Here is a 57,671-nt window from a genome sequence, read left to right on the forward strand (position 1 = left end):
AGTACATTAATTATTATAATAAATATAGAATCAAGACAAAATTAAAAGGCATGTCTCCTGAACAATTCAGGAAACATACCTTGAAATCAGCCTAAATCCAAAAGTTCAACTTTTGGGTAGCACGTCACTTTGTGCGGCTCTTTTTAACTTGCTTTAATATCCAGTTTTTCATAAACTTTGACAAGTTTCTTAAGGAGAACTTTCCAGTCGCGGTTTTCAACAACCCACTCGCGGGCAGATTCTCCGATTGCTTCATTATTCAAAACACTGATGACTGCTTCTTCAAACGATTGCTGATTATCTGCTTTAAAGTAAACACCGTTGACCTGATCAATCACCATTTCCTTCAGTGCATTAACATCGCTCACAATGACTCGTTTACCCATGGCCATAGCTTCATACGTTTTAATTGGCGTTACCAATTGACAAACGAGTTTGTCTAGACGCGGAAACGGTGCAATATCGATTACAGAATAATAATCTTTTACTGTCTCGAAAGGCACTTTGCCTGTAAAAATAATATCCTCACTCAGGTTTTGGTCAAGGACTTTTCTCTGCAAAGCTGCGCGGTGCTGTCCATCTCCTACGACTAAAAATTTAAATCGTCTGTTATAATGATTCTTTTTATTTAGCGATTGAATTGTATCAATAATCAATTCTATGCCTTCATAATTCGTTATTGAACCAATAAAACCTAACACGATACTATCATCAAGCTGGTATCTTTTAATAAGATTTTCTGACTTTTCTAACGGTGAAAGCTTTTTCGAATCCACTCCGTTAGGCAGCACAGTAATTTTTTCTGCAGGAATTCCTTTTAATATCAAATACTCTCTTAAACTTTCACTGATAACAATGACCTCGTCAGCAAGCTGACAGCAGAGTACTTCATAATGTTCCTGCATATTAAAACGGTCGGAGTTAAGGAACTCAGGCACTTTTGAGGTCTGGGTATGATGCCACATTCCTCTTACTTCGTAAATGGTTTTAATATTCAACTGATTCCCCAGCTGAAGCGCAGGCATAGCATTTTGAAAATTGGAGGCCGCATGGATAACTGCCGGCTTTTCCTTCAGTACTATTTTTAACAGTTCATCCCTGTAAACATTAAAGTACTTTCTTAACGGTGTCCGGTTTGTTAAATATTTATCTGAGCGGTCAATATAATATGTTCTGTAGTCCCCATCATCCAATCCAGGTTTTTCATAGTTTTCATGTTCGGGAGACCAGCCCAGTCTGGAAGTTGCAACTGGTCTGTAACCATACTTTTGAACTCTCGATACTATTTCATTGGTCCGTATTGTATAACCGTTGACTGCAGGCATTGCTTTATTTAGTACAAACAGAATCGACTTACCGTCATCTTGATATTTTAAATCCTCTGGGAGTGCCTCAGCTTCCCAGTCAGAATGCGACAGCTGATATTCCTGTTCCGCCATTAAAAATTCTCCCGGGTATACTCTGGAAGGAAAATGTTTTCTCATTTCAATCAGCTTGTTATAACGTTCATCTATATTCCCCATAACATGATTCACTCTGATGAGGGCACGTAGAACATCTGCATTTATTGATTTAATTTTATAGGCTGCTTCTGCATGCGACAAAGAAGCTTTATACATTTTTAAATTAAACAGGTACATTGAAAGATTTATATGTATTTTCAGTTGTTTTTCTGCATTATTTTTATTAAGAATCTCATTCAGTTTCTCTGTGTCGCCTTCTGTAGCATAGAATCTTGCCAGTATATATGAGTGGTTCTGTTTATTCTCAGCACTTTTTTCAAGATAGCTAAAAATATAGATAGGTAAGTTATAACGTTTATTAACACGCTGCAGCTGATTAATTACCGCATTATAAATACGGCGTTTTTCACGTGTATTAAAATTATTATAAACAAATTCATCTGTTACTGTCCGTGTTCCCTCATCCAAAAATAGTGTAGCACTATGAAATACACTTTCCAGACGTTTGTCTGTCTTAAACAGCTTTTTGATACGAGCATCCTCAAAGTTAAGATGACCGTCTAGTATTAATCTCCGTAAACTCATAATATGCTGTGCGTTCAGAGTGACGTCTGGCAGCAGTTTGAAAATATTTTGCATAAGCATTTTGGTGCCCTTGCCGAAATGATAATAATTCAACAGATTTTGCAAACGTTCAGATTTCTTATCTTTGTAATTTAAATCAAAATCTAAAGTATCCAGTGCAATCGGATCTATGTATTTAAGCAGTTTGTCATTGCGATTTACATAATCTACAAATAAATCGTTTAATTCACCAAGATGACGGTCTGCAAGAAAGTAATTATTGATAACCAAAACATAGCCTAAATCATGCATGTTTTCATCTGTCTGATCTATTGCAGCTTTGATTGCTTCCAGTGGAGAATCCGTATCCACACCTTCTAAGATATTTTCACGATAATTGGACCAGGAATACTGATAGAACAAATCGTCTTTTTCCTGGTGATACAACTCTTCGAGATCAGTTTTATTTTTTTCTGTAACATCAATCATTTTTTCAATCAGCTGGTACTTATTGTTTTTTAACAAATTACGGACAAGGATTTCCTGCTGATCTGCAGAGAGTTTGCCGAGCACATCATAGCCGGCACTTGCAATTTTCTCAATCTCGTCAAATCGTTTCAAATTATAGTACAGCTTTGTTTTAAAAGGAACGAGTGCCTTATTGCGGTCGTTCGCCACCATTTCAAGAGACCCTTTGTAATTCTTTTCATGACGTAAAATAAGTGCTTTTAAATATGCTTCATAGTCATTCTGAAGGCGCATATGGTCTATTAAATCCATCAGCGTTAAATGCTCCGATTTACGGAGAAAATAACTAAGACCGGGCTCAGCTTTTCCAACTTTCTTAGTCAGGCTCAGTTTCAGAATATGTCTTGAGACGACAGGCATATTATATTTTAATGTTACGTATGAAATAATTCCTTGCAGGTATCTCATGGGCAATTCTCCTAATGTCTAATCTAAAATGAACTAGTTCTCCATATTACATATATTCCTACTAATTTACCATACTATTTACAAACTGAATATCTGAAAAACGATACCGAACATCATAAACAGAAACAAGAGCGTACCGATAGCAACACTGTTCATATTTATTTTTTCTTTCGGCAGATCTAAATGCTGGCTCGCCTTCATCTGCTCACCGACCATTTTATCTTTATATTCTATCTGCTCATCTTTGGTCAGATTTTTATACTGGTTAACAAATTCGGCATAGCTTTTAACAACATCTTTCATTTCACCGAACTGTTTCATTTCGCCGTACTGCACCCAGACTGCCTTATTGCAGAACTGTCTAATCTGTCCGGTTGCATGGGAGACAAAGAAAATCGTCTTGCCCTGCTCCTGGAAGTCGCGCATGCGGTCGATACATTTATTGGCGAAAGTTTCGTCTCCGACCGATAATGCTTCATCGACAATTAAAATATCGGGATCGGTATGAATCGCAATGGCAAAACCCAGTCTCGACTTCATACCGCTCGAGTAGTTTTTAATCGGCTGCTTGATGAATTCACCGAGTTCGCTGAATTTCAAAATATCATCGTAACGGTCTGCAATCTGCTTTTCACTTAAGCCGTGCATCAGACACTTGATACGGATATTCTCTTCGCCAGTCAATTCCTGGTTCAGCCCCGCACTGATCGCAATTAAGGAAGTACGTCCATTAATATGAATTTTACCTTTGGACGGGACTGTCGCTTCAGCAATTAAATCTGACAACGTAGTTTTACCGGAACCGTTTAATCCCAATATACCCACAGAATCCCCTGCATTAACTTCAAAATCGATATCTCTTAAGGCATAAAAGGGTTTTGCCTTATAAAGTTTACCGAAAGTCAGCAATGATAATACTTTTGCGATACGGTTTCTATTAATATCATATATTTTAGAGACGTTCTCTACTTTAACTTTATACATAATTATCCACCTTTATAGGTAATCCACCAGTCTGTCTTTATAGCGGTAATGCACCTGTACTCCTATAAAGAACAGGAAGAGCGTAATCGACCAGAAGAAGATATGGTCGGAAACATCACCGTAAAAAGCCGGACCGTCAAATATCAGAGCATATCTGAAAGTCATTAAAAGATATGCAAACGGATTAAATTCTATGATTGTCGCCATAATAGGCGGTCTGCCTTCAACTTCCCAAAATATTGGCGTAATGAAGAAGAACATTCTCATCACATTTTGCTGCACATTTCTTAAATCCCTTATCAGTATATTTACAGAAGACATAATTAAAGAAATACTGTATGTAAATACAATTGTAGCGAACATAAAGTAAAAATATACTAAGTAGTGTGCTGGTTCAGAATACCCATTTACTACACTAATAATTAAAACTATCAATGACATAATACTGAAAGTAACAATATTATTCGCCATCGACATGGACAACAATATACTAGATGGAAATTTCATTTTAGTAACAAGTCCAATTTGACTGCTGATAGCATTTGATGCCGAGTTTATACAACCTTGTATAAAACCAAACGCAAAAATACCCGTTATCAGGTAAACCAGGAAGGGTACGTTCTGCACATCGCCCCGGTCTCCCCTTAAGCCGAGTCCGAAAATCACATAGAAGACTCCGACCTGGGCTGCCGGCATCAATATCGCCCACAGTATACCCAAATAATGGTTTGCATACTGCGCCTTAATATTATAGAGACTTAATTTCCAGATTAAATGAAGGTTCTCAAAGTTTTCTTTTAACAAAGCAAGGACGTTTTTCATTATGTAAGCTCCAATTTATAATTTCGAAATTAATTATACGCTTAAATTAAATAAGTGTCACTATACAATAGCGACACTTATTCTTTATAGCTCTATCATATTCTTCTCAGAGAGTTCAGTCAAAGACATTTCGAGCGCATATTTCACGTGTTCGATATGCAGCCCGCCCTGGGCATACACTGTGTACGGCGCTCTGATCGGTCCGTCTGCCGACAGTTCAAGAGAAGCACCTTGCACAAAGGTTCCCGCAGCCATAATAACAGGATTCTGATAGCCCGGGATTAAATCCGGAATCGGCATGAAGCGCGCATTTACCGGACTTGCTTTTTGAATCATCTGAGTGAATGTTATCATTTCTTCTTCATTATTAAACGATACACTCTGAATTAAGTCCGTACGCTCTTCTGTATATCTCGGTGAGGGTTTCATATTTAACTTTTCAAAAACATAGCTCATTAACAGCGCACCGTTAATAGATTCCATGACCGTATGCGGCGCCATAAAGAAGCCCTGGTACATATCAGTCAATGCATTCAGGCTCGCACCCATTTCCTTGCCGACACCCGGCACTGTTAAACGGTAGCTTACGCGCTCAACAAGTTTTTCTCTGCCTGCAACGTAACCGCCCATCTTGGCAATACCGCCGCCCGGGTTTTTAATGAGCGAGCCTGCCATTATATCAGCACCTGCTTCCAGCGGTTCTCTCGTTTCCGCGAACTCACCGTAGCAGTTATCCACGAATACGATAATATTCGGGTGTTTTTCTTTTATCGTTTGTATAACCGCTTCTATTTGACCGACGTTCATCGATTTACGGTGTGAGTAGCCTCTAGAACGCTGGATGCCAATCATTTTTGTTTTTTCTGTAATTGATGACAGTATGCTTTTTGTATCGAACTGATCATCTTTTAAATCAACTGTATTAAATTCAACACCCATTTCTTTCAGGCTGCCGATATCATCTTCTGTGGTGCCGATTACTTTCTCAAGCGTATCGTAAGGTGTTCCCGTAATATATAAGAGCTCATCGCCGTGCTTTAAAAGGCTCAGCAGGACCAGGCTGATCGCATGGGTTCCTGAAATAATCTGTGTTCTAACGAGCGCATCTTCCGCCTTAAACACATCTCTGTAGATCTCTTCCAGCTTATCCCGCCCGACATCGTCATAACCGTAACCTGTCGTGCCGCTGAAGTCGCTTTCTGTGACAGAGTGATTTGTAAAGGCTGTCATCACTTTTTTAAAGTTCTGATAGGCAATATCCTTATTCTTTTTATAATACGGCTGCAGCACTTCTTCTGCTTGTTCTATAATGCTGCAAATCTTTTCTTCATTATTCACGTTTGTCATCCTTCTTTACTATACGTTCTGCAAAATTGCCCTCGGGTTCAAACCCGCTGACTTTAACTTTCTCTTCATCAATCTTAAGTTCTTTAACGATGGTCTGTCTTTTTAATCTGTAAATCTTATCCTGTCTCGAGAGCGGAAGCTCCGCATCGTAGGCATCGAAATACTTCGTCATAAAGTTTTCGACATCCATTAATATATCCTCTGCCGGCATATTCATATTCACAAACTGATGCGGACTTGCCGGCAGCAGTCTTTTCTCATCATTTAAATCTGTTTTATTAAACAGAATCAGCTGCGGGATATCTTTCATGTTCAAGGAATCGATTAAATCCAGCACCGTATCGTACTGGCTCACAAGGTCCGGAGCATTATTATCGATTACATGAATAATGAAATCACTGTCCGCCGCTTCTTCGAGCGTCGACTTAAAACTTTCTATTAAAGTCGTCGGCAGTTTTTGGATAAAACCGACTGTATCCGATATAATGCACTGAAAGCCTGACGGAAGAACCATTTCCCGGGTCAGCGGATCCAGGGTCGCGAACAGCTTGTCTTCCTGCAGCGTTTCCGCATTCGTCAGCTTATTGAACAGCGTCGACTTGCCCGCGTTCGTATAACCGATCAGCGACACTTTCGTCACTTGATTCGAACGACGCTTGTCGCGGTATCTTAACCGGTGTTCTTCAATGACAGCGAGCTGCCTTTTAATATCCCGGATTCTTGTATTAATATGACGGCGGTCTGTTTCAAGCTTAGTTTCACCAGGACCTCTAGTCCCGATTCCCGCACCGAGCCTCGACAGGTTAATGCCCTGTCCTTTTAAGCGCGGCACCAGATATTCAAGCTGGGCCAGTTCCACCTGCAGCTTGCCTGCTTTTGACTGAGCTCTTAAGCTGAAAATATCGAGAATGACCTGCGTCCTGTCAATCACACTCGTATCCAGTATATTTTCTATAGTGCGGTTCTGGCTCGCCAGAATCTCATCGTTAACGATAGCGTAATCAATATCTTCATACTGCATTTTGACTTCTTCCAGAAAGCCGCTTCCCACATAGCTTTTTCTGTCTATCGATGTGCGGTTTTGAATATGCGTGCCGACAATCTCTATGCCGATGGACTCACTCAGCTCTTTAAGCTCGCGCACTTCCGACTCCACGTCTTTATTTTGTACAGTGTTCGTCGCAAGGATTATTCCAGTATGTGTCATATTCATGACAAACACCTCCGTTTTTTTCGTTTAATATTACAATATCATGTTTTAATCATATTAATAAGGCTATATTGTAGTATCAACTGTTGTATATAGAAAGTAAAGAAAGGAGGATCATAAGTGAAGGCAACTTTTTATGACCTCTCAGCGCAGGATGCAGACGGGAATCATATTGATATGAAGGACTTGGAAGGTAAAGTCGTTCTGATTGTCAATACAGCAAGTGAATGCGGTTTTAATAAACAGCTCGATGAGCTCGAAAAATTATACCGGAAATACCATGATATCGGTTTAGAGATTCTGGCATTTCCTTCAAATAACTTTATGAATCAGGAACCATGCTCAGCAACAGAAGCACGCGACCTTTACGGCAGAGAACACGGTGTTTCCTATACTGTAATGGAGAAAACCGATGTTAAGGGAGAAAATATTCATCCGCTGTTTAAATACTTAACCGAAGGGAAATCCGGCTTAATTACCAATTCGATTAAGTGGAATTTCACTAAATTTCTGGTTACCAGAGAAGGCAAAGTAGTTAAACGCTATCCCCCTCAAAAACCGCCGCACGACATCGAAGATGACGTTGAAAAATATTTAGCTGGATAAAGCGGAAAACAGCCGGACAGGAAGTCCGGCTGTTTTTTTACGCACGTATAAATGTACTGATTGCATGCTTATATATAATTTGAACTTTACCTTCTGAATCAAGTTCGACAACATACTTGTCGAAGCCGGTAATTTTCCCCTGCAGCTGGAAACCGTTCATTAAAAATACGGTAATTTCCTTCCCTGATTCTTTGTATTCCCCTAAAAACGAATCCTGCAAATTCATTTAATTCTCCCCTTTTGTTTGTAAGAATTGATATATATCTTTAATGATTATATCTGTATCTGTCTGCGCGATATCGTACCAGTGCACATCAAGCTGATTGCGGAAAAAAGTCAGCTGCCGCTTCGCATACTGCCGTGAATGAGCCTGAATGCGCTCCCTTACTTCAGCGAGTGATGCTTCCCCTTTAAAATACGGCAAAAACTCTTTGTAGCCGATTGCCTGTCCTGCTGTCTCAGACAGCTTCTGATTCTGCAATCCGCTCACTTCTTCCGCGAGACCGGTATTGAACATTGCCTCTACCCGTCTGTTAATGCGGTCGTATATCACACTTCTGTCTGCTGTGAGACCTATTAAGAATGTATCATATTTCGGCTTTTGTGTATACGCTTTCTTTTCTTTAACGCCAAGCTTTTCTTTAACCAACCTGCGGATAATCCTCTTCCGGTTATTTGGATGAATGCCGCTGTCAGGCACCAATTTTTCAAGCTCTGAAAACAGCTCTTCATTCGAGAACTTCTCATATTCTTCAGTCAGCCGGTCAATATCTTCCCGGTTTTCATCATTAAACTCATAGCCTTCAATCAGCGCTTTAATATAATGCCCGGTGCCGCCGACCAGCATAGGCAGTTTCCCGCGCCCTTCAATATCTGAAACAAGGTGTTCCACCTGACTTTGGAAGTCGGACACAGAAAATGTTTCATCCGGGTTTAAAATATCAATCATATGATGCGGAATACCGTCCATTTCATCCTCGGTAATTTTACCGGTGCCGATATCCATGCCTCTGTAAACCTGCATGGAATCGCCGCTGATAATTTCAGCCTTAAATTTTTTAGCGACAGCTATGGATAAGGCGGTCTTTCCGATAGCTGTCGGTCCGACTAAGATAAGCAATTTACTTTTCGACATATGTTTCCACCCATTTGACAATATTAGAATAAACCGCGCCTCTGTTTTCTTCAAACAGCACTTCGTGCCGCGCGTTCGGCACGAGCTCCATTTTCACGTTATTAAAATGGCGCTGCAGCCGCCAGTTTAAAAGTTCATAATCCCTGCCGAAATGCGAAAATGGATCATCCATGCCGCCGATTAATAAGTAAGGGATATCCCTGTATCTTTTAAGACACTTTGAAGAATCAACGTAGCGGATGTTTTTCAATATTTCAGCAAGTGCTCTTACACTCATCTTCTGGCCGGCATGCGGGTCGGTGTTATAGGCATGGATGTTGTCGTCATCCGCCGACAGCCAGCGGTTTTTAACAGTACCCTTAAAGTTGCCGTCATAGCCGAGAAACGATAATTTGTTAATCAGTCTCGACTTCGTGCCGGGGATTACCTTAGAGAGTCCCTGCATCAAGACGTGAGACAGCGTATCAGAAAAACGGACCTTGCTGCCGGTGCCGACAATAACACCCGCATCGTAGAGCTCTTCTTCAAGCAGTCTTCTGAGCAGAATGGAGCCCATAGAATGCCCGAGTCCGATATGCGGGAGATCCCCGGGCATGGACCGGCTGACAATTTTCGCATCTTCGAGCAGGTCTTCAAAAGAAGAGAAGTGGCCGAGATTGCTTAACTTCTCATCGCTGCCGTGGCCTCTGTGGTTATGAATAACACAGTGAATATCATTTAAGGCGAGATACATCAGAAACTCCTTGTAGCGTCCTTTATGATCGGCCATGCCGTGCAGGATTTGAATGCTCGCCTTCGGCTTTTTTGGCGCATAATGCGTCACTGAAATACTCCTGTCTTTATTTTTCATCGTACGGTTAATAATCTTCAATTTAAGCCCCCCTACTTCATAATCCGGTTAAACAGGCGTTCTATTTCATACGTCGTCATATGAATAATCACCGGCCGGCCGTGCGGGCAGGTGTACGGCGAAGCACATTTTCCGAGCTCTTCGAGCAGTGCTGCCATCTGGTTTTTATCGAGGTAATGATTCGCTTTAATCGACTGCTTGCAGCTCATCATAATGGACATTTCTTCCCGGTACTTATTCACATCGAAACGGTCCGTTTCTGTAATAAATTCAATTAAGTCATTGATATCCTCTTCCGGATTTTTTGCTTTGATCCAGGATGGATAACGGGCTACCGTGTACTGTTTAACACCGCTTTTTTCAATATCGAAACCGAGCGACTGCAGTTCGGTAAGCTTCTCATCGATAGTAATCACATCGTCAAAGCTGAATTCGAAAGTGTATGGGATTAAGAGCGGAATACCGTCGTCTTCCTTAATAATATTCGCGTAAATATATTCGTATTTAATGCGCTCTTGGGCAGCGTGCTGGTCCATGAGATACATACCTGTTTCGTTCTGCATAATAATATAAGTGCCGTGCAGCTGGCCGATAATTTCCAAGTAAGGCAATTTTTCTTTTTTCGGCAGCGGCTCTTTGTTAACGTAGGCAGGCGCATCTTTTGGTGCTGACTTTTTCGGTGTTGCCGGCGCTTCCTGGAAGGGATTCGTGTAAACCGGTTTTTGTTGAATCTGCTTTTGTTTCGGCCGCTCTTTAAACGTTTCCGGTGTTTGACGGACGGGCGGTGTGTAGCTGTCAATATGCTCCCTGATCTGTTCGTGGCGCACTGTAAAATCAATAGCTGTCTGTTCAGGCTTTTCACTTTTCGGCGTTTTATGTTCCACTTCCGGAATCAGTTCCGTTTCCATCAGGGCTTCTTTAACTGCTCTTTCGGTCAGTTTTAACAGTTCCGCTTCCTTCGACAGCTTCACTTCCACTTTCGACGGATGGACGTTGACATCGATCAGCTTCGGATCCATGGTGATATTTAAAAAGGCGAGCGGATACTTATCTTTCGGCTGCAGCGTATGATAGGCATTAATAATACTCTGAGACAGTTTAAAATGACGGACATGCCTGTGATTAATACTTAAATTAATATAATTGCGGCTGCTTCTTGTCACTTCGGGTCTCACGATATAACCTTCGAGTTTATAGTCCGGGCTTTCCGCTTGAACTTCGAGCGTGTTGCTCGAAACCTGGATGCCGTACAGAATGTTGATGACTTCTTTCAGGTTGCCGTTGCCGGTCGTTTTAAAGCGGTCCTTGCCGTCAAAAACCAGACGGAAGCTGACATCCGGATAATTTAAAGCCATCCGCTGCATAATATCGATAATTTTACCCGCTTCAGTGCGCAGATTTTTAATATATTTTAAGCGGGCCGGTGTATTAAAGAATAAGTCTTCAATTTCAATAATCGTCCCGCGTCGTTCGTGCCAGACGGTATCTTCATCATACTTCCCGCCGGCGTAAACAATTTTAAAAGGCGTTGAGTCATCCCGCATGCTCTCCAAAGTCACTTTGGCGACGGCACCGATACTGGCGAGGGCTTCCCCCCGGAAGCCGAGCGAACGGATTTCAAACAGCTCGTAAGCCGTATCGATTTTACTCGTTGCATGTCTTTCAAATAACAGGGTGCGGTCCTCATAATCGATGCCGCGGCCGTTGTCGATCACTTTAATCGACTCCATGCCGCTGTTTTTGATAAAGACTTCGATGACCGTAGAATGAGCGTCGAGCGAATTCTCAACAATTTCCTTGACGATGGAACTCGGACGCTCGACCACCTCGCCTGCTGCGATTTTGTTTTGTATATGAGCGGGCAGTACGTGTATCTGTCCCATTTTTTATTCCTCCCCGCGTGCTTGATTATGAAGCTTGTGCAGTGTGTTCAGCGCCTCCATCGGCGTCATATTATTTAAATCAAGCGATGTTAATTCGGCTAAGAGATTTGCTTCGTCTTTAGATACTGTTTCGCTGTCATCGAGCGGCAGCTCGAGCTGGAAGATATCATTCTGTGCCTTCTGAGGCGCTTCCTGTTTCCTGTTTTCAAATGAAGTCAGATAGTCTGCTGCAAGTTCTGTCACCCGGTCCGGCAGTTCTGCCAATTTCGCCACGTGAATGCCGTAGCTTTTTTCCACTGCTCCCGGTTTGACCTTGTGCAGGAAGACGAGCTTGCCGTCGTATTCCGTCGCTTTAACGTGAACGTTCCGGAGGCCCGGCAGCGTGTCCTCCAGATTCGTCAGTTCATGGTAGTGGGTCGAAAACAGCGTCTTCGCACCGATTTCATCGTGAATGTAAACGAGCATAGCCTGGGCGAGTGCCATGCCGTCATAAGTGCTCGTACCGCGGCCGATTTCATCGAATATAAGCAGCGAGTCTTTCGTCGCGTGCTGTAGCGCGGTATTAGCTTCCATCATTTCAATCATAAAGGTCGATTTGCCGCTCGATAAGTCGTCGCTTGCCCCGATGCGTGTGTAAATCGCATCAAATATCGGCAGCTCAGCACTTGCTGCAGGCACCCTCATGCCAATCTGGGCCATAATAATAATGAGTGCCACCTGACGCATATAGGTCGACTTCCCGGACATATTCGGGCCGGTAATCAGATAAATAAAACTGTCATCGCTCATCGTAAGGTCGTTCGGCACATAAGTATTTTCATTCAGCATGCGCTCAACAATTGGATGCCGCGCATCTTTTAAGCTGATGGATTTGTCCTCTGTAAATTCCGGTGTCGTCAGATGGTAGTCGTTCGACACCAGGGCGAATGATATCAGCGTATCGAGCGTCGATATCTGCTCAGCCGTCTGCTGCAGGCGGGTAATATAAGCTATCATATCCGTTCTGAGTTCAGTGAACATATCGAATTCGAGCTTAATGCTGTCGTCTTCTGCTGTTAAAATCTGACTTTCCATTTCCTTCAGTTCCGGCGTGATAAAACGCTCGGCGTTGGTGAGCGTCTGCTTGCGGTTGTACTCAAATTTCTCCGCATCGAAGTTTACCGCCTGACCCTTGGAAATTTCGAGGTAGTAGCCGAATACTTTGTTAAAGCCAATTTTTAAGTTTTTAATGCCTGTGCGTTCTTTTTCCGTCTCGAGGTAATTGTTCAGCCAGGTACGTGCGTTGTTGCTGATATCGCGGAGTTTATCGAGTGCTTCATTGACACCGTCTTTAAAGATCTTTCCTTCGCGGATGGTTTTCGGCGGCGTGTCGGTAAGAACTACTAGGCGTTCATATGCATCTTCCAGGCTGTCGAAGTTTTGGAATGTTTTGTTGTCTGTCAGTTTTAGTGATTCAAGCACTGCTTTTAAGTCCGGCAGTCCATGTAGTGAATCGCGCAGCTGAACGAGATCTTTCACGTCGACGTTGTTAAAAGCAAGGCGGCCGACCAGCCGTTCGATATCGTATACGTGATTTAAAATACCGGACAGCTCTTCGCGTTCGGTAAAGTTGTCGATTAGAGTCGTCACAATATTCTGGCGGTTGACTATCTCCTGTTTTGAGACGAGCGGCCGCTCGATCAGTTTTCTGAGCTGGCGTTTCCCCATCGGTGTTTCCGTCCGGTTTAAGTACCAGAACAGCGACCCTTTTACTTTTTTAGTCTGAATGTTTTCTAAGAGCTCGAGGTTCGAAATCGCCGCATAGTTCAGTTTCATAAATGTATTAATCCGGTGTTTTTCCACCGTTTTTAAATGTTTCAGTTCCTGCATATTCTGTTTACGGATGTAGTTCAGGAGCAGGTTAATCGCCTGATGTTCATCGACATCCGCTTCGTAGTCGTAATCAGCCGGTTCATCCGCTTCAAATACTGTATAGAGCGGCGGATCGTTATAAATCCGGTGGATCAGCTGCTCGCTTTCTTTGTTTGTGACGAGCTCCCTTGCACCGAGTGTTTCTATTTCGCTTTTCAGCTCCGTTTCGTCATCGGTGCTGAAAGCAAATATTTCACCTGTTGAAATATCGGCGTAGCTGACTTCTGTTTTATCATTTTTTTCACAGAGTGCCAGAATAAAGTTGCTTGCACCGTCGTCCATACCGAAGTCATCGATTAAGGTTCCCGGTGTAATCACCCGGACCACTTCTCTTTTGACCATGCCTTTAACCGCTCTCGGATCTTCCATCTGCTCGCAGATCGCCACTTTAAAGCCGTTTTCGATCAGCTTTGCGATATAGTTTCGCGCAGAATGGTACGGCACGCCGCACATCGGTATCGGATCCTTGCTTTTATCGCGTGAAGTTAATGTAATTTCGAGCACTTTTGCAGCCGTGACTGCATCGTCGTAAAACAGCTCGTAAAAGTCTCCCAGTCTGAATAAAAGCAAGCTGTCCGGATGATTATCTTTAATTGAAAAATACTGTTTCATCATCGGTGTTGGTTCCCGCATCTTAACACTTCCTAAATTAATCTTGTCGTATTATTATAACATGCACGAACGCTTATATCCGCAGTAAGACCCCGTGTTTTTCCAATTGTTTTAAGATGATGTAGGACGTAATGGCGCCGATTAGACTCGATACTAAGAAAGCTGCTGCGACCACTGTGAAAATTTGTGCATCGAGTTCAAGGATGATAATCAGCGGGTAAAGGCTGAGCGCACCGATGACGCCGGTGCCGATGATTTCGCCGAGGGCCGCAAGCGACAGCTTTTTAGAGTATTTGTAGAGCAGCCAGGCGGCGAGCGCGCCGATCATACTGCCGGGATAAGCGAAGACGGTGCCCGTGCCGAATAGAATTCTGATCGTCGATGAGATAAAAGCCTGGACGATAACCCAGGGGCCGGTGAGTACCGCACCGAGTACGTTGATCAGGTGCTGCATGGGCGCCGCGCGGATAATGCCGATCGGAATAGTGACTAGCGTACTTAAAATAACGTTTAAAGCGACAAAAGCTGCGGTGAATGTCATGTTTTTAATTAATTTGTTGATGGTGGTGCCTCCTATTTGAATTATTGGTGATGGAATGTGTGGCTTGATGCGTTGGCGTGACGGAAGCTCATGTATACGAAAGGCGCGGTGCGTTGGCATGACGGGTGCTCATGTATACGAAAGGCGCGATGCGTTGGCGTGACGGGCGCTCATGTATACGAAAGGCGCGATGCGTTGGCGTGACGGGCGCTCATGTATACGAAAGGCGCGGTGCGTTGACATGACGGAAGCTCATGTATACGAAAGACGCGATGCGTTGGCATGACGGGCGCTCATGTATACGAAAGGCGCGATGCGTTGGCGTGACGGAAGCTCATGTATACGAAAGGCGCGATGCGTTGATGTGACGAGTGCTCATGTATACGAAAGGCGCGATGCGTTGGCGTGACGGAAGCTCATGTATACGAAAGTCTCAATACGTCAACATACAAAAATGGCGCTGAAACACTCTATTATTCAGAGATTTCAACGCCATTCAATATGTAGATGATGCTTATTTAAACTGGTTCGGGTCGCGGTTTGGTCTGTTGCGGACTGCAGCGCCGGTTTCGCCCTGCATGAGGTCGCCGCCTGTTTGTTCGATAATTTCGCTTGTGACTGTTGAGCTGATTGCATGCGAGACCATCTGCAGCAGTTCGTTGACGCCTGCCTGTGATTCTTTGAACTGGTCAACGAGCGGCATTTCGTCTAATTCTTCTTCGATTTTAGCCAGTTTTTCTTCCGTCATTTTGTAGGCGCGTTCTTTGCCGTAGTTTTGGAAGTTTACAGCTTGCTGCTGCAGGCTTTTCAGGCTGGCCATTTTTTCGCGGATTTCCTGGTTTTCGTGAATCTTAGCTTCCGCTTTCTGGAAGAATTCAACCTGTTCTGTTTCCGCCATCATTTTACCGAGCTTTTTTGCTTCTTCTATTATTTCATCCTTAGTATACATTCGAAGTTCCACCTTTTAGTTGATATATACCATTCATTATATATGAAAGCCTTCATTTATTAAATGTAAATCTCCTGATTCATTTGTCAAAGTACAAAAATGCACACTCCGGCCCTGGAGTGTGCATAACGAATCTATGCCACTTCCCTACGCTGGCATAATCCAGATCAGGTAGTAAGAGTGTCTCTCAGCCTCAAAAAGGCACCTCCAGTGGTGTGCGGTATTTAATTGCTTCCATCATAACTGAACAGAAAGTGTTTGTAAATACAGTTCAGCCGCGTGACTCGTCTATTTACTGGTTGACCATGTCATAGTACTTGCCTTCCAAAGCAAGCAGCTCTTCTTCCGTTCCCGCTTCAAGCAGTTCCCCCTGCTCTAAAACGAAAATCCGGTCGACGGCTTTTATCGTGTTGAGGCGGTGGGCGATAATAATGCTCGTCCGCCCTTTCATCAGCCGCTCCAGCGATTCCTGGATTTTCAGTTCTGTAATCGTGTCGATGCTGGACGTTGCTTCATCGAGCAGCAGGATGGCAGGGTCTGTAATGAGCGCCCGCGCGATGGAGATCAGCTGCTTTTGGCCCTGCGAGATAAAGCCCTCATCTAAATCGAGCACCGTGTCGTAACCCTGCTCGAGCGTCATAATAAAGTCATGGGCATTGGCGACTTTCGCCGCTTCAATCACTTCATCGTCTGTCGCATTCATCCGGCCGTAGCGTATATTTTCACGGATGGTGGCTTCAAACAGGTACGGGTCCTGCAGCACGAAGGCCGTCTGTGAACGAATGTTAGTCCGGGAGTAATCTTTAATATCCTCCCCGTCGACTAAAATGCTGCCGTTATCCGTTTCGTAAAAGCGGGCTAAAAGCTGCATAACCGTCGTCTTACCGGCACCTGTCGCACCGATTAAAGCAACAGATTCGCCGGATGCGACTTCAAATGACAGATTTCTGATTGTCGGCACCTGCTGCTCCCTGCTGTAGGAGAAGGTGACGTCTTTAAATTCAATATGTCCCCGGAGTGTTTTATCAGTAATTTTACCTTCGTCAGCTTCCGCCGGCGTATCGAGTATCTGGAAAACACGTTCTGCACCTGCAATCGCCGACAGCACCTGGTTCAGCTGGTTGGACAGATCAGCGAGCGGACGGGTAAACTGGCGGGCGTATTCTGCAAAGACAACAATTGTTCCGACTGTAACAATACCGTTTGTCGTCAGCGCGAGAATCCCGCCGGCACCCGCGACAATGGTAAACGAAATGTTATTCAGCATATTCATGATTTTAGGAATAAAACCGGAATACAGATTCGCCCAAAAGGTCACTTCTCTTAAATTTTTGGCGCGCATTTCAAAGTTCCTGACCGCCCGTTCTTCCTGGGAGAATACTTTAACAATTTCCTGGCCGGAGACAATTTCTTCAATGTAGCCGTTCAGTTCGCCGGTGCGCCGCTGGCGCATTTTATACAGCGGGCCGGTGCGGTTCGTTATAAATCTGACACTGACAATTAAAATCGGGATAATCAGTGCTGTTAAAAAAGTCAGGAGCGGACTTAAGTACAGCATGACTGAAAAGGTGCCGAGCAGCGTGACAATACTCGTCGTAAACTGGATAAAGGACGAGTTCATCGTCTGAGACAGCGTTTCAATGTCGTTGGTCATCCGGCTCATTAATTCACCGTGCTGGCGTTTATCGTAAAAAGTCACCGGTAGCTCCTGCATATGTTCAAACAGATGATGACGCAAATTGTAAATCGTCCGCTGCGACAAGCCGACCATCAGATAAGCCTGAATGAAGGTGGTCGCCGACAGGAGAACGTACGAGGCTAAGAGTATCATCAGCACTCTGAAGAGCCCGTCGAATTCCCGCGGTATAAAGTAATAATCGACGATTCGGCCGACGAGAAACGGTCCGACAATGCTGAGCAGACTCGTTACGACAACGAGTGAAATGATAAAGTACAGCCGTTTTCGCTCGCCGCGCATAAATTGCCAGATTCGTTTTAAGGTCTGACCCATGTTGTCCGCCTTATTTTTGTTTGATCGTTTGTTCTTGCCGATATCCTCTTTTGTAATAAGCCGTTCATGCCCGAAGGGGCGTGCAAAAAAGTTAGTCATCGAGATGCCCCCCTTTTTTCTGCGATTCGTAAATTTCTCTGTACAGCGCTGAAGTTTGCAGCAGCTCTTCATGGCTGCCGAGGGCGGAAATTTCACCGTCATCTAGGAGCAGCACCCGGTCCGCCTGTTCGGCAGTGGATATTTTCTGCGTAATGACGATGCGGGTCACATTTTCGCCTGCGAGCGCATCCCACAAATTATTCTCCGTCCGCACGTCAAGTGCTGATGTCGAATCATCCAATATTAGAATCGACGGTTTTCTGACAAGCGCGCGAGCGATTGACAAACGCTGCTTCTGCCCGCCTGACAGCGTAACTCCCATCTGGCCGACCGGTGTTTCGTAAGTCTCATCAAAATTCATAATATTATCGTGAATCTGCGCTTTTTCAGATGACATAAAGACATCTTCTTCTTCAGCGTGCAGATTTCCCCAGAGCAGATTATCGTAAATACTGCCGGTAAAAAGCACTGCGCGCTGCGGCACGTAGCCGATTGTCTGCCGGAGGTCAGCAGTATTCCAGTCGAGTACATTTTTACCGTTGACAGTCACGACGCCGTCAGTCGGATCATACATATTCGGGATGAGACTGATCAGTGAACTTTTACCTGAACCGGTCCCGCCCATAATGACAAAGTTTTCATTATCATGTATTTCAAATGAAACATTTTTCAGCACGTAACGGCTGGTGTGCGGATATTTAAAGGATACCTTGTCGAATTTAACGGTGCCTTCGCTGTCTGCCGCTTCGTAGGTGTTTTTATCCTCCACAGCTACCGGAGCATGCAGGATTTCACTGATGCGGTCACTGCTCGCCTTGGCACGTGAAGTTGCAATAATTAGAAAGGCAAACATTGAAAATCCGCCCTGCATGCGTAGTGCATAGTTAATAACCGCAACGATTTCCCCGACCGCAACCTCGTTTGTCTTGAGGAGGTCGGAAGCGACCCAGAGCACGAGGAGCAGACTGCCGTTCATAATTAAAAGCAGCACCGGCAAAATGGACTCCATCAGCCGGAGAGCAAATATCGTGTCGTTTCGCAATTTCGCTGCGACTTTGGCAAACTTTCCAGTTTCGTATTCTCCTGAGTCGTTGGCTTTTATCAGTCTGACCGCTTCTAAATTCTGCTGGATAAAACGGTTAATTCTGTCGAGCCAATGCTGGACGCGGAGGAAGACCTGTGCCCCTTTTCTCGCTGTGAAAAAAAGAAAGATAACGAGTATCGGCGTCAGCATTGATAAATACAGGCCGAGCGTCGGATTGACGAGGAAAGACATGACGAGCGAACCGATGACGAGCAGCGGTGCGCGGAGCAGAATGCGGAGACTCATAAAGAGCAGCATCTCCGTCTGCAGCACGTCCTGCGTCATCCGGGTGATCAGACTTGATGTTGAAAAACGCGATAAGGTGGCGAGCGTAAAATTCTGAACCCGCTTAAAGATTGCGAGCCGCAGATCGTAGCCGAACATATTTGTTAAATGGCTGGTAAAATATGTATTAAATATACCTGCAAACAGTGCAATCAGCGACACTGCGAACATAATCAGCAGGTAAAATATAACATTGTCGACGCTGTTGATCATAATTCCGTTGTCGATGACCTGCTGAATAAACAGCGGCTGGATCAGTTCGACGATGAGCTCAATAAACATGAAAAATAAAGCAATAACGATCATCCATTTGTAGTTCATGGCATAACGGTAAACTGTAATCATTGTAAAACCATCCTTTGTTTCTGTGACGTAAGTGCCTGAGTGTGACAAATCTCTTTTGATTATATTCTTTCGAAATCCGAATTAATTATATTATGCCACAAAAGTGACATAATTTTCACTAAACTTGAACCGGATTTGATATTTTTATTGCTGGACGGAAAAAACGGGCGCATTTTTCGTTGGATGCACCCGTCTCTTGTTCTTACTCTTCAATTTTAAAGTTTTTAATTGTTTTACTGTCAGTATCGATAATTACACCGCTGATTACGCCCTTGCCCTCGTCCGGCACAACGTGGCGTTCAGGCAGATTCGTTATAAATCTGCGGATGACTTCATCTTTTCTGATGCCTAATATGCCGTCTTTAAAACCAGTCATGCCGACGTCAGTGATGTAAACTGTGCCGTTCGGGAGACGCGCGGCGTCATTTGTCTGAACATGCGTGTGCGTGCCGACTACCGCATTGACCCGGCCATCCAGGTGGTAGCCCATGGCGATGGACTCGCTCGTCGTTTCACTGTGGAAATCCACGAAGGCCGCATCGTACGTATTTTCTTCGAGAATTTTATCGATTACCGTGAATGGATTTTCAATCGGCTCGAGGAAACTCCGCGCCTGCAGGTTCACGATTAATAATTTCTTTCCGTTAATATTAACGATGCGGCTGCCGTCGCCCGGTGTACCCTCCGGGAAATTCGCGGGGCGGACCATTTTAACACCCGAGTTTAACAGGTCATACACATCGCGCTTTGCGAAGGCATGGTTGCCAAGCGTGATAAAATCCGCGCCGCCGTTTAAAATTTCCTTATAAGTACTTTCCGTTATCCCTTTGCCGTGGGCCGCATTCTCCCCATTTACAATCGTAAAATGCGCGTTATGCTCTTTTTTCAAGCCCGGCAAATAATTTTTTATCATGCGCCGGCCAATTTTTCCGACTACATCTCCAATGAATAAAATCCTCATCAAATCACCCTATCTATTGTGTTAATTATACATTATTTTGGGGATGTTGGGTGGGTGGATTTTTCGCTCATGCCTACGTATTCTTCATTGCGTGGGCGTGACACGGTCTCATGTATACGTATCTCACGTTGCGTAGGCGTGACATGGTCTCATGTATACGTATTTCACGTTGCGTAGGCGTGACACGGTCTCATGTATACGGTTGTCCATTTGCATAGACATGAGAGGCTCTCATGCCTACGGAACATTCTACTCAACCGGAAAAACCTCTAAATTTACACATCTTTTCAATTATTAATGAACTTTATCTTTATATCGTTGCCTTTTTCTTATTTCACTAAGCGCTGTTACAGAATCATAAAATTTAAAAATGTGTGTAGAAGCTTTTCCCTTACTATCTTGATTACAATATTTCCTTAAAAATTTTGATACAGTCGTTGTATGCACCTGATAATCGATTAAGTGTAAAAGCGATTGCTTTGTAATCGGTTGATTTGAAAATAAATACTTATGATCACTGATCGCTCTGACTATATGTGTTTCGTAACTCTCAACTGATCCGCAGCTGTTACAAATGAATTGAAATTGCCCTTTATTTAAATCAAATTGTTTACAAGAACCGCAATACAGACCGCGTTTCAATTTAGTAATATCAGCATGTTCAACAAAATATGAATTCTTTGCCACTGTATCTCTTATGAGAAGTACAATTTTTTTCGCGTTTTCATTTAATCGTTCAGCCTTATATTCTCTAAAATAGTTCCTTAAATAATTTATCATTATCGTTTGATTCTCTATATTTTTATCTTCTGTAGAAAATCTGAAATCATCATTCATAAAAATAACTTTTCCATCCACTTGAAAACTAATTGGAGTATCATTGCTCAGCTTGATTAATTTACTTTCTGCACGGCTAAGCTGAACATAGGGATTGTTTTCCATATGACTGGCATTTTTACACCATTTATTTCCCTTGTATTCATAATCACCGGATAAGTTTTTAATTTCATTCACCGACACTCCATTATTAGTAACGATAATACTGTCGTACTGAGTCAGTACTTTTCCTATTTTAAGATAAACATCTCTCAATACATAAACATTCTCGTGACCAATTTCATTGAAAATTTTATCATACAGTTTTTCGCCGGCAAATCCTTTTTCTAGATTAAACATTTTATTTTGTTCATCTTTGCTGAGTTCTTTACGAATTTCTAGCGCTTGATAATGCATAAGTTCTGCCGGTGCCATTCTTTTATTTAGAAACATAATCCTTCCTCCTTAAAAAGTACCCTCTACTCTATATATAGGGAGAAACGACGATTTCCTTTTAAAAAAGTTACTTGAATACAAAAATAGCAAAACTGATTTACTTTTTACACAAACTCTTATACTTTTACCTTTTAATGTATGTTACATTTCCGTAACTTATATAGATACTGTTGCTATATTTTGTTATATTTGAGTTTTACAATATCAGTTTATTGGTATGCTAGTAAATTAAATTTATAGATTAATTTATAGATTTTCAGCGCTTTTTTTGTTGGGTTATAGGAGCTCACGTATACGTATTTCTACTTGCGTCGGCATGACAGGGTCTCATGTATACGAAAGACTCGATGCGTTGGTGTGACGGGCGCTCATGTATACGAAAGACGTGGTGCGTCGGTGTGACGGGCGCTCATGTATACGAAAGACGTGGTGCGTCGGCATGACAGGGTCTCATGTATACGAAAGGCTCGATGCGTTGGCATGAGGGTAGCTCATGTATACGAAAGGCTCGATGCGTTGGCATGACAGGGTCTCATGTATACGAAAAACGCGATGCGTTGGCATGAAGGTAGCTCATGTATACGAAAGACGCGGTGCGTTGACATGAAGGAAGCTCATATATACGATTAACGATAATCCTCCCAACAAACCCGCAGAAAACAAAAAGACCAGAGACTTTCGTCTCTGATCTTTTTATTTTGCGTATTCTATGGCCCTCATCTCGCGGACAACTGTCACTTTTATGTGTCCTGGGTATTGCAGTTCGTCTTCTACACGTTTTTTAATGTCTCTTGCAAGACGGTGTGCTTTTAAGTCGTCGATATCTTCAGGGCTTACCATGACGCGGATTTCGCGTCCGGCCTGAATTGCAAATGTTTTTTCTACGCCGTCGTAGCTTTCTGCAATTTCTTCGAGTCTCTCCAGCCGTTTAACGTAATTTTCTAAAGTTTCACGGCGCGCGCCTGGGCGCGCTGCGGAGAGTGCGTCTGCTGCTGCTACGAGAATTGAAATGACACTTGTCGGTTCTACATCACCGTGGTGTGACTGAATCGCATTGATTACCGTATCCTGTTCTTTGTAACGGGTTGCGAGTTCGACTCCGATTTCTACATGGGAGCCTTCAATTTCGTGGTCGATTGCTTTGCCGATGTCATGCAGCAGTCCTGCACGGCGGGCTAAAGCGACATTTCCGCCGAGTTCGCTCGCAAGTATTCCTGCGAGGTAACCGACTTCAATCGAGTGCTTAAGCACATTTTGTCCGTAGCTCAGGCGGTATTTCATCTTGCCCAAGTGTTTTGCAAGTTCGGGGTGCAGATTGTGAATATCGAGTTCAAACGCTGCAGCTTCACCTGCGTCACGGATTTCAGTTTCCATGTTGCGCCGGGCTTTATCCACCATTTCTTCAATGCGTCCAGGGTGGATGCGGCCGTCCTGCACGAGTGCTTCGAGTGCACTTTTGGCAATTTGGCGTCTGATTGGATCAAAACCGGACAGAATTACTGCTTCGGGTGTGTCGTCGATAATAAGATCGACACCTGTCAGCGTTTCAAGCGTTCTGATGTTTCGTCCTTCACGGCCGATAATGCGGCCTTTCATTTCATCGTTCGGTAATGTGACTACTGATACCGTAGACTCACTGGTGTATTCGGCTGCGTAACGCTGCGCTGTAAGTGCGAGCAGTTCACGCGCTTCTTTGTCTACTTCCCGATTTGCTTTTTCTTTCTTTTCTTTAACCATTACAGCCATATCATGTGACAGTTCGTGTTCTACCTGAGAGAACATTTCCTGACGTGCTTCGTCGCGCGTCAATCCGGAGATGCGGGATAATTCTGTTTCTTGCTGACTTATTTTTTCATTAATCTCATTATCCTTGGCATCAACCATTTGCTGTTTTTCTTCAATTTTAGCTTCTTTGTTTTCCAGCATGTCATCTTTCTTATCGAGTGATTCACTCTTCTTGTCAAGCGATGTTTCACGCTGCAATAATCTGTTTTCAAACGCTTTCAAGTCGTTGCGCTGAGTATTCATTTCGCTGTCAAAAGCTTCTTTCAGATTTTGGTTTTCTTCTTTCGCTTCGAGCAGCTTTTCTTTCTTCAGGTTTTCGGATTCCTTTTTAGCTTCGTTTATAATATGCTCAGCTGAAGTCCTTGCCTGACGCTGCTTGTTAGTCAATATATTATTGACAATAAAATATCCGATAACAACACCCAGAATAATACCGATTAGGATAAAGAGAATGTCTATTAAGTCCACAATAAACACCTCCCTAACTAAGGTTCTAAAGTGTGTTAAATATAATATGAGTTTTAATTAAAATATTATATAATTCAATTCTAAATATAATCATAAAGAAAATCAAGCACGAGTATTTATAATACCGGTGCTTGATTCAAAGAACTCAACGTTAATCAGAGTTTAAATATTATTTTAGTTCGTCCTCGTCAAATAAACCTGCGTCTTCTTCAGATTCTTTGCCTGTTTCCTCTTCAGGAACATCTTCGCCGAAGCCGAGTGCAGAACGTAATTTGCGTTCGATTTCCGCAAACAGTTCCGGATTTTCTTTCAGTGTCTTCTTGGCATTTTCTTTACCCTGGCCAAGTCGTTCGCCGTTGTAAGAATACCAAGCACCGCTTTTCTCAACGATATCTTCTTCAACGCTTAAGTCGATAACTTCACCTGTGTGTGAAATACCTTCACCGTACATAATATCCACTTCAGCCACTTTAAACGGCGGAGCTACTTTGTTTTTAACTACTTTAATTTTCGTGCGGTTACCGACAATGTCCTGGCCGATTTTTAAGCTTTCTGCACGGCGGACTTCAAGGCGGACCGAACTGTAGAATTTAAGCGCACGTCCGCCGGTTGTCGTTTCGGGGTTACCGAACATAACTCCGATTTTTTCGCGGACCTGGTTAATGAATATTGCTGTCGTGTTACTTTTCGAAATGGCACCCGACAGTTTTCTTAGAGCCTGTGACATTAGACGCGCCTGCAGACCCATGTGAGAGTCTCCCATTTCGCCTTCGATTTCAGCTCTCGGTGTAAGTGCTGCAACGGAGTCGACAACGACCATGTCTACTGCACCGCTTCGTACGAATGCTTCTGTAATTTCAAGTCCCTGTTCACCGGTGTCGGGCTGTGAAATATATAAGTTATCAATATCTACGCCAAGTTTTGTTGCGTACTCCGGATCAAGTGCATGCTCTGCGTCGATAAAAGCAGCAATGCCGCCGTTTCTCTGTACTTCTGCAATGGCGTGCAGGGCTACAGTCGTTTTACCTGATGATTCCGGTCCGTACACTTCTATAATACGGCCCTGCGGATATCCGCCGACGCCGAGTGCTCTATCTAATGTGACTGATCCCGAAGAAGTTGTTTTAACTTTGCGTCCCGCATCGTCTCCAAGCTTCATAACGGCACCTTTGCCAAATGACTTTTCCATGTTTTTAATAACAGTATCTATCGCTTTATGTCTCTCGTCCATAATGTACCTCCAGTCGTAATCTCATTTATTATTATATCATGCACAAATTAAAAAAGCGAATATATGTTCGCTTCTGAAAACAGAAATTAAATAATTGCGGACAGTATTTCTATAACCGTAAACAATCCTTATAAAACAAAGAAAACTGCAGTGAAATCACCGCAGTTTTTCTTATTTTTTATCCGCTTTAAAGACGTCGCGGCCTTTGTAGAAGTATTCTATTGCAGACAGTATCGTAAAGAATACCGCGATATACATAAACCAGTGACCCGGTGAGAACGGAACATATGCAGTGAAAATATCACCGAATAAGAGAAAGACGAGCGCCAGCATCTGGAAAACTGTTTTAATTTTCCCGAGCTGCCCTGCTGCAGAGACGAACCCCTGCTCTATCTGCAGAAGGCGGAGTCCCGTTACAGCGAATTCTCTCGCTATAATTACGACAGCAATCCAGCTCGAAATCGTATGCCATTCAACGAGCACAATCAAGCCTGTAGTCACGAGAAGTTTATCGGCTAATGGATCTAAGAACTTGCCCATGTTCGTAATCATATTCCACTTCCGCGCAAGATAGCCGTCTAAGAAATCGGTCAAGGCAGCCAGCACAAATATCACCGCTGCGATAAACTGTTCGATCAGAATGACTTCCCCGCCGAGAAAGGTCATTGTGCCGAAGCCGAAATCAAGGAGTGCAAAGATTAAAAAGACCGGAATTAAAACGACTCTGAAAACGGTCAGCCAGTTAGGTATGTTCATTATTGTCACTCCCTTGTGATGTTAAATTGATAATAAACCGTCACCGTGTCACCGCGTTGCGAGTTATCGACACTGGTGCCGTTTAAAGAAATATCGAATGAAGTTGAATTGCCGAGCGCGAGATTGACAACTGCTGCTTCAGGATCAATGTCAAAAGTGCCGCCGTCCGACTCCTCGTACAGATAGTTATTGTCAAGGTCATCCGTTAAGCTGACCCAGGAGGATTCATTACCCGACAGTTCGAGTGTCAATTCCTCAGGAGCTGTGACATTATAAACCAGCGTATTGCCTTCGCGGTTGACAAAGTTCACTGACGTCTCCGGTTCTTCTGCCGCTTCCTCTTCTGCTTCTTCAGCCGGCTCTTCTGACTCTTCTTCCGCCGGACTTTCTTCAGGTGCTTCCTCTTCTTCTTCCTTGTCAGCGGTGAGGTCAGTTACTTCATTCTCTGTTTCATATATTCTTTTCGTCTCGAAAATATCACCTTGGGAGCCGATCTGCAGGAGCACCAGCCAGACGGCAAAGAGCACGAGAATCATCGTAATAAAACCAAACAGCACCTTTTTTAAGTACTGTAAATCCTGATTGGATTTCTGATTACGCTTTTGATTATCAGTTCTAGTGTCCGGGATTTCATCCTGGAAACGCTCCAGCAGCTGTTCAGCATCCAGGTTCAGGAAATCCGCGTATTTTCGAATTAGAAAACGCGTATGTTTTGGTTCCGGCAAGAGCGTCAGGTCACCGGCTTCAATAATTTGAAGCACGCTTCGTTTAATACCGGAACCGCGCTCCATTTCTTTTAAGGTGATGCCTGATTTTTCACGTTTATTTTGTAAATATGTCCCAAGTTTCATAGTTTGTTAGCTCCAATTAGAAAAAGTCCATATTGTCACTTTCGAACCAGTGACGTTTCTTATGTTTTTCATAAGTGATTTCCTGATCTTCGTGTTCTCGGATTTCGATAATATAATCAAAGTCTTCCTGCTTTAATTTAAAGAATGAATCATCGATCAGCAGGTCCGGATGTTCCACAACTGTTGTACCGTCGTAGTTAAGCACCTGGTTCACGAGACGCTTATGATCCGTATTTGTAGATTTCGATGTTACCGCGCCGTCGATAATGTAAACATTGCCTTTATCGAATTCCTGCTTGTGGAGACTCGTGCGTTCGGTTTGTTTTAACATGGTCGATGATAAAAACAGCCATTTGTCGCCGGCCGATACACTTCCGGCAACGACTGACTCTGTCTTCCCGACCCGCGGCATGCCGCGTACACCGATTAAAAAAGTCTCATCGATAGCGAACAGAATAGCAAGGAAGTCTACAACGACACTGATTTCAGCACGTGTAAACCTGAAAATATTTTTGTTTTCCTCCGCCCGCTTTATAAATCTGCCGTGGCGGAGCGTCAGCCGGTCTGTAATGGTCGGCGTCCGCATTTTGCCGACTTCAATTTCATCGACATGACGGCAGATCCATTTAAAACGTTCCAGCTTCCACAAATTATCGGTACGGAGCAGCAGGGCGCGCTGCGAGACTTCAACACCGTTAATCGTTTTAATGCTGAGACCGATATTTCCCATCAGACTCAAAATATCGCCGAGCAGCCCCGGCCGGTCATCGAGGTTTTTATATTCCAAATAGACTTCTTCGTCGCGTTCCGGATAAAAATTAGGTTTCTCAGTATTCACGTATACCATCCCCCGTTAATTTTCAAAACTTCTCCAGTAATGCTGCGCGCATTTTCTGACAGCAAGTATTCCGCCGCCGAAGCGACCTCCCGTGGTTCGATTAAGCGCCCTTGCGGTAGGTCTTCCAGCATCATTGCGATGTCTTCTTCAGACAGCTTTAAGGTCATTTTACCACGGACGACACCGGGTGCTACAGCATTAACTGTAATATTCGACGGCGCGAGTTCCTTGGCGAGCGATTTGACCAGTGTTTCCTGGGCCCCTTTAAAGGTGCTGTAGATGCTTTCCATGCTCGCACCGTAAGTGCCCCAGACACTTGAGATTACGATAATGCTCGCACGACGGCTCCGTCTCAGCTTCGGCAGCAGCACCTTGATAAAAGTAATCAGTGCCCTCACGCTTACGTTGTACTGGCCGTCGACCTGTTCTAAAGTCGTATCCTGTATTAATTCAAACAGCGCTTCACCCGGTGTGAAAATCAGTGTATCGACTGTTTTCACACCGCTGAAGCAGCCTGCAAGCTCACTTTCTGAAAACGGCTGTGACAAGTCGAGATAGTGGTGCGTACTGTCAAATTCCGGCGTGTTTTTGTGTGAGAATGTAATAATTTTATCATTTTTTAAACATTCGTGAATACATTTTCCGATATCACCCGTTGCACCGACTAAAACGACATTACTCATAAGCTTTCACAATCACTTCGACCATGTTTTTCGTGTCGATTGAACTGTTAAAGTAGTTTTTAATATCTTCCAGTGTAATACTATCGATTACTTTCGGCACGTTATATAAATCATAACCGTCGAAATAATATTTCGTAAACTGGTTGGCAATATACTCAGGCGAGTTCAAGCTCGTTAAGTAATCTCCCATGAGCTCGCGTTTCTGGCTCTGAAGACGTTTTTCAGAAAAGAAGTCAGTCGTTTTAACTTCGTCGATAATACGCACGATTTCCGCCGTAAACGTTTCATAATCATCCGTTTCCGCTGCCATCAGCGTATGTCTCACCATTTCTTCTTCCTGATAGGCGAAGTTAAATGAATCATCGACGATGCCGCGTTCAAGAAGATCTTCGTAATATGGCGACTGTTCACCGAAGACCATATCGAGGGCAAAGAGCATCGCTGCATCTCGGCGCTCTCTGACCGCATTGTCGCTGTCATCCGGCAGTGTTTTAAAGCCGAGCATCACTTTAGGTGTCGATACCGCAAGCTCCATTACTTTCTCTTTAGTTTTAACCGCGTAAGGCTCTTCCGGTATAAAACGTTCGATATCCGACGGCTCGAAATCTGGCCGTGAATTCTGATGCGCTTCTATATAAGCGAAAGTTTCTTCTATATTAAAGTCGCCCGCTAAAATCATTACCATATTATCCGGCGCATAGAACGTCTTATGGCATAAGTACAAATGCTCCGCCGTAATTTCCGAAATCGACTCAAGCGTCCCCGCAATATCGATAGCGACCGGTGAATTTTCGTACATAGCGTTCAGCGTTTCGTGGTACAGACGGTAGCCTGGATTATCCTGGTACATTTTAATTTCTTCATTGATAATGCCGATTTCCTTCTCTACTTTTTCAGGAGTAAAGTACGGTATTTCCACCATATCCATTAAAAGCTGGAGATTTTCAAAGAAGTTTTCCGTCGTGCTGAACAGGTAGCTCGTTCTGTCAATCGATGTAAAGGCGTTCGCACTCGCACCCATTTCAGAAAACTTGTTGAAGACGTCGCCCGCTTCTTTATCGAACATTTTATGCTCTAAAAAGTGCGCAATGCCGTCCGGCACATTGTGGACTTCGCCGTGAGCTTTAAAGTGATTGTCCACAGAACCGTACTTCGCCGTGTAGGTGGCAAATTTTTTATTGTAGCCTTTTTTATCGATGATAAATACCTCAAGGCCGTTATCCATCACCTGTTTATGAACGACTTCATCCAGGTGGTCATAGCGGACTGTTGTATATTTATTGGTCATTGTCTATACCGCCTTTCAGCGTAAATACTGTATCGAGTTTAATTTTTTCTGCGATGCGGATGACATCCGCTTTCGTAATCGCTTGGAGCTGTTCAGTCCAGCTCTTCACCGGTGCTGTTACAGACTGTTCTTTTAAAAGCGTGTTGTAATTTAAGGAAATTAAACCGCGCGGCTTGTCCATCGATTCCTTTCGGCTCGACAGCATATTGCGTTTAATTTCTTCGACAAAGGATGCTTCAAAGTCACCGTCGGTGACGCGCTTAAGTTCGCGCTTCACTGCATCTTCAAACACTTGAATATTGCCATTGTCCACACCCGCCAGCACAAACATGTAGCCGTTTTTTACATCGACCTGTGAATGAATCGAATATGCCAGGCTCATTTTTTCGCGGATATTCGTAAAGAGAAGAGATGCCGCACTGCCGCCGAACAGCTGATTAAAGACATTCAGCGCCATGACATCTCCGGGCTCTGAATACTGCACACGGAAACCGAGGTTCACTTTCGCCTGCTCAATCCGCTCATGTGCTGTTTTATATTTTACTTCGGGAACATCCCGTACCGGATAGCCTTTATACGGATACATTTTCGTCTCCTCGTGACTGTGCAGGCGTGATAAGTAATCAAATACCTTATCTTCTACCTTGCCCGCAACGAGGATAGACATATCATCCTCTGTCATCATGCTCCTGTGGGCGTCCTTCACATCATCAAGAGTTAAACGCTCTAAATCGTCTAAATCACCGAACGATAAGTGTTTATAATCTTCTGTTTCAAACATCGTTTCGAGCAGCATTTCAAAGGCGCGCTGCGAATGATTATCGCGCATGCTCTTCAGGCGGTTCGTCATCAGGCGCTTTTCACGCTCAAAAAATGCTTCATCCGAGTCATCGTAATTAAACGGCGTATGCAATACGTCTTTTAAGAGTTCTGTAATATCATTCAGCATGTCGATATCTTCCATAATGAATTTATCATTGACGAATTCAATTGAGAATTTAACGATATGATCGCTGCCTTTTTTGACAACATTCGATGTTAAATGCGCACCGTAATGTTCTGCCAGATATTCAAGCAGCACTGCATTTGACGTAAATTTTTCTGTCTGTTTAATCATCATGCGGCTGAGCAGACTGCGTACAGTCACACTGCCGCCCGTGAGTGGCGTTCTGAAATAGACGCTCACGACGACTGTTTTAAATTTTTCTGTATATATTTTTACAATTGGCACATTATTAATGACTCTTTTGTCTACACCCTGCATTAAAAAAACTCCTAACTAATCTTCATGGTTTTCAATCAGGACACTGCGCGGCTTGGAGCCGCTCGCGGGTCCGATCACCCCGTTCGCTTCCAAATCATCGACGAGACGCGCTGCACGGTTGTAGCCGACTCTGAACTGGCGCTGCAGAAGACTTGCCGACGCGCGCTGTTCTTCGATTACAAACCATTTTGCATCCGGATAAAGTTCATCTTCCGATTCAACCGGCGCACTTACTGTCTCCTTCTGATTCATTATAACTGATTTCTCATAATTTGCTTTCATCTGATCTGTAATAAACTTCACGATATCCGTCACTTCATCATCATCGAGGAAAGCACCCTGGACGCGGATCGGCTTCGAACGGCCGGACGGCAGGAACAGCATGTCCCCGCGTCCGAGCAGTTTCTCTGCACCCATCGAATCGATAATTGTCCGTGAGTCCGTCTGAGAACTTACACTGAAGGCGATTCTCGACGGAATATTCGCTTTAATAATACCCGTAATAACATCGACAGACGGACGCTGGGTGGCGATAATTAAATGAATACCCGCTGCCCGCGCCATCTGTGCAATACGCGTAATCGACGCTTCCACATCTTTTGAAGCCACCATCATTAAGTCCGCGAGCTCATCGACGATAACGACGATGTAAGGCAGTTTCTGCACTTTCTCAGGATCATCTGCCTGGCGCTCCAGATACTGGTTGTAAGCTTCAATATTTCTCGTATGCGATGCACTGAAGAGGTCGTATCTTCTTTCCATTTCACTCACGATGCGGTTTAAGGCATCGCTTGCTTTCTGCGGATTCGTGACCACCGGCGCTAACAGATGCGGAATACCGTTATAGACGTTCAGCTCAACCATTTTCGGGTCGATCATCATCATTTTAACTTCATGCGGTTTCGCATTTAAGAGAATGCTGACGATAATGCCGTTAATACATACCGACTTACCGCTTCCTGTTGATCCTGCGACGAGCAGGTGAGGCATCTTATTGAGTTCAGCCATTATCGGCGCACCGGAAATATCTTTACCGAGTGCGACTTCAAGCGGATTGTCCGATGACTTCCGTTTAATCACTTCGCGCAGCGTAACCATGCTGACAACTGAATTCGGCACTTCGATGCCGACTGCTGATTTGCCCGGTATCGGCGCTTCAATGCGGATATCTTTTGCAGCTAAACTGAGCGCAATATCGTTTTGAAGATTGATGATTTTAGATACTTTCACTCCGACGTCAGGCTGAATTTCAAACTGCGTTACAGCAGGACCGATGCGGATTTTAGACACTTTCGCATTGACATTAAAGTTCTTGAGCGTTTCTTCCAGAATACGCCCCTGCTGGATGACTTCCTTGTTGCTAACTTTCTCGCCCGGTTCTGCATCGTTGAGCAGGTCAATCGACGGCAGCTTGTACTCGATAAGCTGCTTGAGTTCTTTATCATCGAACTCTTCGAATTCACTGTCAGCTGCCTCGCCTTCAGGAATATCAACTGCACCATCATCATCCGGCGTGTCGTATTCAAGTTCTTTTTTCTCAGCAACTTCTTTTTCTATCTCAAGCGCGTGATCTTTTGCGGTCGTATCTTCAGGCGCCTCTATATCTTTATATTCTTCCATCAGAATTTCCGAATCGTAGACTTCCGGTTCAACATATTCGTCGGCTTCTTCTAAGAGTGAATCTGTTTCAGGCTCATCTTTCTTACTGAAGCGCGCCTTCCGTTTTTTGTCGGTACGCTTTTCAAGCGGGCTGTCTTCGGCCGGCGTTTCAATAATCGGTTCTGATTTTGCTTTTGGTTTTGATGTCGGTTTCTTTTTGACTTCTTTTTCTTTCTTCGGACGGTTCTGGAACCATTCAGCCAGTCTTTCAAACAGGCTGACGATTCCAGCGCCGATGGCAGTCAGTCCCCGGATAACAAAATTAAAGTCATTCCGGAGCGACTCCTCAATGCTCTTGTGACGGACGATAATAATACTCATATAAATGAAGATTAAGCCGATTAAGAGCGTCCCGAAGAAGCTGATGCTAGTCGCTGAAAAATTGAATAAGGTCTGGCCGATAATACCGCCGCCGGTAAAGTCAAAACCCGGCTCTCTCGTCATGACGAGCATATCGTTAAAACTGAAATAATTGTCTGTTCTCGGACGGTCCGATAAATACAAGATCGAGTGCAGCAGGAACAAGAGGCCAAACTGCATCATTAAATAGCCGAGCATGCGTTTTGTAAACGGGAATTTTAAATGTGTCGCCAAATAGAAACTCGCGAGCAATAACACGAGGTATGTAAAGTAGCGGCTTGTGCCAAAAAGAAAATTAAACACTGCATCGGTATATTCCCCGACGAGGCCCAGCTGGAATACTGTAATGATAAGTAAAATAATAATGATTAAAGCAAAACTCGCATAATACGTTTTCTTATCATTGTTTTTCTTTTTCGCAGTGCGCTTTCGTTTAGTCGCCATCTTTTACCACCTTCATTTTCACTTTTTAATTATAACAACGGAGATATAAGGTTATCCTAATATCTCCGCCGGTTTACACTCTATTATATTTCAGAAATGATTGGAATAATCATCGGACGACGCTTCGTTTCATCGTATAGGAATTTGCCAAGGTCATCTCTGATATTTTGTTTTAAGACACTCCATTCAATTTTGCCCGCACTGATATTGTCTTCGACAATACCTCTGACGTGCTCGGATGCTTCTTTTATCAGCGCTTCCGATTCTTTCACGTAGACGAATCCGCGGGATTGAATTTCAGGTCCTGCCGTAATTGATCTCGTCTCACGGTTAATAGTAACAACCGCGATAAAGATCCCGTCTTCAGAGAGCAGTCTGCGGTCCCGCAGCACAATGTTGCCGACATCGCCGACACCGCTGCCGTCAATCAGGACGTTGCCTGCTTCGACTTTTTCGGTACTGAACATCTTCTCGCCGTCATACTGAACAACGTCCCCTTTTTCAAGCAGGAAAATATTTTCTGCCTTCACACCTGTTTCAGATGCGAGACGCGCGTGCGCAATCTGGCTTTTAAATTCACCCTGAACAGGAATAAAGTATTCCGGTTTAAAGATATTCAGCATCATTTTAAGCTCTTCTGCAAGTCCGTGGCCTGAAGCGTGAATATTTTTCGACGGTGTGTTGATTACAGCACCGGCCTTAACGAGTTCGTTAAGCGTCGTGTACAGGACAACTTCCATGTTCGATGAAGGCGTCGTTAAAATATACACTTCGTCGCCTTCTTTAATATTTGTTACTTCGTGCTGGCCGCGCGACATTTTGCCGAGCGCTTCGATCGGTTCACCCTGTGAACCTGTAGCGATAATAACAACTTCATTGTCCGGGTAGTCTTTAATTTCATGACTCGGCAGAAGCAGACCGTCCGGAATATCGAAATATCCGAGCTTTCTCGCTACTTTAAATGATGATTCAAGCGTGCGTCCGAGGAACGACACTTTGCGGTTTACTTTCGCAGCATTGGTCAGCACCTGCTGGATGCGTACGAAGTTCGACGCGTAGCATGATACGATAATGCGGTTTTTAGACTTCTGGAAGGCGTCTAAAATGTGGTCTTCGATTAAATTCTCCGCCACGTTGTAGCCCGGTTTCTCAGCTTCTGTCGAATCGCTGATCAGCGCGAGCGTTTTATTCTTCTCGGCGAGTGAATACATCTTCGCCATATTGTAGTCGTAGTTGCCTTTTAAGCTCTGGTCGAATTTAAATTCGCCGGTGTAGACGACTGCACCGTAAGGTGTATTCATACTGATGCCGTATGAATCCGGGATACTGTGGGATGTTTCGAAAAATTCCACGTTCGTATCGCCGAACTTCATAACAGATTCATTGTTGATTGCATAAAACTTAACTTTCTTTTTAACGTTCTTCTCTTTCAGACGTTCTTTAATTAAAGCAAGGGTTAAACGGGAGCCGTAAACAGGTACGTTTAATTCTTGAATAATGTAAGGAATTGCACCGATTGAGTCTTCATGTCCGTGTGTAACAAAAATCGCTTTCAGGCGATCTTTGTTCTCGAGAACGTATGAAATATCGGGTATGACAATGTCGATACCCAGCATTTCATCTTCCGGGAACATTAGACCTGCATCGAGAATAAACATATCGTCGTCAACTTCAACGACATACATGTTTTTTGCAATCTCGCCAACGCCGCCGAGAGGAACGATTTTCACATGTGCTTTTTTACTTTCTTTCTTCACATTGATGTCCTCCTTTGTTAATATCCGGCAGTTATTTTAGTCTTCTTTTTTCTCTTTATCTGTCTCCAGTAATTCTTTGCGCGATGCGTTAACGCGTCCCTGGTTATCGATATTCGTTACTTTAACGAGGATTTTATCGCCTATTTTAACGACATCTTCAACCTTGTTGACACGTGTATTGTCGAGCTGGGAAATATGCACGAGTGCATCCTTGCCCGGGAAGAGCTGAACGAAGGCGCCGAATTTCTCGATGCGGCGCACCTCGCCGTTATAAATTTCGCCGACAACCGCTTCGCGTGTAATATCTTCGATAATTTTACGCGCTTCTTTAATTGCTTCCTGGTCGCTCGAACCGATGTAGACAGTACCATCCTGTTCGATATCCAGTTTAACACCTGTCGCGTCGATAATTTCATTAATTTTCTTACCGCCCGGTCCAATAACGTCGCGGATTTTAGCAGGTTTAATATGCATAACTTCAACTTTCGGCGCGTGTGCTGATAGTTCAGTGCGCGGCGCGTTGATTGTTGCAAGCATATTATCCAAAATGTGCAGGCGGCCGATGCGTGCCTGCTCAAGCGCTTCCTGTAAAATCCCTTCATCTAAACCGTCGATTTTAATATCCATCTGAATCGCAGTAATTCCTTTCGGAGTTCCCGCAACTTTAAAGTCCATATCTCCAAGTGCATCTTCCATGCCCTGAATATCAGACAGAATTGTGTAATTTTCATCTTTCTTAACAAGACCCATAGCAATGCCCGCTACCGGTGCTTTAATCGGCACACCTGCATCCATTAAGGCTAATGTCGAACCGCAGATCGATGCCTGTGAAGAAGAACCGTTCGATTCAAGTACTTCAGACACGACGCGAATCGTGTACGGGAAGTCCGTTTCATTCGGGATAACCTGCAACAGCGCACGTTCCCCGAGTGCTCCGTGACCGATTTCGCGGCGACCCGGTCCGCGGATTGGACCTGTTTCACCGACAGAGAAATTCGGGAAGTTATAGTGGTGCATGTAGCGTTTGTTGTCTTCTGTGCCGAGACCGTCGATAATCTGGTGCTCGCCGAGGCCGCCGAGCGTTGCAACAGACAGCGCCTGAGTCTGTCCGCGTGTAAATAAAGCTGAACCGTGCGTGCGCGGAAGCAGTCCCACCTGTGAATTTAAGGGGCGGATTTCTGCCGGTTCGCGGCCGTCAGGACGGATTTTATCGTCTGTAATTAGACGGCGGACTTCAGCTTTAACAAGGTCGTCGAAAATAGCCGATGCATCTGCTGCGAGTGCGTCGTAATCTTCAGCATCTTCGTCGAGACTTGCGATAATATCCTGCTTGACTGAAGAAATGTTTTCTTCGCGTGTCTGCTTGTCGTTCTCCTGAATTTTAGCATACAGGTCCATGCTTTCAGCCTGAGCTGTAATCTGTGCGCGGAAGTCCTCGTCAATCTGCTCGATTTCAACTTCGCGTTTAACAGGTTTAATTTCAGCAATTGCATCGTTCTGGAACTGGACAAGCTCCTTAATGTTTTCGTGACCGAAAAGAATCGCTTTTAACATAATATCTTCAGGAATTTCCTGTGCCGCTGCTTCCACCATGTTTACTGCGTCGTAAGTCCCCGCAACCTGGAGTTCAAGTTCCGATTTCTCCTGCTGCTCCACTGTCGGATTGATGATAAACTCCCCGTCGATTAAGCCGACAGTAACACCCGCAATCGGGCCGTCAAAAGGAATATCCGAGACGCTAAGCGCCATTGAAGATCCGAGCATTGCTGCCATTTCGGGAGATGCATCATTATCTACAGAAAGCACTATAGACATTACCTGTACGTCGTGACGGTAGCCGTCCGGGAACAGGGGACGAATCGGTCTGTCGATTAGACGGCTCGTGAGCGTCGCATCTTCACTCGGACGCCCTTCACGCTTGTTGAAGCCGCCGGGAATTTTCCCCGCTGCGTACATTTTCTCCTCGTAAGCTACTGTTAACGGGAAGAAACCGATATTTTTCGGTTCTTTCGATCCTGTCGCTGTAGAGAGCACTACTGTATCGCCGTAACGTACAAGTACAGAACCGCTCGCCTGCTTAGCCATCTCTCCGTACTCTATAATAAGCGGGCGGCCGCCCCACTCAGTTTCAAACACTTGTTTAGTCTGTTCATTCATAATTTGTTTTCTCTCCTTAGCTTTGGCACTTATAATTATCATATCATTTTTGCTGTGAAATATATATATAAAAAGGTGGCGGGTTTTAGAGCGCTGGCGGGGGTTGCGTGCCTGTGGGAGGTGCTCATTGTCACTAGGACGGCGCTGCGCGACTATGAATTCCGCTCATTGTCACTAAGACGGCGCTGCGTGACTATGAAATCCGCTCATTGTCACTAGGACGGCGCTACGTGACTATGAATTCCGCTCATTGTCACTATGACGGCACTGCGCGACTATGAAATCTGCTCATTGTCACCAAGACGGCACTGCGTGACTATGAATTCCGCTCATTATTGTCACTCAGCACTATAGTCTCGCTGCTCTTTTATCTTGTTGCCAGGCTTATCCTTATACCTCTGTACTTTCTTCGTTTCTTTCAAGGCTGCATTGACATCATAATATCTGAACTCATACGATGTCTGCCTTCCTTTTTTAATTACATCACAATGCCTCTGAAGTGAACGAAGTACTGTCCTACCATGCAGCTGATGATCTATTAATCTCAGCAGCGACCGTTTCGTCATCGGCTGATTATAAAACAGGAACTTATGGTCGCTCATGGCGCGGAGCAGATGTGTTTCGTTACTTTCTATTGTACCGCACTCAGCACAAGTTAACTGGAAACGTCCCTTTTCTAGATTAAAACTTCCGCATTCTCCGCAATAAATCCCCGTTCGGATTTGACCGGCATCTAGGCTCCCGTTAAAATATGGATTTTCTGTTATATGTGCACGAATTAATGATACAAGTTTATCCGCCTTCTCGGTATTATAACTCTCTTTAAACTGGCGGAAGTATTTCTTCAGATCCATACGGATGACGACATTCTTCCAAATTGAGTTATCCTCTGAATACAGTCTGAAGTCATCATTTGGAAATATCACCTTACCCGTTATCTCAACAGTCACATTATAATTTCTGCAGATGCGGTATAATTTTCCGACTGCCCGGTCGACTTGTGAAAATGGATTATCGGGAATTACTTCATTATTCCTCGAAAATCTGCCGTTTTTATAATAGTATTCTCCCCGGTAATTTTTAATTTCATTGACAACAACAGCATCTCCCGCAATAACCAGACTGTCATACTGAGCTCCCGTTTTTCCTGCAGCAAGATAAACATCTCTAAAAATATAAAGATTGCTGTGTCCTATTTCATCAAAAATTTTATCGTATAAGCATTCGCCCTCATAACCGCTTCTATATATTTTAAGCTGACGGTCTTCGGCAGCATTCAAATGACGTCTCTTCTGCAAAGCTCTATAATGTAAAAGTTCCACCGGTATCTTTCTGCTGTTTAAAAACATTTAACCTCTCCTTTTTAAGAATACTCCTCACTATAAATATAGATGAAATTCCGGAGTTTCCTACCAATATCCGAGGTAAATGCAAAAATTGAAAAACTGCGCATCATAATCAGCAAAAAACAAAAAATCCGCTCCTCTACAGAGGGGCGGATCGAAAGTTTATAGATTAACGGCGTAGTCCAAGTTTAGCGATTAAGTCGCGGTATCTTACTACGTCTTTGTTGCGCAGGTAAGTCAGCAGGTGCTTGCGGCGTCCTACCATTTTAAGAAGACCGCGTCTTGAGTGGTGGTCTTTCTTGTGCGTGCGCAGGTGATCGTTTAATGTGTTGATTTCTTCTGTTAATACAGCGATTTGAACTTCTGGTGACCCAGTATCAGTTTCGTGTACGCGGTATTCTTCGATTAATTCTGTTTTTCTTTCTTGTGAAATTGCCATTATAATTTCCTCCTAATAATTTATATACACCAATATCCGAGCATGCGTCGGAGTTTCAACAATGCCAAGATACGGTACTCGTAATATTATATACTTTTTTAAGCTTCATATCAAGTATTCATTTACAAGATAAAAACCGGTCCTCTTGAAAACGTCAGCCTACAGGTCTCGGAGCAGCTCGCGCGCAATCTTCGCATCGGAATCGATTGCCGCGATCAGCGGTTCGATGCCGTCGAATTTTTCTTCATCACGAACGAAGTAATGCCAATGAACCGTGACGTTTTCCCCGTAAATATCGCGGGCGAAGTCGAAGATGTAAACTTCCGTCGTAAGACGCGCGTTGTCATGGAAGGTCGGTTTAACTCCGACGCTCGCAACCCCTTTATAGAGCGTGTCGTCGTTTTCAATCGTCATCGTCACAGCATACGAACCTTTTGCCGGCATGAAATAGCGGTAGTTGGGTTCAATGTTTGCAGTCGGGAAGCCGATTGTCCGGCCGCGCTTCTCACCCTGGACTACAATGCCCTCGATATCGTAAGCGCGGCCTAAAGCTGCGTTGGCCTTATCGAGTTCGTGGTTATCTAGATATTCGCGGATGCGGGTCGTCGATACTTTACTGTCCAGCATTTCATGCTTGCCGACTTCTGTCGTATTGAACTCTTCATACAGTTTTAAGTCTGCGACTGTACCGCTGCCTTTTTTGCCGTATGTATAATCGAATCCTGCAATGACTTCTTTGATGTTGCTGCTGATAATGTATTCCTTGACGAAATAATCTTTATCGAGTCCTGCAAAAGCACTGGAAAAGTTAATCACAAATACATAGTCTATGTCGAGTTCTTCCAGTTTCTTCATTTTAATGTCAAACGGCGTCAGGTAGGTTGTACGCTGTTTTTTAGGGTCGAGCACGACAGAAGGATGCGGGTCGAAGGTCATGACCGCTTTCTTTAAACCGCGTTCTGCTGCGATTTCCTTCATCGTATTGATGACATCGAGATGTCCTAAATGGAGGCCGTCAAAAAAGCCCAGGGCTGCTGCTGACGGCTCTATGTTTGAAAGTGCTTCATCGTTTGGATAGTGCAATTTAATTATTTCCATAAGTCCCCCATAAGTTATTAAACATTTTAAATGGTTTTAACTGATCAGGTTTTTCGGGATGTGTTTTGTAAATTCCGAGCGGCATCTCACCGCGGGTAAATAAAATAGTATCGAGGTCAGTTAAACCCAGCATTGTTAATATATCACTTTTTACTACTTTTTGCCCGTGTGTGATTTGAAATAATAAATCTTCATCCTGAATGTCGTATCTCAATATATCATCCAGCATATCGATGATGGGAATCGGCTCTGCTTTTACTGTGCCGTCTCTTAAATCGCCGAGCGCAATGGCCTGGTCGATTGAAAATCCGCAGGATCCTGTCCGGCGGAGATAGGACATATGTGCAGGGTAGCCGAGTGCACGGCCGATATCGACTGCGAGCGTGCGGATGTAAGTGCCTTTTGAGCAGGTGACATCGATATCAAAAGATATAGTCCCTTCCTCATAGCTGAGGTCTGAAGTGAGTTCCAGATGTTTAATCCGCACTGTCCGCGAGGGGCGTTCCACTTCAATGCCTTCATGAGCGTACCAGTACAATTTCCGGCCGTTGACCCGAACGGAACTGTACAGCGGCACAGTCTGGCTGTAATCGCCTTTAAACTGTTCGATGACAGCGAGGACATCTTTTTTATTTACGCTGCCTTCAGGAACTGCTTCAGTTTCAAGTGTCTTCCCTGTCGAATCTTCTGTATCTGTGGTGCGCCCGAGTGTGACAGTCGCGCTGTAGCGTTTGTCGCGTTCCTGGAGAATTTCAGTCAGCTTGGTCGCATCTCCGATAACAATCGGGAGCACCCCTGTCACCGACGGATCGAGCGTGCCTGTGTGGCCGACTTTTTTAGTTCCGAGGACTCTCCGCATTTTGTAGATGACATCGTGCGAAGTCATACCGGCGGGTTTATCGACTGGAATCACGCCGTGAATATTATTGTTTGCCATTATCTTCACCTGCTTATTTTATGTAGAGGAAGAAAAAGCCGCACCCGGCTCCCGGCGGGGAAAACGAGTGCGGCTTATCTTGTTATATTACTTGTCATCGCGTTCTTTGATGTCGCTCAGGAGCGATTCAATCTTTTGTCCGTAATCGATGGAAGTGTCGTATTTAAACTTCACTTCCGGTGCTTTACGGAGACGGATGTTAGTCGCAACAGCTTTTCTGAAGAGGCCGTTGAACTTATCGAGCGTTTCCTGCACGAATTCTCTGTTGTTGTTCAGCGACGTATAATAAGCGGTCGCTGTTTCATTTTCTTTTGTGACCTCGACTTCGGTAATAGTTACCATGCCGATGTCCGGTTCTTTCTCTGTTACTGTTGTACGGATTTCTTCGCTAAGCACTTTTTTAATTTCTTCTGCTATGCGTTCATTTCTCGTTGACATAATTATTTCCTCTCAATCTCTACCATAATGAATGGCTCTATTTGGTCGCCCTCTTTGATATCGTTGAAGTTCTTAATTGTCAGTCCACATTCGTAACCTGTAGTGACTTCTTTTGCATCGTCTTTGAAACGTTTCAGCGTATCGAGTTCGCCTTCGAACACGACAATACCGTCGCGGATTACGCGCACGCCGCTGTCACGTGTAATCTTGCCGTCTGTAACGTAAGCTCCCGCAATCGTACCGACTTTCGATACTTTAAAGATTTCACGCACTTCGACATTACCGATAACTTTCTCTTCGTATTCAGGGTCAAGCATACCCTTCATAGCCGATTCGATTTCTTCGATAACTTTGTAAATAATGCGGTGGAGTCTCATATCGATCTGGTTTTGCTCAGCTGCGCGTTTCGCATTGACATCCGGACGGACGTTAAAGCCGATAATAATCGCGCTTGAAGCGTTTGCGAGCGTAACGTCTGATTCGTTAATTGCACCGACACCTGTATGGATGATGCGGACATTAACTCCTTCAACGTCGATCTTCATCAGTGAAGCAGCAAGGGCCTCAACCGAACCTTGTGCGTCACCTTTGATGATGATGTTGAGATCTTTCATCTCGCCTTCTTTCATCTGTTCGAACAAGTTATCGAGCGATACTTTCTGGTTAACTTCTCTGTCGCGCATAATCTTATCTTCGTGACGCGCTTCACCGATGGAACGCGCTTTTTTATCGTCTTCGAAGACTACGAAACGGTCGCCCGCTTCAGGCACATCGTTGATACCCGTAATTTCAACCGGTACCGACGGGCCTGCAGATTTAATGCGCTGGCCAGTGTCTGAAACCATGGCGCGGACTTTACCGAAAGTCGAGCCGACTACGATAGAGTCTCCGACGTTAAGCGTTCCGTGCTGGACGAGCAGGCTCGCTGCAGGTCCGCGTGATTTGTCGAGTTCTGCGTCGATTACCGTACCGATCGCAGCCATCTTGCTCGTCGTCTTAAGTTCAGCCATTTCACCGACTAAAGTAATCATTTCAAGCAGTTCATCGATACCCTCGCCTGTCAGTGCAGACAGCGGAACGAAAATTGTATCCCCGCCCCATGCTTCAGGATAAAGACCGTACTCACCGAGTTCAGTCATAACGCGGTCTGCGTTCGCTGTCGGTTTGTCAGTTTTGTTGACCGCGACGATAATCGGCACTTCTGCCGCTTTCGCGTGGTTAATCGCTTCGATTGTCTGAGGCATTACTCCGTCGTCTGCTGCAACGACAAGAATAGTAATGTCCGTCACCTGTGCTCCTCTTGCACGCATAGTTGTGAAAGCTGCGTGTCCGGGAGTATCTAAGAAAGTGATTTTTTTGCCGCCGTGTTCAATCTGGTAAGCGCCGACATGCTGAGTAATACCGCCCGCCTCACCTGCAGTCACTTTCGTGTTGCGGATCGAATCTAAGAGCGTAGTTTTACCGTGGTCAACGTGGCCCATAATTGTGACGACGCTCGGACGTTCTTCATCTAGTTTTTCTTCTTCAAGGTCGAAGAAGTTCGTGAGATCCGTATCGTCTACAAATACCTCAAGCTCAGAAGTAAAACCGTAGTTTTCTGCTACGACTTCAACCGAATCCTGGTCGAGCGACTGGTTAATGTTCGTCACGATACCGAGCATAAATAAGTCTTTAACGATAACTGAAGAATCTACGCCGATTTTCTCAGCCAGTTCACCGACTGTAATTCCCTCTTCGTATGTGAAATGCTTGTTTTCAGGTTCAGCCTTTTTCGGCTCCTGGTTTTTGGCTTCCTGGTTTTTAGGAGCTTTGTTTTTCGAATTTTTCTGGTTTTGCTTATTTTTTTGATTTTTATTGTTATTATTTTTCTGCTGGTTCTGTTTGCTGTTTTGTTTAGCAGCAGGTTTACTACCGGCCGGTTTTTGAGCTGCATCTTTGGCATTCTTATTAAACTCGGCATCGAGAACTTTCAGCACGTCATCTTCCAGTGAAGACATATGGCTTTTAACCTCGATATTTTTCGATTCCAGAAAATCGATAATTTCCTTGCTTGTTAAACCTTTTTCTTTGGCGTATTCATGAATTCTTATTTTACTCATTGAACCAATCCCTTCTATAGGAGCTCTTTTATCTTTCTGGCGAATCCCTTGTCGGCAATTGCCAGTACGACCCTGTTATATGTGCCGGTCGCCTGAGACAGCTCTTCGTTTGTGTACTTGTCAATGACAGTGACATCGTAGCTTGCACATTTGTCTTTAATTCTCTTTGCAGTACTTTTACCCGCATTTGCAGCCAGCAACACAACTTTTGTTCTGCCGCTTTTTATAGCTTCAAGGGTTTTCTCTTCACCGGTAACAGTTTTGCCTGCGCCGGTGGCGAGGCCGATATAATTTAAAATTTTATCGTTCATCGTTTTGGAATATCCTCTCTGTAAATAAGACGGATAATTTCATCATAGACCGGGTCCAGTGTTTCGGTCGTTTTGCCGAGTACTTTTTCAAGCACTTTTTTACCGCGAGCATTATTGACCTTGTCGAGATCTTTCACGACGTAGCTGCCGCGGCCGTTCTTCTTGCCGGTTGCGTCTGCAGCAACTTCGCCTTCCTTGTTTACAACGACGCGGATTAAATCTGCTTTCGGATGCATTTCATTCGTCAGGATGCATTTGCGCATCGGAATTTTCCGTGCCATATTTTCACCTCTAGTCGTTACTGATGCCCTCATTCAGAGCATCTGATTCGCTTTTAATATCTATCTTCCAGCCAGTGAGTTTTGCAGCAAGACGTGCGTTTTGTCCTTTTTTACCAATTGCCAGAGACAGCTGATGGTCGGGAACGACTACGACTGTAGACTTGTTCTCTTCATCGACGTTTACACTGACAACCTGTGACGGGCTGAGTGCGTTTTTGACGAATACTTTCGGATCTTCATCCCAGAGGACGATATCGATTTTTTCACCGTTCAGCTCATCGACGATGGCTTCCACACGTGCCCCTCTTGCACCGACACATGAACCGACAGCGTCGACATCTGTATTTTTAGCGTAGACGCTGATTTTAGAACGTTCGCCCGCTTCACGCGCCACACTCATTACTTCAACTGTTCCGTCAAAAATTTCCGGCACTTCTTCTTCAAATAAACGTTTCAAGAGATTCGGGTGCGTTCTCGAGACGAAAATCTGCGGTCCTTTAGTCGTCTGTTCAACCTTGTTGACATACACTTTAATGCGCTCGTTCGGAATATAAGATTCGTTCGGCATACGTTCCGATTCAGCAAGCACCGCGTCTGTTTTGCCGAGCTGGATATAGACGAAACGGTGGTCGACACGGTCGATTAAACCTGTCAGCACTTCGTCTTCTTTGTTGATAAATTCATCGTATAAAATGCCGCGTTCAGCATCGCGGATACGCTGCATTACTGCTTGTTTTGCAGCCTGTGCACCGACGCGGTTAAAGTCCTGAGGTGTTACATCCTCATCAAACGGATCACCGATTTCATAGGCCGGGTTATAGTTCTGCGCTGTTAAGAGATCAATTTCTGCAGTTGGATCTTCCACTTCTGCAACAACATCTTTACGCGAAATTACATGGTAGGCACCTGTCTCCATATTTAAATCGATTGAAACGTTTTTGTGGTCTGTATAGTTTTTCTTATATGCAGTAATCAGTGCTGCTTCAATTGCGTCAGTCAGCACTTCCATAGGAATATTTTTTTCTTTATGAATAAATTCAACTGCATTAATTAGTTCCTGATTCACTCAATTTTCCTCCATTCTAGAATAAGACGGCTTTTCTTATTGTTGCAATTTTGTCCCGTTCAATTGTAATTGTTTTTGTTCGTGTTTTTACTTTGTAATCAATCGTTACAGAGTTTTCATCGTAAGCGGTCAGTACACCTGTCCACTCTTTTTCACCGGCGATCTGCTGATATGTTTTAACGTAAATACCTTTGTTCAGCGTAAGCTCGAGATCTTCCTCATCTTTAATCGGACGTTCTGCTCCGGGAGATGACACATCTAAATAATACGCGCCCCCGATAATATCCCATTCGTCAAGCTGTGCACTGATTATTTCCGAGAACGCTGCACAATCATCGAGTGAAATACCGCCTTTTTTATCCAGGAAAATTCTAAGGAAAAAGTCAGGTCCTTCTTTAACGTAGTTAACTTCAACCAGTTTTAAATCGTTGTCTTTTGCAATTGGCTCGACATGAGTAAATACTTTCTGTTCGGTTGCATTCATGTCAAAGTCCCCCTTTCAAAACTAAGAGAAGAACGGGACGAACCCGCTCTTCTCCTGCAGACTGAGTATTTTTAATCACTAATATTATACCATAAGCAATTACACCGTGCAAGAAGACTAGATGTCAAAGATTGACAGCTGGGCTTTGTCCGGCAGATGATCAAGACTCCCGAGTTCGGTCAGGTAATCGATCAGTTTCTGTGAGACGCCGGCTTTTTTATTTAAATCTTCTTTAGAGATAAAACCCTCGTCCTCGCGCGTTTCCACTATTCTTCTTGCAACTGAAGCACCGAGGCCCGGCACCGCTATAAACGGCGGGATCAGCGTGTCGCCTTCAATAATAAAGTCGAAGGCGTCCGACTTGTCGACGCTGACAGGCTGCATTTTAAATCCGCGCTGCGCCATTTCATTGACCAGTTCCAGCACGACGAGTGTATCTTTTTCTTTTTTCGACAGCTCCTGGAAGTTCTGGTTCAGTTCATTGACGCGGTGGCGGATAGTATCTTTATCTTTGACCATCGTCAGAAGATCAAAGTCCGTTGCCCGTACTGTAAAGTAGCTCGCATAGTAAAAGAGCGGGTGATGCACTTTAAAGTAGGCAATTCTGACCGAGTTCAGCACGTAGGCTGCGGCGTGAGCTTTAGGGAACATGTATTTAATTTTTTTGCACGATTCAATGTACCATTTCTCAACACCGTTATCTTTCATCGCCTGCTCGTGCTCTTCAGTCAGACCTTTCCCTTTACGCACTTTTTCCATAATGTTAAACGCAAGACTCGGTTCCAGCCCTTTGTACATCAGGGTTACCATAATGTCATCCCGGCAGCCGATAACATTTGACAGGTCGCACGTCCCTTTCCGGATTAAATCCTGGGCGTTGCCGAGCCAGACATCCGTTCCGTGGGACAGTCCTGAAATCTGAACGAGTTCACTGAAGGTCGACGGTTTCGTATCTTCCAGCATCTGACGGACAAAGCCCGTTCCGAATTCCGGAATGCCGAGCGTTCCCGTTTTACATAAAATCTGATCCGGTGTTACACCGAGAGATTCAGGGCCGCTGAACAATTTCATCGTTTCCTTGTCGTCGGTCGGCACGGTGGTCGGATCGATGCCGGATAAATCCTGCAGCATGCGGATCATCGTCGGGTCATCGTGTCCGAGTATATCGAGTTTTAATAAGTTGTTATCGATTGAGTGAAAGTCAAAGTGCGTCGTCTTCCATTCGGCTTCGACATCATCAGCCGGATACTGAATCGGAGTAAAGTCGTATATATCCATGTTGTCCGGCACAACGATAATACCGCCCGGGTGCTGGCCCGTCGTCCGTTTAACGCCGGAACAGCCGAGTACGAGGCGGTCGATCTCAGCCCCCCGCTTATGCAGTCCGTTATCGTTGAGATAACCTTTAACGTAACCGAAGGCCGTTTTTTCTGCGACCGTGCCGATAGTCCCTGCGCGGTAAACGTAGTCCACCCCAAACAAATCTTTCGTATAGTTATGCGCTTTAGGCTGATAGACACCGCTGAAGTTTAAGTCGATATCAGGCACCTTATCCCCTTTAAATCCGAGGAAGGTTTCAAAGGGAATATCCTGACCTTCTTTAATTAAATCAACATCGCACTTACTGCATTTTTTATCGGGCAAGTCATAACCGCTCGATACCGAACCGTCGGTAAAGAACTCCGACTCTTTACACTCGGGACAGACATAATGAGGCGGCAGCGGATTGACTTCGGTAATTTCAGTCATTGTTGCGACTAAACTCGACCCGACGGAACCCCGTGAACCTACCAGATAGCCGTCATCAAGCGAGCGCTTAACGAGCTTGTGCGAAATCAGGTAAATAACCGCAAAGCCGTTGCCGATAATACTCTCGAGCTCTTTTTCAAGGCGGTCCACTACAATTTGCGGCACCTCTTCGCCATACAGTGCTTTTGCGTTGTCGTAGCTCATCTGTCTGATTTCTTCTTCCGCACCGTCAATTTTCGGCGGATACAGATCTTTCTTAATCACTTCAACTTTGTCGATCATGTTCGCTATTTTCTGCGTATTCTCGACGACGATTTCAAAGGCAGTATCTTCATCGAGAAAATCAAACAGTTCGAGCATTTCTTCTGTAGAACGGAAATGCGCTTCCGGTAAATTACCGCGGGACAGCGGGTTACCCGGATTCGATTTCACTAAAATGTCCCGGGACAGTTTATCGGACTCTTCAAGGTAATGGACATTGCCGGTTGCAACGACCGGTTTACCCAGCTCCTTGCCGAGCTTAATAATATTTTCAATAATTTCTTCAAGGGTCGCCTCATCGCGTACCACTTCCCGGTCTAAAAGACGCTGGTAAAGGGGTTTTGGAAATACTTCGAGATAATCGTAAAAGTGCGCTTTATTTCTCGCTTCTTCATAGGATTTCTGCATCATGGCTGTAAAAACTTCACCGTTGTCGCAGGCGCTGCCGATTAAGAGTCCTTCGCGGTGTTCTTCCAGCACCTGGCGTTTAATTCGTGCAGACCGGTAAAAGTGATCGGTCAGCGACAGGCTGACAATTTTAAATAAGTTTTTTAAGCCCGTATTGTTCTGAACCAGTATAGAGACATGTGTCGGCATAGCCCGCTTATACGAATCGCTGTTTGACAGACTCGAATTTATATCTTTGTGGTTCGTAATCCCGTAATCAGCTTTCAGCTGCGCCATCATTTTAATGAAAATATAAGCGGTGGCTTCCGCATCGTAAATCGCTCTGTGATGCTGAGTTAAATCAACGTTGTACTGCTTCGCCAGAATATTCAGGCCGTGTTTTTTCATCTTGGTATTAATTGTGCGCGACAGCTCGAGCGTATCGATAACACCGTTCGTCGATTTGCCGAAACCTTCTTTTTCATATGCTTCATCGATAAAGCCCATGTCAAAGCTCGCATTGTGCGCAACGAATATAGCATCGCCGACCCACTCTTTAAAGTCTGTAATAACAGAACTGATGTCCGGTGCGCCGACCAGCATATCATCGGTAATCCCGGTTAGTTCTTTAATCAGTTCCGACAGCTTTTCTCCGGGGTTGCTGAAACGTTCAAATTTATCGATGACTTCGCCGTTTTTCACTTTAACTCCGGCAAGCTCGATGATTGAATCATACTTTGATGACAGTCCCGTCGTCTCCACGTCAAAGACCACAAATTCGTGATCTTCAAGAGAGTAATCCTGGGGCTTGTAAGCAATTGGGGCGCCGTCGTCGACCAGCATGCCCTCCATGCCGAAAATCATCTTAAAGTCATCGTCGCCGCTCGTTGCGTTAAAGGCATCCGGAAAGGCCTGTACGTTGTTGTGGTCCGTTACCGCAAGGGCTGAATGACCGTACTGTTTCGCACGTTTAATATATTCTGTAATACTCGTCATGCCGTCCATCTGGCTCATCGTTGAGTGCAGGTGAAGCTCCACGCGTTTTTTATCGGCATTATCACGCTTCGGTTTCTTATTAACCGCCGTTAAATTTCGGATATTTAAGACCATATCTTTCGTAAATTCATCGTATTCCACCCGGCCTTCGATAATGACCCAGTCGCCTTCTTCCAGCACTTCGAAAACTTCGTCATCATTTTTACCGTGACGGGAAAACATTTTTGCCATAATCGAATCCGTGTAGTCGGTTAATTTCAGCTGCAGGATTTTACGCCCGCTCCGGAGATCGCGTACTTCTTTTGAAAAAATATGCCCTTCAATTTTGACACTGTATTCTTCATCAAAAATATTTTCTAAAGGACGCACACCGTCAAAGGTTTGCGGTTTGCCGATTTGTTTTGGCACATTGCCTTTGCGCTCAGTCTCCTCCGCCTGTTTTTCCCTGTCGGAAATAAACTGGGTAATGAGTGCCTCCCGTTCATCGCTGATTCTATTTTCAAGCGCTTCTGACAGCGATGACTGCAGATCATCGTCAATCGTTACTTCAAGTCCGTTTAAATGAATGCCGAAATACTTATATGCATTCAGCAGGTTGCCGTTGATATGCCTGTTGAAATGCGACTGTTCAATTGAATTCTTAACCGCGATATAAAGCACACCGTTATCGAGTTTTTTAGCTGTTCTTTCCAGCTGGTGCTTTATATTGTCATTGATAGAAAGACTGTGTACTGCGAGCGGGAAATAGTCTGTTACGAGCTGTTCATCGAACTCTGCAGCCGACATGATCAGTTCCGTTTTTGCAATGTCTTTAAATGCTTTATTTATGTTAGCACTCATCATTTGGTACAGCGCGCTCGGTATAATGCGCGATGTTGTCAGATGAAACTGCCAGATCCGTGCATCATCATCGACAACGACACGCGACAGCTCAGCGTCTTCCAAATAATTATTCTGAGTGATATTTGCCTGTTCAAGTAAAATCTTTAATTTATCGTGGCTTTCCAATTAGAAAACACTCCCAGTTAAAAATTCCACATCCTGCGCCTGTCTTCCTAGAAAAACGCGTAAATCTAAGATTTACGCGTAGTCATTGTCTGCAAGATATGATGTTAAGTCTGTAATCCGCACTTCTGTAGATTCTTCGTCAAGACGGCCTTTCACTTCGACTATGCCGTCTTTCGCGCCGCGTCCGACGACGATTCTTACAGGCAGGCCGATCAGTTCCGAATCGGCAAATTTAACGCCTGCGCGCTCGTTGCGGTCATCGTACAGCACACGGTGGTTTTTCGATAAAATATCGTAAATTTCCGCAGCCGTGCCGGTAATCGTTTCATCCTTCGTATTCGCAGTAATAAGGTGAATATCAAAAGGTGTGACTGATTTCGGCCAGTAGATACCTTTGTCATCGTTATGGCTTTCGACGATTGCCGAAAGCACGCGTGAAATCCCGATACCGTAACAGCCCATTAAGACCGGTTTTGCACGGCCGTTCTGGTCGAGTACGTTGAAATCCATAGCTTCGGAATATTTAGTGCCGAGTTTAAATACCTGACCGACTTCAATACCGCGCATGAATTTAGCCGGACCTGAACCGTCAGCAACCGTTTCACCTTCGTTAATAAATCTGAAGTCACCCGTACCGGCTGCTTCGAAGTCGCGTTCATGGTTCACATTTAATAAGTGATAACCCGTTTCATTGGCCCCGACCGGATAATTTCTCATCGCTTCGACCTGGTAATCAAGATAGACGGGAATTGGTGAACCGACAGGACCGAGAGAACCGGGTGCTGCATTCAATTCTGCTGTAATTTCTTCATCCGCTGCCATATCGATCATTTCAGTATTAAAGTAAGCTTTCACTTTAACATCGTTCAGCTCCTGGTCCCCGCGGATAACAATCATTTTCAGACCGTCTTCCGTTTTAACAACCATCGTTTTAGTCGTTAAAGTTAAATCGGCATCGAGGAAATCGGCAAGTTCTTTTACCGTGCCGATATCAGGTGTCGCGATTTTTTCAGTTTCAAGCATTTCTTCAGTACTGCGCTCTTCTGGCGGTGTACATTCTGCTTTTTCAATGTTTGCAGCATAGCTGCTTTCATCTGTGTAAACGATAGTATCTTCACCGATATCTGCAAGCGCCATAAATTCATGTGTGTGGCTGCCTCCGATAGAGCCGCCGTCCGCCTCGACTGCTCTGTAGTTTAAGTCGAGACGCGTAAAGATGCGGCTGTAGGCGTCGTACATATCTCTGTACGTTTTATCTAGCGATTCTTCATCGATATGGAAAGAGTAAGCGTCTTTCATTATAAATTCACGTCCGCGGAGCAGGCCGAATCTCGGTCTTAATTCATCGCGGAATTTCGTTTGAATCTGGAATAAGGTAAGCGGCAGCTTTTTATAGCTTTTCAGTTCATCGCGGACGAGCGAAGTAATTACTTCTTCGTGTGTCGGCCCGAGAGCAAACTCCCTGTCATGACGGTCGCGGATTCTCATAAGCTCTTTGCCGTATGCATCCCATCTGCCCGATTCTTCCCATAATTCGCGGGGGTGCAGCACCGGCAGGTGCACTTCGGCACCGCCGATATTCATCATTTCCTCACGCACAATATCCTGAATATTGTTCAGCACCAGCTGCGTGATCGGCAAATATGCATATATACCGCGTGCGAGCTGTTTAATCATACCTGACTTCAGCATCAGGCGGTGGCTTAAACTTTCGGCTTCTGTTGGTGTTTCCCTAAGTGTAGGGATAAACATTTGTGATTGCCTCATATTGTTTCACTCCTATAAGAAAAATGTTTTAATGTCGTTCCAGGTGACGAGCACCATGATGACTAAGACGAATAATACGCCGATTAACTGTATGTTCAATTCCACTTTGCGGTTCAGCGGACGTCTGAAAATTCCTTCATAGAGCACGAATAAAATTCTTCCGCCGTCGAGTGCCGGAATCGGCAGTAAGTTCATTATACCTAAATTCACACTGAGCAGCGCAGTAAAGTTCATCAGCACTAAAATGCCCTGTGATGCGACTGTTTCCGTTACTTTATAAATACCAACCGGGCCGTTCAGCATATCAAAACTGAAGGTGCCGGCAAAAATCGTGCCGATCATATTGACGACGAGTTCAAAGATGAGTGACATGCTGGACACAGTTTCTTCGATTCCCCACCATACGGGGGCAATCACGCCGTCTTCAAAGTCTCTGCCGACACCGATGATAAGACGTTCCTGCACAGTGCCGTCAGGCAATTCCGTCGATTCAACCGTCGGTTCGAGCGTTGCCGTCCGCGATTCTTCTCCGGATTCAATCATCAGTTCCTGAGGATTGCCTTCGCCTTCTTGAATCAGCTGGGTCATATGGCTCCAGCTGTCGACTTCTGTACCGTCGATGGAACGGATGCGGTCGCCTTCTTCCAGATTAATTTCCGCAGCAGGCGTATCTTCCATAACCGTACCGACAATCGGCTCATCAACCGGTTTTCCCTGGATGTAAAACAGGATAGTAAATAAAACAAAAGCGAGCAGGAAATTAAAAAGCGGTCCGGCAAACAGCGTTAAGAAACGCTGCCAGACACTCTTACTTTCAAATCTGCCGGACAAGGGTGCGATACGTTCGAGCTCCGAGTTTTCAACGAAGTAGCATTCATCGCTGAAATAATAAGTCGCTTCACTGTTGTCATTCAGTTTTAATCCGGTGACGTACATCCGTTCAGAGATGTCGCTGTCGACGACTTCAATCTCTTCGACATGCTGGAAATTGTGTTTATCATCTAATAAGATGTGTGTAATTTCATCGTTCTGGTTTAATTTAATATTGATGCGCATACCGGCATTCAGCGGATTAACTTCCATATCTTTTGAAGCCATCCGCACGTATCCGCCGATTGGCAACAGACGCACCGTGTACTGCGTATCGTTGTATTTATATGAAAAGATTTTCGGTCCCATACCGATGGCAAATTCCGGACACATAATTCCTGCACGTTTTGCAAAGAACATATGACCGAATTCATGTACGGTTACAAGCACACCGAAAACGACTATAAATGCTAAAATTCCTGTCACTTACTTCACCTCATATTTGATTTATAGCGCGCGTCAAGGCTCAGTATCGTTTCAAGGTCGGGATTTTGAATATTCTCGTGCTGCAGCATGCGGGCTTCAACGATTTCTTCAATTTCCAAAAACTTAATTCTGCCCTGTAAAAATTCTCCGACTGCGTATTCATTCGCAGCGTTCATTACCGTCGGCAGTGTACCGCCTGCTTCGAGCGCATCATAAGCGAATTTTAACATTTTAAAGCGGTCAAAATCCATTGGTTTGAAGTTAAGCTGTGATAATTCACTGAGAGACAGCGGATTATCTTTGTGAATTCTCTCTGGATGCGTAAAGGCGTACTGGATAGCCGTTCTCATATCGGAGTTGCCAAGCTGCGCCATAATACTGTTATCGATAAATTCCACCATCGAATGAATGATGCTTTCCTTATGCAGCAATGTTTTAATCTCTGAAACTTCGACGTCGAATAAATGTTTTGCTTCGATAACTTCAAAACCTTTATTCATCATGGTGGCAGAATCGATTGTAATCTTCTGTCCCATCGACCAGTTCGGGTGATTTAAGGCATCTTTTAAAGTGACGCTGCCGAGTTCATCGCGCGAAAGATCTCTGAAGGAACCGCCGCTTGCCGTAATAATCAAGCTGCTGATTTCCTTTTCATTTTCGCCTTTTAAACATTGAAACAGAGCCGAATGCTCTGAATCGACAGGAATAATCTGCACATTCTTTTCACGTGCGCGCTCCATCACAAGATCGCCAGCTGCAACTAGAGTTTCTTTGTTTGCAAGAGCAATATCAGTTCCTGCGTCGATAGCAGCAAGTGTCGACCTTAAGCCCACACTTCCAAGTATTGCTGTTAAGAGCAGGTCGCTGTTAAATTCAGCAACTGCAAGAAGACCTTCTTCCCCGGAAGTAAATTCTACATGCGGATATTTACTTTGCAGTTCTTTAAGAGCATCTCTGTCTTGCACCGATACTAAAGGCGGATGAAAGTCTGTTAAAATTTCATTCAGCTTAGCTAAATTGCGGCCGGCAGAAATTGCACCGAGTTTAAAATGTTCCGGATTTTTTTTAATGATATCCAGTGCCTGGGTCCCGATAGAACCTGTAACACCGAGTATAGAAATGGTTTTTATCATAGTATTCACCTGTTATTATGAAATGATCGGTAAGATGTTCATCAGGGGCAGTACGAAGATGAAACTGTCAAAGCGGTCTAGTATACCGCCGTGTCCCGGTAAAAATGTGCCTGAGTCTTTGACGTCAAAGTGACGTTTCAAAGCGGATTCCACGAGGTCTCCCATCTGCCCGAAGATGCTGAGAACGATAGTAAACGGAATTAAGAGCCACAGCGAACCTTCCATCAGGCCTGTGAAGACGAAAACCACCGGTATAAGCACCGATACGAGGGTGCCGCCGAGCGACCCTTCTATCGTCTTGTTCGGACTGATCTGCGGCCACAATTTTCTTCTGCCGAATGCTTTTCCGAACAGATAAGCTCCCGTATCCGTCAGCCAGACGATGAGGAGTGCATATAAAATATAAATCAGGCCGGATTCCCGCGTCTCAAAAAAGTACATGAAGCCGATGCCGATATAAGCAACTGCAAGGACGCAGAAACCCATATCAACAAAGGTAAATCTGTTTTTTGACACTACTGTCGTCGACAGCATAATAAGTGCCAGCGCCACGATAATTTCCAGCTGGAAATCAGCGATTGCCGGTGAAAAGGATTCCTGCGGAATTAATACCATGCAGAGAGCAATTAAAGATAAAATACCCGGCAGTGAAACGATGTGAATCCGGTTCATCTTTAAAATTTCGTAAAGCCCCGTAATCGCCATGAGGTAGACTAAAATTAACAGCGGCCATGAGCCGATTATTACAATCGGCAAAAATAACAGCAGTGCAATGACTGCAGTTATCGTTCTAGTCTTCATCTATTACATCCTCCTCATTTAAGCCTCCAAAACGCCGGTCTCTCTTTTGATACTGAAGTATCAGCTCATCCATTTCTTCAGTTGAGAATTCTGGCCACAGCGTATGTGAAAAGAACAGTTCGCTGTAGGAGGCCTGCCATAATAAGAAATTACTCAGCCGGTATTCGCCTGAAGTTCTAATAATCATTTCAGGGTCCGGCATATCTTTAGTCATTAAATAATCATCGAAAGTCTTACTGTCGAGAGCTTCAGCATCAAGTGTGCCTGCGAGAACATCACTCATCATTTCTTTTACTGCCCCGATCAGTTCGTCGCGTCCGCCGTAGTTCAGAGCAAAGACGAGTGTGAGTCCGGTGTTGTCCGCTGTTTTATCAATTGCGGTCTGGACTGCTTTACGCGTGTGCTTCGGCAGTGCCTCGAAATCTCCAATTGTTTTCACAACCACATTTTTTTCAATCAGTTCCGGTAAAAACGTGCTGAGAAAATCGGTCGGAAGCTTTAGCAGATAGTTCACTTCGCTCTTTGGACGGGACCAGTTTTCTGTTGAAAACGCATAGAGCGTTAAATACTTAAGTTTTATATCTGCAGCATGTCTCACGATGCGTTTTACATTCTGCATTCCTTCGTAATGACCTTTTATACGGGGCATACTGCGCAATTTCGCGTATCTGCCGTTGCCATCCATAATAATCGCAATATGTTCCGGTAGTGGTCTCTCAGTCAGAGATTTATCTTTAGTCGCTTTAAACATGACGATCCTCCGTGCCAAATATGTATCTGTAATAAATTTTAATATACTTCTTCAATTATTTTATTTTAACATAGTTATATAATAAAAAAACAGGTAAGTCCCCTTACCTGTTTCTAAGATTAAACTTCGAGAATATCTTTTTCTTTAGCGTCGCACATTGCATCCACTTCTGCGATGTACTTATCTGTCAGTTTCTGAACGTCGTCCGTCATATTTCTCAGTTCGTCTTCTGAAATATCTCCGGACTTTTCTGATGCTTTCAATTCGTCATTTGAATCACGGCGGACGTTGCGGATTGCGACTTTAGCAGTTTCGCCTTCTTTGCGTGCATCTTTAACGAATTCCTTCCGGCGTTCTTCAGTCAGCTGAGGAACGGTAATACGAATCAGGGTGCCGTCACTTGTCGGATTGACCCCGAGGTCCGCTTTTTGAATTGCTTTCAAAACATCGTCAACAGAGCTTTTATCGTAAGGCTGAACAACCAGCATACGCGCTTCAGGCACGCTGATGCTTGCCAGCTGATTCAGCGGTGTCGGTGCACCGTAATAGTCAACATGAACACGGTCCAGCATACTTGAGTTTGCAGCGCCTGTACGGATTGAAGCGAGTTCACGGCTCAGGCTGTCGATTGATTTCTTCATTTTGTCTTCAGTTGTTTTCAAAACGGATTCACTCATATTAATATCTTCTCCTATTGCTTTGTAATAGTCGTACCGATAGTTTCTCCTGAAACGGCACGCTTAATATTACCTTCTTCTGTAATTGAAAATACCACAAGCGGGATGTCATTGTCCATACAGAACGATGATGCTGTAGCATCCATTACCTGCAGATTTTCCTGTAGCATTTCAATATAAGTCAGCTTTTCATACTTAACAGCTGACGAATCGTGTTTCGGATCTGCAGAATAAACACCGTCTACGTTATTTTTGCCCATCAGAATAACATCTGCTTCAATTTCCGCCGCACGGAGTGCTGCTGTTGTATCTGTTGAGAAGTACGGGTTGCCGATACCTGCTGCAAAGATAACAATACGCCCTTTTTCAAGGTGGCGGATCGCACGTCTTCTTATATAAGGTTCAGCGACCTGTTTCATTTCAATTGATGTCAGCACTCTCGTTTCATGACCGAGCTGCTCTAAACTGTCCTGCAGTGCCAGTGAGTTCATAACTGTTGCAAGCATTCCCATGTAATCTGCAGTGCCGCGGTCCATCCCGAGGTCGCTGCCGATCTTGCCGCGCCAGATATTGCCGCCGCCGACGATAATCGCCATTTCAACGCCTAATTTTTGCGCTTCCGAAACTTGGGAAGCAATATTTTTAATGACAACCGGATTAATTCCGAAACCATCGTCGCCAGCAAGTGCTTCCCCGCTGAGCTTTAACACGATGCGTGTAAATTTAGAAGATTCAGCCATGTTTTTCAATCCTTTTCCTTCGAATTTATTACTTAGAAAAAAAGACACCGAAGTGTCTTTTTAAGCAATTTATTTTTTAACTTGTCCTAATACTTCGTCAGCAAAGTTTTCTTCGCGTTTTTCAATACCTTCACCAAGTTCGTAACGGACGAAAGTGCGGATTGATGCATTTTTAGACTCTAAGTACTGCTGTAC

48 protein-coding genes and 1 riboswitch (1 of these 49 running past the window's edge) are annotated in these 57,671 nt (G+C 44.3%); of the genes, 2 read left to right on the forward strand and 46 right to left on the reverse strand.

The annotated features are described in order from the left end of the window. Positions 1-5: 5 nt before the first annotated feature. Positions 6-95: an IS3 family transposase gene (locus tag IR135_RS00005; RefSeq protein WP_416212699.1), complete on the forward strand. Its 90-nt coding sequence runs from the start codon at positions 6-8 to the stop codon at positions 93-95. A gap of 48 nt (positions 96-143) precedes the next feature. Here IR135_RS00005 and IR135_RS00010 read toward each other — a convergent pair whose 3' ends face one another. From IR135_RS00010 to hflX, 5 genes are all read right to left on the reverse strand, one after another. Continuing rightward, a complete protein-coding gene (locus tag IR135_RS00010) occupies positions 144-2,963 on the reverse strand; it encodes a glycosyltransferase family 4 protein (protein WP_135095584.1) in 2,820 nt (939 codons plus the stop codon). Positions 2,964-3,041: 78 nt separating this feature from the next. Further along, on the reverse strand, positions 3,042-3,950 hold the full coding sequence (locus tag IR135_RS00015; RefSeq protein WP_135095586.1) for an ABC transporter ATP-binding protein: 909 nt from the start codon (positions 3,948-3,950) through the stop codon (positions 3,042-3,044). Positions 3,951-3,959: 9 nt separating this feature from the next. Beyond that, positions 3,960-4,769, reverse strand: coding sequence for an ABC transporter permease (locus IR135_RS00020; protein WP_135095588.1), 810 nt, complete (start codon positions 4,767-4,769; stop codon positions 3,960-3,962). An 84-nt stretch (positions 4,770-4,853) separates the two neighbouring features. After that, positions 4,854-6,116 (reverse strand): aminotransferase class I/II-fold pyridoxal phosphate-dependent enzyme, encoded by a 1,263-nt coding sequence (locus IR135_RS00025; RefSeq protein ID WP_135095590.1) that lies wholly within the window; start codon positions 6,114-6,116, stop codon positions 4,854-4,856. Continuing rightward, complete coding sequence (gene hflX, locus IR135_RS00030) at positions 6,100-7,329, reverse strand: GTPase HflX (RefSeq protein ID WP_135095592.1); 1,230 nt, start codon at positions 7,327-7,329, stop codon at positions 6,100-6,102. Before hflX ends, IR135_RS00025 begins: the two co-directional genes overlap by 17 nt. A gap of 117 nt (positions 7,330-7,446) precedes the next feature. On the opposite strand from hflX, the gene IR135_RS00035 reads away from it, so the two are divergent. Further along, positions 7,447-7,932 carry a glutathione peroxidase gene (locus tag IR135_RS00035; protein WP_318272178.1) on the forward strand — a complete coding sequence of 162 codons (486 nt, stop codon included), beginning with the start codon at positions 7,447-7,449 and terminating at the stop codon, positions 7,930-7,932. A gap of 37 nt (positions 7,933-7,969) precedes the next feature. Here IR135_RS00035 and hfq read toward each other — a convergent pair whose 3' ends face one another. The 41 genes from hfq to tsf all read right to left on the reverse strand — a co-directional run. Continuing rightward, entirely contained in the window at positions 7,970-8,158 is a 189-nt protein-coding gene (gene hfq / locus IR135_RS00040) for an RNA chaperone Hfq (RefSeq protein WP_135095594.1), read from the reverse strand. Then, positions 8,159-9,067 (reverse strand): tRNA (adenosine(37)-N6)-dimethylallyltransferase MiaA, encoded by a 909-nt coding sequence (miaA, locus tag IR135_RS00045; protein ID WP_135095596.1) that lies wholly within the window; start codon positions 9,065-9,067, stop codon positions 8,159-8,161. It abuts the gene before it with no gap. Then, complete coding sequence (locus IR135_RS00050; protein ID WP_135095598.1) at positions 9,054-9,938, reverse strand: alpha/beta hydrolase; 885 nt, start codon at positions 9,936-9,938, stop codon at positions 9,054-9,056. The genes miaA and IR135_RS00050 overlap by 14 nt, the downstream gene beginning before the upstream one ends. Positions 9,939-9,949: 11 nt before the next feature. Then, entirely contained in the window at positions 9,950-11,800 is a 1,851-nt protein-coding gene (gene mutL, locus IR135_RS00055; protein WP_135095600.1) for a DNA mismatch repair endonuclease MutL, read from the reverse strand. Between the two features lie 3 nt (positions 11,801-11,803). Then, entirely contained in the window at positions 11,804-14,344 is a 2,541-nt protein-coding gene (gene mutS / locus IR135_RS00060) for a DNA mismatch repair protein MutS (RefSeq protein WP_135095602.1), read from the reverse strand. Between the two features lie 52 nt (positions 14,345-14,396). Continuing rightward, entirely contained in the window at positions 14,397-14,864 is a 468-nt protein-coding gene (gene thiW / locus IR135_RS00065; protein WP_135095604.1) for an energy coupling factor transporter S component ThiW, read from the reverse strand. 514 nt (positions 14,865-15,378) lie between these two features. Next, positions 15,379-15,813, reverse strand: coding sequence for a RicAFT regulatory complex protein RicA family protein (locus tag IR135_RS00070; RefSeq protein WP_135095605.1), 435 nt, complete (start codon positions 15,811-15,813; stop codon positions 15,379-15,381). Between the two features lie 127 nt (positions 15,814-15,940). After that, a riboswitch (TPP riboswitch) is annotated at positions 15,941-16,032 on the reverse strand. A gap of 73 nt (positions 16,033-16,105) precedes the next feature. Further along, positions 16,106-17,923, reverse strand: coding sequence for an ABC transporter ATP-binding protein (locus IR135_RS00075; protein ID WP_135095607.1), 1,818 nt, complete (start codon positions 17,921-17,923; stop codon positions 16,106-16,108). Then, positions 17,916-19,637, reverse strand: a complete 1,722-nt coding sequence (locus IR135_RS00080; RefSeq protein ID WP_135095609.1) for an ABC transporter ATP-binding protein — start codon at positions 19,635-19,637, stop codon at positions 17,916-17,918. Before IR135_RS00080 ends, IR135_RS00075 begins: the two co-directional genes overlap by 8 nt. A 202-nt stretch (positions 19,638-19,839) precedes the next feature. Then, a complete protein-coding gene (locus IR135_RS00085; protein WP_115884698.1) occupies positions 19,840-20,598 on the reverse strand; it encodes a TIGR00282 family metallophosphoesterase in 759 nt (252 codons plus the stop codon). 294 nt (positions 20,599-20,892) lie between these two features. Further along, complete coding sequence (locus IR135_RS00090) at positions 20,893-21,867, reverse strand: nuclease-related domain-containing protein (RefSeq protein WP_135095612.1); 975 nt, start codon at positions 21,865-21,867, stop codon at positions 20,893-20,895. Between the two features lie 696 nt (positions 21,868-22,563). Continuing rightward, the gene (rny, locus tag IR135_RS00095; RefSeq protein ID WP_135095614.1) at positions 22,564-24,123 is read right to left on the reverse strand and encodes a ribonuclease Y; all 1,560 of its coding nucleotides are present in this window, start codon (positions 24,121-24,123) and stop codon (positions 22,564-22,566) included. 169 nt (positions 24,124-24,292) lie between these two features. Beyond that, complete coding sequence (recA, locus tag IR135_RS00100; RefSeq protein WP_115885813.1) at positions 24,293-25,354, reverse strand: recombinase RecA; 1,062 nt, start codon at positions 25,352-25,354, stop codon at positions 24,293-24,295. Between the two features lie 171 nt (positions 25,355-25,525). Then, positions 25,526-26,110 carry a CDP-diacylglycerol--glycerol-3-phosphate 3-phosphatidyltransferase gene (pgsA, locus tag IR135_RS00105; protein ID WP_135095616.1) on the reverse strand — a complete coding sequence of 195 codons (585 nt, stop codon included), beginning with the start codon at positions 26,108-26,110 and terminating at the stop codon, positions 25,526-25,528. Positions 26,111-26,115: 5 nt separating this feature from the next. Further along, positions 26,116-26,961 (reverse strand): helix-turn-helix domain-containing protein, encoded by an 846-nt coding sequence (locus IR135_RS00110; RefSeq protein ID WP_135095618.1) that lies wholly within the window; start codon positions 26,959-26,961, stop codon positions 26,116-26,118. Positions 26,962-26,977: 16 nt separating this feature from the next. Beyond that, positions 26,978-27,808 carry a DUF3388 domain-containing protein gene (locus IR135_RS00115; RefSeq protein ID WP_135095620.1) on the reverse strand — a complete coding sequence of 277 codons (831 nt, stop codon included), beginning with the start codon at positions 27,806-27,808 and terminating at the stop codon, positions 26,978-26,980. Beyond that, on the reverse strand, positions 27,796-28,482 hold the full coding sequence (locus tag IR135_RS00120) for an SDR family NAD(P)-dependent oxidoreductase (RefSeq protein ID WP_135095622.1): 687 nt from the start codon (positions 28,480-28,482) through the stop codon (positions 27,796-27,798). The genes IR135_RS00115 and IR135_RS00120 overlap by 13 nt, the downstream gene beginning before the upstream one ends. Then, entirely contained in the window at positions 28,475-29,770 is a 1,296-nt protein-coding gene (gene yfmH / locus IR135_RS00125; RefSeq protein WP_135095624.1) for an EF-P 5-aminopentanol modification-associated protein YfmH, read from the reverse strand. Before yfmH ends, IR135_RS00120 begins: the two co-directional genes overlap by 8 nt. Next, a complete protein-coding gene (yfmF, locus tag IR135_RS00130; RefSeq protein ID WP_135095625.1) occupies positions 29,760-31,034 on the reverse strand; it encodes an EF-P 5-aminopentanol modification-associated protein YfmF in 1,275 nt (424 codons plus the stop codon). Before yfmF ends, yfmH begins: the two co-directional genes overlap by 11 nt. Positions 31,035-31,049: 15 nt before the next feature. Beyond that, positions 31,050-33,497: an FtsK/SpoIIIE family DNA translocase gene (locus IR135_RS00135; RefSeq protein WP_135095627.1), complete on the reverse strand. Its 2,448-nt coding sequence runs from the start codon at positions 33,495-33,497 to the stop codon at positions 31,050-31,052. Positions 33,498-33,580: 83 nt separating this feature from the next. Further along, positions 33,581-35,260: a ribonuclease J gene (locus IR135_RS00140; protein ID WP_135095629.1), complete on the reverse strand. Its 1,680-nt coding sequence runs from the start codon at positions 35,258-35,260 to the stop codon at positions 33,581-33,583. Positions 35,261-35,290: 30 nt separating this feature from the next. Further along, on the reverse strand, positions 35,291-37,411 hold the full coding sequence (gene pnp, locus IR135_RS00145; RefSeq protein ID WP_135095631.1) for a polyribonucleotide nucleotidyltransferase: 2,121 nt from the start codon (positions 37,409-37,411) through the stop codon (positions 35,291-35,293). Between the two features lie 338 nt (positions 37,412-37,749). Further along, positions 37,750-38,760 carry a nuclease-related domain-containing protein gene (locus tag IR135_RS00150; protein ID WP_135095633.1) on the reverse strand — a complete coding sequence of 337 codons (1,011 nt, stop codon included), beginning with the start codon at positions 38,758-38,760 and terminating at the stop codon, positions 37,750-37,752. A gap of 166 nt (positions 38,761-38,926) precedes the next feature. Further along, the gene (gene rpsO, locus IR135_RS00155; protein WP_115885802.1) at positions 38,927-39,196 is read right to left on the reverse strand and encodes a 30S ribosomal protein S15; all 270 of its coding nucleotides are present in this window, start codon (positions 39,194-39,196) and stop codon (positions 38,927-38,929) included. A gap of 159 nt (positions 39,197-39,355) precedes the next feature. Beyond that, positions 39,356-40,294 (reverse strand): riboflavin biosynthesis protein RibF, encoded by a 939-nt coding sequence (gene ribF, locus IR135_RS00160; protein ID WP_135095635.1) that lies wholly within the window; start codon positions 40,292-40,294, stop codon positions 39,356-39,358. Continuing rightward, positions 40,281-41,231 (reverse strand): tRNA pseudouridine(55) synthase TruB, encoded by a 951-nt coding sequence (gene truB, locus IR135_RS00165; RefSeq protein WP_135095637.1) that lies wholly within the window; start codon positions 41,229-41,231, stop codon positions 40,281-40,283. The genes ribF and truB overlap by 14 nt, the downstream gene beginning before the upstream one ends. A gap of 87 nt (positions 41,232-41,318) precedes the next feature. Beyond that, positions 41,319-41,669: a 30S ribosome-binding factor RbfA gene (rbfA, locus tag IR135_RS00170; protein WP_135095639.1), complete on the reverse strand. Its 351-nt coding sequence runs from the start codon at positions 41,667-41,669 to the stop codon at positions 41,319-41,321. Between the two features lie 2 nt (positions 41,670-41,671). Then, the gene (infB, locus tag IR135_RS00175; RefSeq protein ID WP_135095641.1) at positions 41,672-43,768 is read right to left on the reverse strand and encodes a translation initiation factor IF-2; all 2,097 of its coding nucleotides are present in this window, start codon (positions 43,766-43,768) and stop codon (positions 41,672-41,674) included. A gap of 14 nt (positions 43,769-43,782) precedes the next feature. Next, on the reverse strand, positions 43,783-44,079 hold the full coding sequence (locus IR135_RS00180) for a L7Ae/L30e/S12e/Gadd45 family ribosomal protein (protein WP_115885797.1): 297 nt from the start codon (positions 44,077-44,079) through the stop codon (positions 43,783-43,785). Next, on the reverse strand, positions 44,076-44,360 hold the full coding sequence (gene rnpM / locus IR135_RS00185) for an RNase P modulator RnpM (protein WP_115885796.1): 285 nt from the start codon (positions 44,358-44,360) through the stop codon (positions 44,076-44,078). The genes IR135_RS00180 and rnpM overlap by 4 nt, the downstream gene beginning before the upstream one ends. 10 nt (positions 44,361-44,370) lie before the next feature. After that, complete coding sequence (gene nusA / locus IR135_RS00190) at positions 44,371-45,426, reverse strand: transcription termination factor NusA (protein ID WP_115885795.1); 1,056 nt, start codon at positions 45,424-45,426, stop codon at positions 44,371-44,373. A 16-nt stretch (positions 45,427-45,442) separates the two neighbouring features. After that, positions 45,443-45,910 (reverse strand): ribosome maturation factor RimP, encoded by a 468-nt coding sequence (gene rimP, locus IR135_RS00195; RefSeq protein WP_115885794.1) that lies wholly within the window; start codon positions 45,908-45,910, stop codon positions 45,443-45,445. A 117-nt stretch (positions 45,911-46,027) separates the two neighbouring features. Beyond that, complete coding sequence (locus tag IR135_RS00200; protein WP_135095643.1) at positions 46,028-50,311, reverse strand: PolC-type DNA polymerase III; 4,284 nt, start codon at positions 50,309-50,311, stop codon at positions 46,028-46,030. Positions 50,312-50,383: 72 nt separating this feature from the next. After that, complete coding sequence (locus tag IR135_RS00205; protein WP_135095645.1) at positions 50,384-52,078, reverse strand: proline--tRNA ligase; 1,695 nt, start codon at positions 52,076-52,078, stop codon at positions 50,384-50,386. A gap of 12 nt (positions 52,079-52,090) precedes the next feature. Beyond that, positions 52,091-53,374 (reverse strand): RIP metalloprotease RseP, encoded by a 1,284-nt coding sequence (rseP, locus tag IR135_RS00210; RefSeq protein WP_135095647.1) that lies wholly within the window; start codon positions 53,372-53,374, stop codon positions 52,091-52,093. Positions 53,375-53,379: 5 nt separating this feature from the next. Beyond that, a complete protein-coding gene (gene dxr, locus IR135_RS00215; protein ID WP_135096321.1) occupies positions 53,380-54,504 on the reverse strand; it encodes a 1-deoxy-D-xylulose-5-phosphate reductoisomerase in 1,125 nt (374 codons plus the stop codon). A gap of 18 nt (positions 54,505-54,522) precedes the next feature. Further along, a complete protein-coding gene (locus IR135_RS00220; protein WP_115885790.1) occupies positions 54,523-55,308 on the reverse strand; it encodes a phosphatidate cytidylyltransferase in 786 nt (261 codons plus the stop codon). After that, on the reverse strand, positions 55,298-56,059 hold the full coding sequence (locus IR135_RS00225) for an isoprenyl transferase (protein WP_135095649.1): 762 nt from the start codon (positions 56,057-56,059) through the stop codon (positions 55,298-55,300). The genes IR135_RS00220 and IR135_RS00225 overlap by 11 nt, the downstream gene beginning before the upstream one ends. Positions 56,060-56,178: 119 nt before the next feature. Beyond that, positions 56,179-56,736, reverse strand: coding sequence for a ribosome recycling factor (gene frr, locus IR135_RS00230; protein ID WP_115885788.1), 558 nt, complete (start codon positions 56,734-56,736; stop codon positions 56,179-56,181). 14 nt (positions 56,737-56,750) lie between these two features. Further along, on the reverse strand, positions 56,751-57,476 hold the full coding sequence (gene pyrH, locus IR135_RS00235; RefSeq protein ID WP_135096323.1) for a UMP kinase: 726 nt from the start codon (positions 57,474-57,476) through the stop codon (positions 56,751-56,753). A gap of 69 nt (positions 57,477-57,545) precedes the next feature. Continuing rightward, a protein-coding gene (gene tsf / locus IR135_RS00240; RefSeq protein ID WP_115885786.1) for a translation elongation factor Ts crosses the window boundary here: on the reverse strand, positions 57,546-57,671 show its 3' portion. 753 nt of this gene lie beyond the right edge of the window; only the last 126 of its 879 coding nucleotides appear in the window; the start codon falls outside the window, past its right edge; its stop codon occupies positions 57,546-57,548.

The organism is Jeotgalicoccus nanhaiensis, assembly GCF_015235105.1.
GTDB lineage: Bacteria > Bacillota > Bacilli > Staphylococcales > Salinicoccaceae > Jeotgalicoccus > Jeotgalicoccus nanhaiensis.

Coding starts and splice junctions, on each gene's coding strand:
- frr (WP_115885788.1), bottom strand. CDS start 56,736: ATGAGTGAATCCGTTTTGAAAACAACTGAAGACAAAATGAAGAAATCA.
- IR135_RS00070 (WP_135095605.1), bottom strand. CDS start 15,813: ATGTATACTAAGGATGAAATAATAGAAGAAGCAAAAAAGCTCGGTAAA.
- IR135_RS00080 (WP_135095609.1), bottom strand. CDS start 19,637: ATGATTACAGTTTACCGTTATGCCATGAACTACAAATGGATGATCGTT.
- thiW (WP_135095604.1), bottom strand. CDS start 14,864: ATGACATTCACCGCAGCTTTTGTCGCTTTAAACGTTATTTTAAGTACG.
- rpsO (WP_115885802.1), bottom strand. CDS start 39,196: ATGGCAATTTCACAAGAAAGAAAAACAGAATTAATCGAAGAATACCGC.
- ribF (WP_135095635.1), bottom strand. CDS start 40,294: ATGGAAATAATTAAATTGCACTATCCAAACGATGAAGCACTTTCAAAC.
- IR135_RS00025 (WP_135095590.1), bottom strand. CDS start 6,116: ATGACAAACGTGAATAATGAAGAAAAGATTTGCAGCATTATAGAACAA.
- yfmH (WP_135095624.1), bottom strand. CDS start 29,770: ATGACCAATAAATATACAACAGTCCGCTATGACCACCTGGATGAAGTC.
- infB (WP_135095641.1), bottom strand. CDS start 43,768: ATGAGTAAAATAAGAATTCATGAATACGCCAAAGAAAAAGGTTTAACA.
- IR135_RS00205 (WP_135095645.1), bottom strand. CDS start 52,078: ATGAGGCAATCACAAATGTTTATCCCTACACTTAGGGAAACACCAACA.
- miaA (WP_135095596.1), bottom strand. CDS start 9,067: ATGTCGAAAAGTAAATTGCTTATCTTAGTCGGACCGACAGCTATCGGA.
- pnp (WP_135095631.1), bottom strand. CDS start 37,411: ATGAATGAACAGACTAAACAAGTGTTTGAAACTGAGTGGGGCGGCCGC.
- pyrH (WP_135096323.1), bottom strand. CDS start 57,476: ATGGCTGAATCTTCTAAATTTACACGCATCGTGTTAAAGCTCAGCGGG.
- IR135_RS00225 (WP_135095649.1), bottom strand. CDS start 56,059: ATGTTTAAAGCGACTAAAGATAAATCTCTGACTGAGAGACCACTACCG.
- IR135_RS00180 (WP_115885797.1), bottom strand. CDS start 44,079: ATGAACGATAAAATTTTAAATTATATCGGCCTCGCCACCGGCGCAGGC.
- yfmF (WP_135095625.1), bottom strand. CDS start 31,034: ATGCAGGGTGTAGACAAAAGAGTCATTAATAATGTGCCAATTGTAAAA.
- mutS (WP_135095602.1), bottom strand. CDS start 14,344: ATGCGGGAACCAACACCGATGATGAAACAGTATTTTTCAATTAAAGAT.
- IR135_RS00150 (WP_135095633.1), bottom strand. CDS start 38,760: ATGTTTTTAAACAGCAGAAAGATACCGGTGGAACTTTTACATTATAGA.
- pgsA (WP_135095616.1), bottom strand. CDS start 26,110: ATGAACATACCTAACTGGCTGACCGTTTTCAGAGTCGTTTTAATTCCG.
- truB (WP_135095637.1), bottom strand. CDS start 41,231: ATGGCAAACAATAATATTCACGGCGTGATTCCAGTCGATAAACCCGCC.
- IR135_RS00115 (WP_135095620.1), bottom strand. CDS start 27,808: ATGGTATACGTGAATACTGAGAAACCTAATTTTTATCCGGAACGCGAC.
- IR135_RS00120 (WP_135095622.1), bottom strand. CDS start 28,482: ATGAGTAATGTCGTTTTAGTCGGTGCAACGGGTGATATCGGAAAATGT.
- hflX (WP_135095592.1), bottom strand. CDS start 7,329: ATGAATATGACACATACTGGAATAATCCTTGCGACGAACACTGTACAA.
- IR135_RS00110 (WP_135095618.1), bottom strand. CDS start 26,961: ATGAAACTTGGGACATATTTACAAAATAAACGTGAAAAATCAGGCATC.
- IR135_RS00090 (WP_135095612.1), bottom strand. CDS start 21,867: ATGTTTCTAAATAAAAGAATGGCACCGGCAGAACTTATGCATTATCAA.
- IR135_RS00220 (WP_115885790.1), bottom strand. CDS start 55,308: ATGAAGACTAGAACGATAACTGCAGTCATTGCACTGCTGTTATTTTTG.
- IR135_RS00075 (WP_135095607.1), bottom strand. CDS start 17,923: ATGACTAACTTTTTTGCACGCCCCTTCGGGCATGAACGGCTTATTACA.
- rimP (WP_115885794.1), bottom strand. CDS start 45,910: ATGAATGCAACCGAACAGAAAGTATTTACTCATGTCGAGCCAATTGCA.
- hfq (WP_135095594.1), bottom strand. CDS start 8,158: ATGAATTTGCAGGATTCGTTTTTAGGGGAATACAAAGAATCAGGGAAG.
- mutL (WP_135095600.1), bottom strand. CDS start 11,800: ATGGGACAGATACACGTACTGCCCGCTCATATACAAAACAAAATCGCA.
- recA (WP_115885813.1), bottom strand. CDS start 25,354: ATGGACGAGAGACATAAAGCGATAGATACTGTTATTAAAAACATGGAA.
- IR135_RS00135 (WP_135095627.1), bottom strand. CDS start 33,497: ATGGCGACTAAACGAAAGCGCACTGCGAAAAAGAAAAACAATGATAAG.
- IR135_RS00020 (WP_135095588.1), bottom strand. CDS start 4,769: ATGAAAAACGTCCTTGCTTTGTTAAAAGAAAACTTTGAGAACCTTCAT.
- rnpM (WP_115885796.1), bottom strand. CDS start 44,360: ATGGCACGGAAAATTCCGATGCGCAAATGCATCCTGACGAATGAAATG.
- IR135_RS00085 (WP_115884698.1), bottom strand. CDS start 20,598: ATGAGGATTTTATTCATTGGAGATGTAGTCGGAAAAATTGGCCGGCGC.
- IR135_RS00010 (WP_135095584.1), bottom strand. CDS start 2,963: ATGAGATACCTGCAAGGAATTATTTCATACGTAACATTAAAATATAAT.
- rbfA (WP_135095639.1), bottom strand. CDS start 41,669: ATGTCAACGAGAAATGAACGCATAGCAGAAGAAATTAAAAAAGTGCTT.